Here is a 54,359-nt window from a genome sequence, read left to right on the forward strand (position 1 = left end):
GAGAAAAATCAGCGGGTAAGATTTATCGTCTCGCAAAAGAACATTATATCGCGGTTGGTACAATTTAATGTAGTTATGTTCCAACAGCAGCGCTTCTGTCTCGGTGTGAGTAACCGTTATGTCTATTTGCGCGATATTTTTAACCAGCGTCTCGGTTTTACGGCTGCTGACCTGCTGCCGAAAATAGCTGGCGAGACGCTTTTTCAGGTCTTTGGCTTTACCGACGTAGATCACCGTACCCGTGGCGTCATACATACGGTAGACGCCGGGCTGGCTGGTGACGGTACTCAGGAAGGCTTTGGCATCAAAACGGTCATTCACTGCTTAACAACGTCTCCGCATTGAACAATCCATGTCGGATGGCCAGGTGAGTCAATTCGACGTCGCCGCTGATATTCAGTTTGCTGAACATGCGGTAACGGTAGCTGTTCACCGTTTTCGGGCTGAGACTCAGTTGTTCCGAGATCTCATTCACTTTTTTGCCTTTGGTGATCATCAACATGATCTGCAACTCGCGTTCAGACAAGCAGCTGAACGGCGTTTCAGCCTGCGGTTCCAACTGACTCAGGGCCATCTGCTGTGCGATATCAGACGCGATATAGCGCTGCCCGGCATGCACGGAACGCAAGGCGTTAATCACTTCCTGCGGCGCGGCGCCCTTGCTCAGGTAACCGGCGGCACCCGCCTGCATCACCTTCGCGGGCAAAGGGTTTTCAGTATGGATGGTCAACATGATGACTTTGACGTCGGGTGCATAACGCACAATCTTGCGCGTGGCTTCCAGCCCGCCAATGCCCGGCATATTCATGTCCATCAGCACGATATCGACAGCGTTGCCACGGCACCATTTTACGGCGTCTTCACCGCACTGAGCCTCACCGACAACTTTTATACCTTTGATATCTTCAAGAATGCGTCGTATCCCTGCGCGCACCAGTTCGTGGTCATCAACAAGAAGAACGCTAATCAAGGAAAAATCTCCAAAAAAAGGGAGTAACGCAATCGGCCTCTGTTTTCGCCAGAGATATTACTTGTTTTTCAGACAAGAATGAACACAGATTAATACATACTTCCGAATAACTTTGCGGAGCAGAGCTGATTTTTCAATTTTAGCCGTCTATGCCGCCGATAAATCGTCACGTCGGAAAAGATCGGGCGACGAAAATAATTTCGTCGCGCTGTGTCTGACACAGGATAGCGCGACAATCATGCCGCGAGGGAGAAATCTGTGTAAGCAATCACGACATGAATAATATTAACACGGCCGTTGGCTGTTTGTAATCATTTGATATTTAAAGGCGTAACAAAATCTGCGGCCAACGTGGGTCCGGCAACCCTCGGTCGAAACTATTATTCCCGGCAAACGCCGGTAAAATCGGCGCCTCCGCCCCCAATAATTATAATAACCCCGATTGTTCAACAATAACGTACCGGAAAAATACTTGTTAACCACCTCGAAATAACTTGCCGAGAGTAGATGATTCAGACAGGCAATGAGCGAACGTTGCCCACCCGCGAGACCTGAGCAAGCCCGGTGCAGATGACAGACTCATGCTATGCTATACTCCGCGCCCAGTTAAATTCGCCGCCGCGCCCGGGGCTACTTTTTAGCCCGCGCGCGGTGCGCCAAAGCAGCTTGTATCAGGCTACGGCCTCAAAAAATCAGGAGAGAAAATGAGCAACGTTGATTTCACTACGTCTGCAAACCCGGAAATCTTGGCGACCGAGGTTGCCTGCCTCAAAGCTACGCTGACGCTGATCTTGAAATCGATCGGCCAGGCCGACGCCGGGAAAGTCATCATCAACATGGAACGTTTCATCGCGCAGATTGAAGATCCGACTCAGGCAGAAATCTTCAAGAACAGCATTCAGCAAATCAAGCACGCATACCGTCAGTAAGCGTTGCGCCCCAGACCCGCACTTCTTGTGGGTCTGCTTTTCACCACGCTACGCCACACCCCATTGATCTTGCACGTTCTTTCGGGCAGTGTGTTGACTTTCTCCCCCACACCCGAGACCGTTATGGGCATCCTTGTCAAAGCGCTGATCGGCGCGCTGGTCGTGGTTCTGATCGGCCTGTTGGCCAAAACGCGCAACTATTATATCGCCGGTTTAGTCCCGCTCTTTCCCACTTTCGCCCTGATTGCGCATTACATTGTCGGCAGCGAACGTTCAATTGCGGCACTGAAAACGACGCTGATTTTCGGCATGTGGGCGGTATTGCCCTACCTGGTATATTTGATTTCGCTGTATTTCCTGATTAACAGCCTGCGGCTGTCGTTAGCGCTGGGTGCGGCGGTACTGTGCTGGATTGCGGCGGCGTGGCTATTAATTACGCTGTGGGGATGGTGGCAAGGGCGTTAACGCCCTTGCCTGGGCTGTTACGGCCGCCCTGCCTGCAACACGAAGCCTCGCTGCCGATCGCCGGCGATGCGCAGATAGCGGCTTTCACCGGCGCGCAGCGTCATCGGCACGCTACCGCTGGTTTCACGCCAAATACATAGAGAGTTCTCGATCATATCTTGCCCGATACTGACCGAAATATTGCCTGGCGGCACGCGAAACTCTGCTTTTTCTTTTGCCTCGAGTGAAGCGGCAAACTCCCCATTCACATAGACGCCAGTGCGGCAGCTGCCCGCCAGCATTCCGCTGTCGCGCACCACGACCACCGTAGCGTAAGGCGTATCCGGGATATTCTGATAGAGCATCAGACGGCTTGGGGGGGGCAACTCAGCCTGTTGCGGCGGTACGGCTTGAGTCGCACACCCCGTCAGCAGTGCAGAGGCAAATAACAACGCGGCGTAATGCTTCATCCTTGGCTCCTGAAGAAAATAATGCTCATCGTAGCAAGAGAATAGCTGTCTCCAGTAGCCTTCATACCGCAGAGACGAAAAAATCGGATAACTTCCCACTCCGATCACGAACCTGCAGGGATAAGAAGATTCTGCATTAAAGCCATTGAAATAAAGGCGATTCTTGCAGATTTAAAACTTGATCATGCCACGTTGGATATCTGCCGCAAAAGCACCACTGACGTAACTGAAACCATCCTGCGTGACATAAACCCGGGTATGACCGGTCTCTGATAACACCGCCACCATATATCCCAGGCTGATCATTTCATGGGACGGAACGTTCATCGGGGTTAGAAATCCGCGCCCACGGCACCACTGATAAAAGCGGGTTCGCCCATATCCCAACACGGCGCCAACATCGGAGAGGTGCTTAAAAGTATCATAATCCTCTGATGGTGAAGGTAAACCGTCATGACTTTCGGGCGTTTTCTTTATCCCAGACAAAATAAACTCCTTTTTTGACTCTGTCGCGTACGGTTATCCTTCCTCTAAAATTAATTTAAAAAATCCAAATTTAAAATGCAAATGAATTCCCTGTAACTAAAAAGTCTTCCCCAGAAAAAACCTGAAAATAAAACCCCAATAAAAAAACAGAAATAAAAAAATAAGGTATTAATACTGAGCATTAAATCCTTGGCATGGGTAAATATCCTAAATAAAAATAATAGTCATACCAGCATAAGAAAATGCTTAGCTTGCATATTATTTCCCTCATTAAAACGATGCAATTGCGGTCGGATCATTGCGGCATAAAGAGAATGAATAAAATCAATGCCACATCGCCCAGCCCTCGCCGTGAGGTCGCGGATCCTTACAGGCTGCCCTCAATGCGCCACATCCTCTCTCAACGCGGCACTTCCTCAATCACACCTAAACAATAACCATTATCATTTCCAATTGTTCCGCCAGTTTATTACACTTTCCTACCTCGTCAGTTAGGAACATTCCTAGGCTGCGAGCCTCAGGATAGAGAAAGAGTTAGGGACACCATGAAGAATTGCCGTTGTTTGATTGTTTTGCCGTTATTGATGTTGACCGCCTGCACCCAATGGGAAAGGCCTGGCGCGGTTGAAAGTACCCGGAATGCCGAATATGCCGAATGCCGCAGCCGCGGATACGATCGCTTCCCCCCGGACGTGGTGCGGGACGTGGAGTTCAGCTACGAAAACAAATACATTCCTTGCGAGAAGAATAAGAAAGACTGTCCATCGGGATACCGCTACGACAAGGAGCCGTCGATTAAAACAGTGCAGACCGATCGCAATCAGTCCGCCCGAGACGCCACCATCGAAGCCTGTATGTACGGCAAAGGCTGGCGGGAGAAAACCTACTATTGGCCGCAATGGTAATGTGGCGGCATTTGCCTGGGGCGAGATGCCGCTAACCCATTCAACCATCGTCATCACATCGGTTCAGCCCCAGCGCAACCAGCGTTTCCGTCCTGACCGGCGTTAAAGGCACACGCGGCGACGGCAAAGGCCAGCCCAAAAGCTGCCTCGCCGCCGTTGCGCAGACTTTACCCTGGCATGCACCCATACCACAGCGGCTGCTCATCTTAGCCGTGTTCCAATCCGGCTGATGGCGTACCTGTTCCAACGTAACGTCTTCGCAGCGGCACAGTAACGTTTGCGGATTGGCCAGCGAATTCAAGCGCTCATCGAGTGCGAAGGCACTTGCCGCCGCCGTGGCGAAACGCCGCCACCGCCGCCGCTGCGCCGCCAGGCGCTCTGCCTTTTCCCGCTGCCCGGTGGCGGCATAGCCGGCGATGGCGCCTTCAGTGAGCGCCAATTCACTGCCGCCGATGCCGGTACACTCCCCGGCAGCAAAAATTTGCACCTGGCTGGTTTGCTGCCAATGATTCACCGCTACGGCGTCGTGTTCTATTCTGCACCCCAGCAGCATCGCCAGCTCAATATTCGCCACCAAACCGAAGCCGCAGGCCAGCCTGTCGCAGGCCACCGTACTTTCCCGCCCGCCGATCTCGACACGCACCGACGCCAAGCGCTCTTGCCCCAAGGCCGCCAGCACCCGGCTACCGGCACGATAATGGCTTGACATCAGAGAGAAAGCCTGACGCAGCTTGGCCGGCCAGCGCCACAGGCCGCCGGCAAACGCCGCCAACCGCCACAGCGGCGCCTGCTCCGCCAACATGACCACCTCTCCGCCGACCTGTTTCACGCTGTCGGCCACCGCCAACAGCAGCGGACCACTGCCGGCGATCACCACTCGCTCGCCGCGGATCGCCAACCCCTGCTTGATTTGCGCCTGTAGACCACCGGCGCCGGTCACCCCCGGCAGCGTCCAGCCGGGAAACGGCAACAACAGTTCACGCGCGCCATTGCATAAAATCAGCTTTTGATAGCGAATCACGCCGCAGCCCTCGGCGTCTTCATATGCCAATCGGTTAGCACCACACTGCGCCACCAGCTTGCAGCCAGACTGCAGCGCAATATTTTCCCGCGCCGCCAGCGCCTGCCGATAGCGGTTCGCCGTTTCAGGCAACGCCACCTGCATCCCGTCGCGCCAGATTTGCCCGCCGGGATGCGGATTATCATCAATCATTCGCACCTGGCCACCACTTTCCGCAGCGGCCAGCGCCGCCGCCATGCCGGCCGGCCCGGCACCGACGATCAGCACCTCACAACTGAAGTTACTCATCATCGTTCCTCTCTATGCGCATGCCGGCTTGGCACAGCGTTTGGCACGCCAGGCGACGCAGGCCGTTAATGGTCACCCGGCACTCCTGACAAACGCCCATGCCACAAAAGGGAGCCCGCGGTTGGTGTGAAACAGATAACCGACAACGATCGTCGCCGCACAGGCTGAGCGCCGCAGCAACGCTGAGACCAACCGGCACCCGCCGGTGTTCTCCATCGATGCTCAACGCGATCGTATTTTGTCTTTCATTCATACAGGCAACTCCTCGGCGGCAAACGCCCGCGCAGCCAAATATGGGGAATCGTCAATCTCCGGCGTTTGCCGGCCAATCTGCGCAGTAATCAGCGCAGCGCTGCCGAGCGCAGTCGTGACGCCCAATCCCTCATGCCCCAGCGCCAGCCACAGCCAGGAATGCCGCGGATGCACGCCCAATAGCGGCAGCCCGTCGGCAGAGGCGGCGCGCAACCCGGTCCAGCAGCGAATGATGTTCATCTGCGCCAGTGCGGGCAAGAAATGCTGCGCACGCGTAAGCATTGCCGCCAACAGCGGCATGTCCAACGCCGAATCGACGGCGTCGAACTGGCGGGAAGAGCCGATCAGCCATTGTCCGGTGGGCCGCGCCTGCACATTGAAAGCCACCGACGTCCCGTTACTGGCATGCGCGCTGGCGCCATACCCCAGCTCCACCAGTTGATGCCGCACCCGCGGCGGGTAGCGATCGGTGATCGCCAGCTGGCCCTTCTTGGCGTGCAGCAAAGTCGGTGGTAATAGGCTATTGGCCCTAAGGCCGCAGGCCAGGACCACCACCGGCGCGGCCAGACGCCTGCCGTCCGCCAGCCGCACGGCTTCCTCTTCCAACGCTGTCGCTTCACCATGCACCACGTCAATTGCCGCACCACCGTCGGCCAACAGCCAGCGAGCCGCGAGCGGCGCATACAGAATGCCGTCGCCCGGCACCCGCAGTCCGCCGGCCAGGCCGTGCCGCAGCATCGGCTCCATGACGGCGATCTGCTCTGCCGTCAGCAGTTCCGCGGCCACGCCCTGCTCCGCCAGCCGCTCCCGCTTTTGCTCGGCGATGGCCATTTCATCCGCTTGATCCGCCAACCACAGCGTACCGCAGTCACGCCAGGCGCAGGCTTCCGGCATGCGCCCCGTCACTTCGCGCCACAACCGCAGCGAATAAGCGCTCAACGCCAGCTCGGCAGGATTATCGTCCATGCAAACCAGATGCCCCATACCGGCGGCGGTGGCGCCGGCGCGGCGATCGTCCACTACCGAGACACGATACCCTTCCCGCGCCAGCCGCCAGGCGCAAGCGGCGCCGATGATACCGGCACCGACCACGATGACATCGGCTCCCCGCTCGGCGCCCATCAGCGTATCCCCCAGACGAAGGGATCGCGTTCGTCGAGCAGCAGTTGGCTATCGGCGCACACATAGGCCTGCCCGCGAATAAAGGGGGCAATGCGATCGCCGTTCCAACGATAATAGGCCTGGAATTCGCTGCCGATCACGCTGGCCTGCCGCCACTGCGTGTCCGGCGGCAGTTTGCCGTCCGCCGCCAGACACGCCAGTTTGGCGCTGGTGCCGGTACCGCACGGAGAACGGTCATAGGCTTTGCCGGGGCACAGCACGAAGCTGCGGCTGTCGGCCTGCGGATCGTCACCGAACAGTTCGATATGGTCTATCGCACCGCCGTCTTCACCGCGGATGCCCGCCTGTTCCAACGTTTGCCGCACCGCCCAGGTGAACGCGGTCAAGGCCTCCAGATTGTGTTTATCGATGGGCAACGGTGACTCGCCGATCAGGAAGAACCAGTTGCCCCCCCAGGCGATGTCACCCGTCACCGGCCCGTGACCGGCAACCTCAAGCCGCACCTGGCGGCGATAGCGATAAGCCGCCACGTTCTCCACCGTGACGCTGCCGTCATCATGCAGCGTGGCGCTTACCGGGCCGACCGGGGTCTCGATCAGGTGGCGCCCGGCGTGAATGCGCCCCAGATGAGCCAGCGAAGCGATCAGCCCGATAGTGCCGTGCCCGCACATGCCCAGATAGCCGCTGTTGTTAAAGAAGATCACCCCGGCGGTGGCCTGTGGCGAGCAGGGGCGGCACAGCAACGCCCCCACCAGCACGTCATTGCCACGCGGTTCGAGCATCACCGCGCAGCGCCAATCGTCATAATGTTGTGCGAAACGCGCCCGCCGTTCCGCCATGCTACCCTCGCCGAGATCGGGAAAACCTTCCACGATCAGGCGGGTCGGCTCTCCGCCGGTATGAGAATCGATCGCCCGCAAAGCGGTGATATGCGCAGAAAGTGCCATCGGCGTCTCCTGGGTTAATGAGATGTTACCAATGGCATTAGCCTGAACGAATGTGAGCATGACGGCTTGATGCGTTTCGGCGCAGCGAATGAAGAAATCAGCACAGTGACAAACGTCAGGCCTGACGCGTCGCGGGTATGAGTTTAACGGTTGTCATAATAATGACTTATTTATCATGTCGTTATTTTTATACTAAACCCTTGCGTAGCGAGAAACGCCGCAGTTTTCAAGCAATCACCAAACACCGTCCGGCAAAAGTATGCGGCAATCCGCATATTTGGCAGCCCGCCGGAAATAGCGCTTGCTTCGTTACAAAAAAGTTAATATTGATGCGAAAGCGCCAACCTGGCTCGCCTGTTTTTCCGGCTAACGACCGAAAAGGGACTGTTATGCGATCCACTTCAGACTACCCGCCTCCGGTTTCTCTCTCGCCGCCTTCGCTTGTGGGGCTGCCGGAGCAGGAGGACGTTTTTGCCGTCGAACATCTGTCGCGCCTGTGCGACGGGCTGGCGCAGCAGCGCCCGAACAACCTGCGCGATTTGCTGAATACGCTGGCGCTGATCGCGCCGTTGCTGAACGCGATCCCCAACGTGGTGTTCTTTATCAAAGACGCCCAGGCTCGCTACCTGCTGGCTAACCTGACGCTGGCCAGGCGCTGCGGTTTCAAAACCGTCACGCCGCTGCTGGGCAAAACCTCCGCCGACGTTTTTCCCGCTCAGCTCGGATCAGGCTATACCGAGCAGGATCTGCGGGTATTGCGCCACGGCGTGCTGATCCAGGATCAGCTGGAAATGCACCTGTACAACGGCCGAGAAACCGGCTGGTGCCTGACGCAAAAGCTGGCGCTGTATGACGCGCAGGGAAAAATCATCGGTATGGCGGGTATTTCTCACGATCTGCAGGAGGCCAGAGCCAATCACCCGGCCTACCAGCGGCTGGCGGCGATCGACGTGCATATCCGCCGCCACTACGCCAGACCGATCGCGCTTGAAGAGCTGACGGCGCTTACCGGGTTATCGGTGGCGCAGATCGAACGCTACTGCAAACGTATCTTCCACCTCACCCCGCGCCAGATGATCCACAAAGTGCGGCTGGAAAAGGCCACGGAACTCCTGGCCGGCGATCTGCCGATCACGGACATCGCGCTGCAGTGCGGCTATACCGATCACAGCGCCTTCAGCCGTCAGTTCAAAGCGATGACCGGCTCCACGCCGCGCGATTTTCGCCTGACGCTTTCCGCTTAACGCGCTGATTTACCCCGTTAACCATCTCTTCTCACGGCGTACCGACGCCCGATTTTTCACGCCCGCTTTCCGCCGCTATTGTGCCAATTTCGTCGCGGCAATCGGCGAAAAGCGTCAAGCCTCCCTGCGCAATACCGGTCAATCTGTCGGTGAGCCTTACCAAAGATTCACTTTTCATTAACACTTTCGGACGACAGGACAAACACGATGAGCCATAAAACCCTAAGCTGGAGCGGCGTATTCCCGGCGGTGACGACCCAATTTCGCAACGATTTCTCTCTGGATCTCGACGCCACCCATACGGTGATCAAAAACCTGGTGCGCGACGGCGTCTCCGGCCTGGTGGTGTGCGGCACCGTCGGTGAAAATACCTCGATGACAGTGCAGGAAAAGCTGGCGGTGATCGAAGTGGCGAAAGACGCCGCCGAGGGTAAAGTGCCGGTGATCGCCGGCATCGCCGAGTTCACCACCGCCTTCGCGCAGAATATGGCGCGTGAAGCGCAAAAGGCCGGCGTCGACGGGATTATGGTGATGCCGGCGCTGGTCTACTCCGCCAAACCGCACGAAACCGCCGCGCACTTCCGCAGCGTCGCTGGCGCGACCGATCTGCCGATAATGGTCTACAACAACCCTCCCATTTACAAAAATGACGTCACGCCCGACATTCTGACCTCGCTGGTCGACTGCGAGAACATCGTGTGCTTCAAAGACTCGTCGGGCGATACCCGCCGCTTTATCGACCTGCGCAATGAAGTCGGCGATCGCTTCGTGCTGTTCGCCGGATTGGACGATGTGGTGCTGGAAAGCATCGCCGTCGGCGCGCAAGGCTGGATCTCCGGCATGTCCAATGCCTTCCCGCGCGAAGGGGAAACCTTGTTCCGGCTGGCGAAGGAAAAACGCTATGAGGAAGCGTTGGCGCTATACAGCTGGTTTATGCCGCTGCTGCACCTCGATGCCCGCCCCGATCTGGTGCAGTGCATCAAACTCTGCGAACAGCGGGTCGGCCGCGGCAGCGCCGTCACTCGCCCTCCGCGCCTGGCGCTGCAGGGAGAAACGCTCACCGAGATCAACGCCGTGATCGATAAAGCGCTGGCCACCCGCCCTGCGCTGCCGAACGTCGGCCTGTGACGCCTTCATCGCCCGGCCATGCCGGGCGTCATGCTTTATCTACCGGGGGAACCGATGCCCAACGATCGCTACGCCGCCATCAGCGGCCAACAATTTATCGGCGGCCAACGCCGCGCCGAAGGGGAAGCGTCGCTGTGTAGCCTGCGCGCCGACGACAGTCAGCCAACCGGCTACCGCTTCCACCAGGCCACGGCGGCAGAAACCGCCGCCGCCGCAGAAGCCGCCGCCGCAGCCTTTGCGCCCTATTCACAGCTCAGTGCAGAACAACGCGCGAACTTTCTCGACGCCATCGCCGAAGAGTTAGACGCATTGGATGATGTTTTCTTCACCTTCGCCATACAGGAAACGGCCTTGCCGCCTGCGCGGTTGAGCGGCGAACGCGCCAGAACCAGCGGCCAGATGCGGCTGTTCGCCACGCTGCTGCGGCGCGGCGACGTCGAGGGCGTGCGCATCGATTGCGCGCTGCCGCAGCGTTCCCCCCTGCCGCGCCCCGATCTGCGTCAATACCGTACGGCGCTCGGCCCGGTGGCGGTCTTCGGCGCCAGCAACTTCCCGCTGGCGTTTTCCACCGCGGGCGGTGATACCGCCGCCGCGCTCGCCGCCGGCTGCCCGGTCGTGTTCAAGGCGCACAGCGGCCATATGATCACCGCCGAGCTGACCGCTCAGGCGATCGAGCGCGCTCGGGAACGCACAAGGATGCCCGCCGGCGTCTTCAACATGATCTTCGGCAACCGCGTGGGGGCCGATTTGGTACAACATCCGGCGATTCAGGCCGTGGGATTCACCGGCTCGCTGCAAGGCGGCCGGGCGCTCTTCGATCTGGCAATGCAACGCCCTCAACCTATCCCGGTCTTCGCAGAAATGTCGAGCATCAATCCGGTAGTGATCCTGCCCAAGGCGTTGGCGCGGCGCGGGCAGCGCATTGCGCAGGAACTGGTCTCTTCCTTCACACTCGGCTGCGGTCAGTTCTGCACCAAGCCCGGCGTGATCGTCGCGCTGCGCGGCGCCGCCTTCGATCGGTTAACCGAAACGATGAGCGCCCTGGTCAACGCCGCCGAACCGCAGCCGATGCTGAATGCCGGCACGCTGGAGCACTATCGCCACGGGCTGGCGGCCCTCGATGCCCATCCAGGTATGCGGCGTCTCGCAGGCCGAAGCGAAACGCCCACGCTTCGGGCGGCGGCGCAGCTTTATCAGGCGGAAGAGGCGCTGTTGCTGCAGGCTGACCCGCTGCTGCAACAAGAGGTCTTCGGCCCGGTCAGCATCCTGGTGGCGGTGGATAACGAAGCGCAGCTGCATGCGGCGCTAACGGCATTGCAAGGCCAGTTAACCGCCACGCTGCTGGCGGACGACGACGATCTCGATGTGGCCGCCGGGCTGACGACACTGTTGGCGCGCAAAGCCGGTCGGGTGCTGTTCAACGGGTATCCGACCGGGGTGGAAGTGTGCGACGCCATGGTGCACGGCGGCCCTTACCCGGCCACCAGCGACGCACGCGGCACCTCGGTAGGCACGCTGGCCATCGAGCGTTTCCTGCGGCCGGTCTGTTTGCAAAACACCCCTGCGGCGCTGTTGCCGCCGGCGCTGCAGGACGCCAACCCGCTCAACCTGCTGCGGCTGGTGAACGGCGTTTACACCCGAGATCCCCTGGTTTCACCTGCCCAACATTAGCCCGGCCGCATCTGCCTGCCACTCAATAACAAAAGGGTAATACCATGACAACCCAAGGCAAATTCAAGAAGCAGCTTACGCTCACCGACCTGACGTTCATCGGTCTGGGCGCCATCTTCGGCTCCGGTTGGCTGTTCGCCGCCAGCCATGTCTCCTCCATCGCCGGCCCGGCCGGCATCTATTCCTGGCTGATCGGCGGCCTGGCGGTGCTGCTGCTCGGCATCGTCTACTGCGAGCTGGGCGCCGCCCTGCCGCGCGCCGGCGGCATCATTCGCTATCCGGTATTCTCGCACGGCGAACTGATGGGTTATCTGCTGGGGTTTATCACGCTGATCGCCTTCTCCAGCCTGATCGCCATCGAAGTCGTCGCCGCCCGGCAGTACGCCGCCGCCTGGTTCCCGTTCCTCAGTCAGCCGGGTTCCGGCGATCCAACCGCGATCGGCTGGCTGGTGCAGCTGGCGCTGCTGTGCTTTTTCTTCGCGCTCAACTATTACAGCGTCAAAACCTTCGCCAAATCCAATAACCTGATCAGCGTGCTGAAGTTTCTGGTGCCGCTGTTGGTGATCGTGGTGTTGTTCAGCTTTTTCAAACCGGAAAACCTGCACAGCCAGGGCTTTGCTCCCTTCGGTTCCGCCGGCGTTGAGGCCGCCATTTCCGCCGGCGGCATCATCTTCGCCTACCTCGGCCTGACACCGATCATTTCGGTCGCCAGCGAGGTGCAACGGCCGCAGCGCACCATTCCCATCGCGCTGATCCTGTCGGTGGTGCTGTCCACCATCATCTATGTGCTACTGCAGATAGCCTTTCTCGGCAGCATCCCCAGCGAGATGCTGAGCGGCGGCTGGGCCGGCATCAGCCAACAGTTCTCCCTGCCGTTCCGCGACATCGCCATCACGCTGGGCATGGGATGGCTGGCGTTTCTGGTGGTCAGCGACGCGATCGTTTCGCCGAGCGGCACCGGCAATATCTATATGAACGCCACGCCTCGCGTGATCTACGGTTGGGCGCGCGCCGGCACCTTCTTCAAACTGTTCACCCGGGTGGATGGCGAGTCAGGTATTCCTCGCCCGGCGCTGTGGCTGACCTTCGCTCTCTCGGTATTCTGGACGCTGCCGTTCCCATCCTGGGAAAAACTGATCGGCGTGGTGTCCGCCGCACTGGTGCTGAGCTACGCCATCGCCCCGGTCACCGCCGCCGGACTGCGGCGCAATGCGCCCGATATGCCGCGTCCGTTCCGGGTCCGCGGTTTCTGCGTGCTCGGCCCGCTGTCGTTTATCATTTCGGCGCTGATCGTCTTCTGGTCCGGCTGGGACACCGTCTCCTGGCTGCTCGGCTTGCAGATCCTGATGTTCTTCATCTACATCCTGTTCAAGAATCAGGTGCCGACCCATGCCGTTAGCCTCAGGCAGCAAATTTGGTCCTCGCTGTGGCTGATCGTCTTCTATGCGCTGGTGATCGGGCTTTCCTACCTCAGCAGCTTCGGCGGCATCAGCGCTATTGCTCATCCATGGGACACCCTCACCATGGCGGTGATTGCGCTGGCGATTTACTACTGGGGCGCCTATACCTGTTTACCCCAGGCCAATTTTATCGGCGATGAAGAAGAATGAACCCAGGGAGGAGATCGAAATGACATCCATGCATGTGCTGTCGCTGGAACAGGCTTATCAACTGGCGTTGCGTACGCTGCGCAGCAACGGTTTCAATCAGGCGCATGCCGAGGCGGTGGCGCAAAATGTCACCCAGGGCGAACGCGACGGCTGCGCTTCTCACGGGCTGTACCGGCTGTTGGGCTGCGTGCGATCGCTGCGGGCAGGCAAGGTTTCTGCCGATGCGATGCCCAGGTTGCTCGACCAGGCGCCGGCCATCTTGCGCGCCGACGCCGGCGGTGCGTTTTCCCTGCTGGCCTACCGCACCGCTCTGCCGGCCTTTATCGAGAAAGTGCGCACCAACGGTGTCGCCGCGCTGGCGATCAACCGCTGCGTGCATTTCTCCGCGCTGTGGGCCGATATCGAACCGCTGACCGAGCAGGGGTTGGTGGCCTTGGCCTGCACGCCCAGCCACGCCTGGGTGACGCCGGCCGGCGGTTCGCGACCGCTCTTCGGCACCAACCCCATCGCCTTCGGCTGGCCGCGTCCGGATCGGCCGCCGTTTTTGTTCGACATGGCCACCAGCGCGGCAGCGCGCGGCGAAATCGAATTACACCGCCGCGCCGGCACCCCGCTGCCTGAAGGCTGGGGCATTGATAAGGCAGGCAATCCGTCCACCGATGCCGCCAGCGTGTTGGAGGGCGCGATGCTGACCTTCGGCGGGCATAAGGGCTCGGCGCTGGCGGCAATGGTTGAATTGCTGGCAGGGCCGCTGATCGGCGATATGACCAGCAAGGAATCGCTGGCCTATGACGATGGCACCGGTTCGTCGCCTTACGGTGGTGAGCTGGTCATCGCGTTGGATCCCGAGCGTTTTCTCGGTGCGGATAAGGCGAAATATTTCGCCGGAGCGGAGGCGATGTTTGCCGATATGCAGGCGCAAGGCGCCCGCATCCCCGGCGAACGCCGTTATCGGCAACGGCGCCAAAGCGAGCAATACGGCGTGGAAATCCCCAAGGCGTTGTACGACGAAATAGTGGCGCTGTGCGATTAACGCTGGATTTATGCCCCGCGCCGGCAACCCGGCGCGGGGAGAGGCTTATCCAGCCTGAGCCATGTCGCTGTGCAGGCGCTTGCGCCATACCGGTTTGGTGTCCCAGCGTGCAAAGTGTTTCGCCTCTTTACCCGGCTGCACCTGATGCCACATGTCTTCTTGCCACCGGATCGGTTCCTTTCCTCGCAACGTTGGGCGGGTCTGTTTAATCGTCCGTTGCAAGACGTCTGCTTCTTCCGCAGTAATGGGCGGCGCCTGTCTGGCGGCGTCCAGCGCACGGCTTCCCAGCGGCGCCATCACCTGATACAACACGTTGACCTGCTGCAGCGTCGCTTGCTGATTAGTGCTCATCCCCTTACCCGACCAACCGTCGAAGTTTTCACCGGGATCGTCCCCCTGCGCGCGATACTCATTACCTGGCCCCTCGACGATATTCCATCCTTGCCAGGTCACCAGAGTGTGTAATCCATCGCGATCCTGCAGGTTTTTATTCTGGATCTGTTTGAGCACCGCGGCGCGGTTTGGCACACCGATCAGATTCATAAACTCGTCCAGCGCGTTCCAATGCTGCCCCGCCACCAAACCATTCCAGACATTACGCAAACAGTTCCAGGGAATGGTGTGGTGCCAGGTTAGCGTGATAAGCGGTTTGGTTGACGCATGTTGCCAACGGCTCGGTTCACTGCCCCGATCGCCTCTGATAATCCCATCGACTTCTAATGGCATAGCTGCCCCTCTTCTGGCTGAAATGAAAAATATGCGCAAGGCCGGTGGCCCGGTTGGCATAAAAACGTCAGCTAAAATCGTAGCAGTTCAGACTGGGATGGCAATAAAACGCAAAGCACGCTCTGCAGCCGGCCGGTAACCGCAGAACGTGCCCGAAAACGGTGAGTTTAAGATGAATTATCTGACCACCATCACCGAAATATTGGCATGGCGAACGATAGCGGCGGCATTGGACCCCAGCAGATAGGTTTTCACGCTCGGGCGACGCGAACCGATGATGATCAGATCGGCGTCGATCTCTTCCGCCAGTTCCAACACCTGATCGCGTGCAGAACCGAAGCTGACGGTGTAATTGAGGCGATCCAACGGCAGATCGATTTCCGACATGATTTTCTTCAGTCTATCCACCGCCTTCACCTCCGCCTGATTCTCAAACTCCTTGAGGCCGAACGAATAGGCAGTAACAAAAGCCGAGGCATCCGGCAGCGCATGGAAGAAATGCACTTTAGCGCCGGACATCTTCGCCAAATATTCCACATGCTTCAGCGCATGCTCGGTCAACAGATCCTCTTCAATATCGATCGGCACTAAAATAGTCTTGTACATATCACGTCCTTTCTATGTAAACCGGGTGCCAACAGAATACTGCCGCGCACGGGCGCGGTGAATCGCTTTATCACGCTTTTGTGATCGAGGGGTAAATACTGACAAGGATAGTTTTTAATTTAACAAAATATAAACATTACACCGATAACGGATAGGCGATTAATTATTTATTACTCGAGATTAAATTAGCTGTAAATAAACCGCTTTGGCGGTAGCGGCGGTCTTATTAGCGACAGAAAGCTTTTTAATCGAGTTGCCGATGTGGAAATTGATCGTGCGCTCGCTCACCCCCATCAACAACGCGATCTCTTCCGCCGTTTTCCCTTCGCTGCTCCAGCGTAAAATGTCTTTTTCGCGCAGCGTCAACACATCTTTTATCGCGTCATCATTCACCGATATCAAGGCCTCCCGCAGCGTTTTATGGGCGGTTTGCGCCAGCCAAAGGAAAAAAGTTTCATTTGCCGCACGCGCTTGCGGCGTTTGCTCAGGTAGCGCTTTACCGGCAAACGTCAGGATCCCCAACCTGCCATAGCAATCCTTGACCGACTGCGACCAACCGGCGCACAAGCCGAATTGCGCCATACGCCGCCAAAGCGTCGGCCGCTCATGATAAAAGCTTTCGTCCCACTGAAACTGCAGCGTGGAATGGTGAGCACGCTCAATAACCGGATCCTGCAAATATACCCGCTGCCGCCGATAATCCTCGAGATAGTTCGTTGAAATATTCCCTTCGATCAGCATCTTGGGGCTGCTGGCCGGATAACAGGAAAACACGATGTAGGAGAAATAATCAAATCCCAACGCCTCGGCGCAGGGCCCCAGCTGCGTCAGAAAGCATTCGCGATCGGCCAGGCTGCCAATCACCTCCGCCATGAGCCGTTGAGTGCGGGTATCCATAACGCAGGTTCTCCAGATAGCGATGCCGATTTATCGATAGGTCAGATTCACTATAGAATATCGCCGCCCGGCGCCAGTAGCCGTTTCATATAATAAAAAATACCAACGCTATAACGAAAACAGCTATTCCCCTAAAAATAAGCCTTTTTATTGCGCCGAACAGGAAAACTACGCGAATAGCATACTCTCCTCGACACGTAAACCTGTCATTTCTACCGTTAGACAGCCAGGACACCACCAATTACTTTCCAGACAGGCACCCAGTGCCGCCGTAAATCCAAAGAGATAATAAGCATTTGCGAATTTCGCATGGCATACAGTGACGGGGATTTTCTATGGCAGAAAGTAATGCGGCAATTCAATCGGCTGCGATTATCGGCGCGGGAACGATGGGCAGAGGCATCGCTTATCTTTTCGCGCAAAAAGGCATTCCCACGATGCTTTATAATCGCAACGGCAATACCCTCAATCAAGCTCGCGAATATATCGCGCAAGACCTGAACAAGAAAGTCGAACAGGGCAAGATCGCGCTGCAGGATAAAGACGCGGTGCTGGCCAATCTGATGTTCACTTCCGTGTTTGAGGCCATCGCCGACAGCGAGCTGGTGATAGAAACCATCGCCGAGCAAGAACAAACCAAACTTGAGGTGCTGGCGGCCATCGCCGCAGTGGTCAAGCCCGACACGCTGATCGCCACCAATACCTCCTCACTGTCGCTTAACAAGCTGTCAACTGCGGTAACGCACAACGAACGCTTTATCGGTTTGCATTTTTTCAACCCCGCGCCGCTGATGAAGCTGATTGAAATCATTCCGGCCTACTTTACCGCGCACGCCACCACGGAACGCTGCCGCCAACTGGTGGCGGCGTTGGGGAAACGCGATGTCGTCTGCCAGGCCACGCCGGGGTTCATCGTCAATCGCATGGCCCGCCCCTACTACCTGGAAGGGTTCCGTCTGTTGGAAGAACATGTGGCGCGCGCGGCGCAGATCGACCGCGCCCTCAAGGCCGGCGGGCGCTTCCGCATGGGGCCGCTCGAGCTGACCGATTTTATCGGCCAAGACATCAACTATCAGGTCAGCCGGCAAATCTGGCAGGACATGCAATACGACCCGCGCTATACCCCTGGTCATCTGCAGCGTTCACTGGTCGATGCCGGTCTGTTGGGGAAAAAGAACGGCCGCTCCTATTTTGCCGCCGAAGAAACCGCCCCGCCGGTGACGGCCGCCAACAATGCAGACGTCGAGACGCTGCGCGTTTACGGCGAGCATCCTTTTTTTACCCTGTTGCAGCAGCGAGCCGCGCTTCAGTGGCCACAGCTGTGCGTGGAACAACGGCCGGCATTACCGGGGCTGGGAGCGGCCGTCCAGATCAATGACGCTTTCACCGTCAGCATCACCGATGGCCGCACGGCGAGCCAACTGGCCGAGCAGACGGCAGCGGATGCCTTTGTGGTCGATGTCGCCCTGAACTACGCCGACACCACGTATCTGGTGGCAGCGCACAGCCGCCACGCTTCTGCGGCCAATAAGGCGCTGTTTTTACGCCTGCTGCACACGGCAATCCCGCAGGTTGAATTTATCAAGGACTCTCCGGCGCTTATCGTCGCCCGCGTCCTCAGCAGCCTGATCAATGAGTCGGTGATCATGGTGGAAAGCGGCGTCTGCAGCCGGGAAGACATCGATGTCGCCGCCGTCGCGGGCGTTAACTACGCCGGCGGCATTTTCGACTGGCTCGGCAAGCTGGGGGAGAAAAACGTCAGGACGACGCTGAGCAATCTGGCGCAGCTGCTGCACGCGGCGCGCTATGCGCCGCATTACACCCTTCTGCACACCGCGCAACCGGCGCTGACGACCACGCCTTAAGGATCCATGATGAGCATTAAAGATGACGGCGTTTATCTGATCGACGGCACGCGCACGGCGATCGGCGCCTATGGCGGCAGCCTGGCGCATACCCGCCCCGATGATATGGCGGCGACGATTATTCGCAGCCTGCTGCAGCGCCATCCGGCGGCGGAAGCAGATCTGGACGAAGTGGTCCTGGGCTGCGCCAACCAGTCCGGCGAAGACAACCGCAACGTCGCCCGCATGGCGGCGCTGCTTTCCGGGTTGGATCCGTCGGTGCCTGCCATCACCCTCAACCGCCTTTGCGCCTCCGGGTTGGATGCGGTGATCTACGCCGCGGCGAAAATCCGCAGCGGCCTCAGCGAACTGATTCTGGCCGGCGGTGTGGAAAGCATGAGCCGCGCGCCCTATGTGCTGAGCAAAGGCGAAACGCCGTTCGACAAAGGCGTGAAGCTGTACGACACCACGCTGGGGTGGCGCTTTGTTAACCCGCGGCTGGCGGAGCGCTACGGCAGCGATCCGCTGGGCATCACGGCGGAAAACGTAGCCCAACGGCAACATATCTCACGCGAGGAACAGGACCTGTTCGCGCTGGCCTCGCAGCAGAAGGCCCGCCGGGCGATCGACAGCGGCCGGCTGGCGCGGGAAATCACGCCCGTGGACGTGCCGGCCGATCGTAAAACGACCCGCACATTCGCGCAGGATGAATTTCCCCGGCTCAGCACGCTGCAACAGCTACAGGCGCTGAAACCGGCGTTCTCCGCCGGCGGTTCGGTCACGGCAGGCAACGCTTCCGGCATCAACGACGGCGCCGCCGCGCTGCTATTGGCTTCCGGTCGCTACGTGAAGCGCCAGGGGTGGCAACCGCTGGCGGAGATCGGCGACAGCGCGGCCGCCGGCGTTGAACCGGCGCTGATGGGGCTGGGGCCGATCGCCTCCACCGAGCGCTTGCTGCAGCGCGGCGGCTTCACCTTGAACGACTTCGACATCATCGAGATTAACGAAGCGTTCGCCTCACAGGTTCTGGCGGCGCTGAAACACTGGCGTATCGGCGCCAACGACGCGCGGGTCAATCCGAACGGCGGCGCCATCGCACTCGGTCATCCGCTGGGGATGTCCGGCGCGCGCCTGGTGCTGTCGGCAGCGCTGGAATTACGCGACCAACAGGCGAACAACGCATTGGTGACGATGTGCGTCGGCGTCGGTCAGGGGCTGTCATTAAACCTTAAAGCCGTTTAACACAAGGAACATACGATGAGCGTACTGAACATTCTTGAAGAAAAGCTGGCGGAAACCAAAAAACAGGGGCGTTTTCGCGAGTTCCTCAACCTTGAACGCGGCGTGCAGGACAAACCCTGGGCCACCAGCCACGGCCATCACGGTGAGCGCCGTCTCAACGTCTGGTGCTCGAACGACTATCTGGCGATGAGCCACCACCCCAAAGTGCTGCTGGCCACCACCGATGCGGTTAACCGGGTCGGGCTGGGCACCTGCGGCGCCCGCAGCATTTCCGGCACCTCGGTCTACCACAGCGAGCTGGAAACGCTGCTGGCCAGCGCCTATGGCAAAGAGTCGGCGCTGCTGTTCACCACCGGTTTCGGCGCCAACGACGCCACCTTATCCACCCTGTGCGACGCCATTCCCGATCTGATCGTGTTCTCCGACGAGCTGAATCACGCTTCGATGATTTACGGTATCCGCTACAGCAAAGCGGAGAAAAAAATCTTCCGCCACAACGATGTGGCACACCTCGCCGAGCTGCTGCAGGCCGCCGATCCGGCGCGGCCAAAGCTAATCGCTTTCGAGTCGCTGTATTCCATGGACGGTGACTTCGCCCCCCTGGCGCAGATCGTGGCGTTGGCGGAGCAGTATCAGGCGCTGACCTATCTCGACGAGATCCACTCCGCCGGCGTCTATGGCGAACGGGGGCTGGGCTACGCCGAACAACTGGGCCTGCTGGATAAAATCACCATTATTCAGGGCGGGTTCGGCAAATCTTACGGTGCGGCGGGCGGCTATATCGCCGCGCCCCGCTCGGTGGTGGAGGCAGTGCGCAGTTGGGCCCCGGCATTCGTCTTCAGCACCTCGTCGCCGGCGCCGGTGGTGGCCGCCGCGCTGGCCAGTTTTAAATACAACCTCGAGCATGACACCCAACGCAAACACCTGCTGGCGATCGTCGATCACCTGAAAACCGGCCTGCGCGCCGCCGGCATCCCGCTGGTGTCGGCGGACAGCCATATCCTGCCGCTGCTGGTCGGCGATCCGCACCGCAACAAACACATCAGTAAAGTGCTGCTCGATGAACACGATATTTACGTGCAACCGGTCAATGCACCGACGGTGCCCGCAGGCAGCGAGCGGCTGCGGGTGACGCCGACCTCGGCGCACTCCCATGCCGACGTGGAGACCTTCCTGGCGGCGCTGGGACGAGTCTGGGCGGCGAACGATCTGCGGAGGGCGGGATGAAGTTAGCGGATTATAACGGCCATCTGATCACGCTCTGTCTGATGGCGACCGGCACGTTCGCCATCGGCACCGACGCCTTTATCGTCGCCGGCGTGCTCAGCGACATTTCCGATACCTTTGCCGTCAGCCCCGCGCAAGCGGGGCAGTTGATATCGGTATTCGCGCTGGCTTATATGCTGTTCGCCCCTCTCACCGCCTGGCTGCTGGGCAACGTCAACCGCAAGCATATCCTGCAGTTGGCGCTGGTGCTGTTCATCGCCGGCAACCTGGCCTGCGCCTGGGCCACCAGCTACCTGCAGATCTCGTTCGGCAGAGTGCTGGCGGCATTGGGGGCGGCCTGTTACACGCCGCAGGCCGCCGCCGCTGCGGTAGGGCTGGTGGCGGAAAAACGCCGCGGCCTGGCCATTTCCATCGTCTATGGGGGTATGACGTTGGCTATTGCGCTCGGTATTCCGTTCGGCACCTTTCTTGCCAAACTGATCGGCTGGCGTGAAATCTTCCTGTTCATCGCCCTGCTGGGGGCCATTGCGCTGCTGGGCCTGTCGCTGGCGCTGCGGGCCATTGCGCCACCGGGCAAGCATTCGCTGAAAGAGCGGCTCGCCCCGCTGCGGCAAAAGGCGGTGCTGACCACGCTACTGATCACCTTTTTTGCCGTTTGCTCGGAACACATCGTCTATAGCTACGTCAGCGTGTTGCTGCAAAACACCCAGTTCGGCCCGCAGGCGATCCTGCCCCTCGCGCTGCTGGTATTCGGCATTGGCGCGGTGATCGGCAATTTTGCCTCCGGCGCGTTAACCGATGCCCTCGGCAGCAAGTTCGTGCTGCTGTTTTCCGTGGCGATCCAGACGCTGTCCCTGTTTCTGCTGGCCTTCTATGTCACTTCCCCCAGGTGGGTGCTGGCCATCTTTCTGGTCTGGGGTATCACCGGCTGGATGTATCTGGTGCCGATCCAGCATCACCTGTTGTCGCTATCGAAACGCTTTGGCGCGCTGACCGTATCGCTCAACAGCTCGGTGCTGTACGCCGGCATTGCGGCGGGCGGCATGCTGGGCGGCCTGGCGCTCTACGCGCTGCCGGCCTATTACCTGCCGCTGTTTTCGCTGCCGCTCGGCGCCATCGCCCTGCTGCTGACGCTGATCTTTTTCCGCGGGGAGGCCAGCGATGAGTGAATCACCGCCGGTGCTTTACGAACGTTATGGCGCGCAGGTTGCGGTCATCACCCTCAATCGGCCGGAAAAAAAGAACGCCATCAACCTGCAGATGGCCGAGCTGATCCGCACCTACCTGCGGCAGGCAGATAACGATGACTCAGTGCGAGCGATCGTCCTGGCCGGTCAACCGGCGGTCTTTTCCGCCGGCATGGATATCAACGCCTTTCATCAGGGTGAACTGCCCATCGTCACGCCGGAGGGGTTTGGCGGGCTGATCCATGCACAGATCGCCAAGGTGATCATCGCCGCCGTTGACGGCATCGCGTACGGGGGCGGATTTGAGCTGGCCCTGGCGTGCGATCTGATCGTCGCCGGCCAGAACGCACGCTTCAGCTTCCCCGAAACCGGGCTCGGGTTAGTCGCCGCACAAGGCGGGTGCGCGCGCTTGCCGGCGCGTATTTCCCCCTATGTCGCGCTCGACTGGCTGCTGACCGGCAGAACCGTCGGCGCACAGGAAGCGTTGTCACACGGCGCCATTTCCCGCATCAGCGCAAGTTCGGCCCGGGAAGAAGCGTTGCGCATCGCCGAACAGATCGCCGGAAAAGATCTTGCCGCCAGCCAGGCGGTTAAGGCCATCGTGCGTCAGGGGCTGGCGCGGCAAGAAGCCCCCTCATTCGATTTTCAACAAGGCCCGGTCGAGCGCCTGCGTCAGGCTGCCGCCCGCCGATAATGCCCCTGCCGGTTCGCCTGAACCGGCATTTCCCGTTTGTCCTCCACCGCTCATTTTACACAGCCTGCCTGTCGGCGCTGGGCTACACTGCCGGTAGCCCTAATGCGCTGATAAGGAAAAACAATGCGCCATTTGCCTCTACAGACCCCCAGACTGATCCTGCGCCCGTTCACCGCCGACGATCTGCCCCACTTTACCGCCTACCGCAGCCATCCTGACGTGGCGCGCTATCAAAGCTGGAGCGACTACAGCGCCGCCGAGGCACAGGCCTTTTTCGCACAGCAACGGCAGCTCGAATTCAACCGTGACGACAGCTGGTTTCAACTGGCGGTCGAGCGCCGCGAAGACGGCGCGTTGCTGGGCGATGTCGCGGTGCATTTTTTCGATGAAGGGCGTCAGGCTGAACTGGGCGTGACCTTCGATCCGGTTCATCAGCGGCAAGGACAAGCGCGCGAGGCGCTAAGCGCCGTCATCGCCCTGCTGTTCGGGCCGCTGGCGAAGCACCGCATTACCGCCGTGGTGGACGCGCGTAATCTTCGCGCCGCCGCGTTGTTCAGTAAGCTGGGCTTTCGCCGTGAGGCCTGTTGGCGGCAAAACGTGTTTTTCAAAGGCGCATGGGGCGACGAATTCGGTTTCGCCCTGCTGCAAAGCGAATGGCGGGAGAATGCAAAGCATGACGCTACTGAATAAATACCTTGGGCAATACCAGTTCTCGGAGCGGCATGCGATCGCCATCGCCGCACCGCAGGCGCGGATCCTGGAGGCCGTGGCCGCTTATGATCCCAGGCACGATCGTTTTTTCCGCAGCATGATAGCGCTGCGCGAATTGCCCGCGCGACTGATGCCACGCGATAAACCCAGCCCGCCGCCGTTTGGCCTGCAAAACTTTTGCCTGCTTGAGCAGGATGAAACCGCGTTGGTCTATGGCCTGATCGGCCGGTTTTGGCAGGCGGAATACGGTTTGGTGACGGTCGCTGACGGGGCAGACTTTCAGGCCTTCGCTCAGCCCGGCGTCGCCAAACTGGCGCTGGGTTATGTCGTGAGCCCCTCCGAGGGTGGGCGCTGTCGTCTGGTGACGGAAACGCGCATCTTCTGCCCCGACGACGCCAGCCGGCGGCGGTTTACCCCCTATTGGTATGCGATTCGCCTGGTGAGCGGGTTGATACGGCGCCGTATGTTGCGCGCCATTAAAACCGCCAGCGAAAAACAGGCAGTGAATCATTCACCAAGCTGATTTATTTAAGAGCATTCTTAGAGAATGAAAATCATTACCAGCCTATTTTTTAAACACAACAAGATAGTAGTGAGAAGCCATTGACCCCGCCCCTGCGGGGATTTTTTCGCCTATTTATCACCTGTTTCAGGAAATGCCTGCATAAACAGGAAGGTACAAGGCTTGCGCTGATAGTGATTGATCTGCGGCACCAGCCGGGTGAAATGCTCGGTCTGACAATGCACATCCAGGGCGGCGCGATCCGGCCAGCTTTCGATAAAAATAAAATGCCCGGGATCCTGCTGGTCGATGCACAGTTCATAGCTGATGCACAGCGGCTCTTGACGGGTTTTCTCCACCAGCTCGCGATACCACGGCATAACGGTGTCAATGTGTTCCGGGTGGATAAAATCTTCAGCGATGACCTTCAGCATGTTGCGCTCCTGCATTCTGTTTTGCCGTGCCTCACCTTATCGTCCTCACTCCCGAGATGAAAGCGCCACACTCCAGCTCTAACACCGGGTTGCCAATTCGGTGATAGCGCACACAGATCTCGATCAAAACGCTTGAACGCGCCCTGGCCCTGTGTGAACTTTCAATTAACAAAAAAGCAACACACCATTCACCATGGTGATGTCTGCATCAATCTGCCGACCCGATACGCGGCATTTTTTTCACCCTCAAAGGCCTGACCATTAGACCTTTAGGGTTTGCGAAAAAAGTCCGCTGTTATCGTCGTGTTGAGGGCAACGGCGCCAGGACGGTCCTTATGACCGACGCTTGTCATTCTCAGAAGAGAGGTTACCGCCAGTGAATCACGCCACCTATGCCGCTCCTGCGCTCAACGCCGCCATTCGCAAAACCTGGCGCAGACTGGTGCCCTTGATGTTCGCCATGTACTTCATCGCCTTTATCGACAGGGTTAACGTCGGCTTTGCCAAGGACGCGATGGCCATCGATATCGCGCTGTCGCAATCCGCCTTTGCCCTGGGTGCCGGAATATTTTTTGCCGCCTATGCGCTGTTTGGCATCCCGGCCAACCTGCTGATGAACCGCTGGGGCGCCAAACGCTGGCTCAGCGCCACCACCGCGCTGTGGGGGGCGCTGTCGGCCTGCACCGGGCTGGTGACCAATGAACAGCAATTTATCGTCCTGCGGTTTCTGCTGGGGATCGCCGAAGCCGGCTTTTACCCCGGCATCCTGCTGCTGGCGTCGATCTATTTTCCCAATAAGGTGCGCGCCTCGGTGATTGGCATTTTCGTGCTCGGCGTGCCGGCGGCGCTGACGCTCGGTTCACCGCTATCGGGGGCATTGCTGGAGATGCACGGCGTGTTGGGCAAGCCCGGCTGGTTCTGGATGTTTGTGTTGGAAGGGTTGCCGGCCGTCGTCCTCGGCGTCTTCGCCTTTTTCTATCTCGACGATAGCCCACGGCAGGCCCGCTTTCTGACCGAGGAAGAACGCACGGCGCTGGTGGCACAATTGGCCGATGAACAGCAGCAGACCGAAACCAGCAGCGTCAAAGCGGCGATGAGCAGCGGTACCGTTTGGCATCTGGCGTTGATCTACGGCACCCTGCAGATTGGCGTCTACGGCCTGATGTTTTTCCTGCCGTCGCAGGTCGCCTCGCTGATGGGCACCCATCTTGGCTTCAAGGCCTCGCTGGTGGCCGCCATTCCCTGGGCATTCTCCGCGCTGGGCGTCTATTTCCTGCCGCGCTATGCCGACAGAAAAACCGCCAGACGATTACCGATCGCCGTCGGCTGCATGGTCGCGGCAGCGCTGGGTTTGGTGGTCTCTTCCTATGCCGGCCCTTTGCTCGCTATCGTCGCCCTGAGCTGTTGCGCAGTGAGTTTCCTGGCGGTACAGCCGATTTTCTGGACGTTTCCCGCCCAGGTGCTGACCGGCCCGGCGCTGGCGGCCGGCATCGGTTTTTGCACCACGCTTGGCGCCGCATTCAGCTTTTTAGCCCCGCTGATCCGCACCGAGGCGGAACAGCGTTTTCACAGCCCGCATGCCGGGCCGTTGGTGCTGGCCGCCTTTTCGCTGCTGTGCGCCACGCTGTTGTGGGCGTTCAGAAACCGGCGCACCGACGTGAGCAAGCAAGACGCGGAGATCGCCGGATAGCGGCGCGTTATTTAACCCTTATTGAACCTGCGGATGGGACACTGGCACTCAGCCCTCTCGCCCGCAGGTGTTAAATGGATGAATTGACGCACATTATCGCCAAATACAGTCCGGAACCGGAGATGTTGCTGCTGCTGATTTTCCTGTTCGCGCTGGGAAAATCGGTGATCGTGGTATCTTCCGCCCTGCCGCCCGCCTCGGTGACGCTGCTGATGGGCATCGTGGCGGGCAAGCACGCGCTGCCCTTCGGCGCAGTTTGGGCGGCCATCGCCCTCGGCGCGGCGTTGGGCTCAATCCTGTCTTTCCACTTCGGCGCGCTGCTATGCCGCCGAGATCTTGGCCGCCGGCTGCCGGTGCGCTTTCACGCTCCGCTGCGCAAAGCGCAAAGCGCCTTGCAAAAACGCGGGCTACCGCTGCTGTTCGCCTCGCGTTTTCTGGCGGTGATGCGTTACACCGTGCCGCTGATGGCCGGCATGCTGCAACTGCCGGTGCGGCGCGTCTATGCCACCGCCGCGCTCTCGGCTGCCGTCTGGGCGCTGCTTTTGATGTCGGCTGCGCATTTATTCCCCGTTTCCTGACCTGAAAGATTCTTGGGCAAATGGTCCGCCCCGACGCCGACGTTGCGCCAGCGCACAGCCTTCCTTGCCGTATAAAGTCCGGTGCAACATTGCAGTTTGCGCCAGATCACCTTTCTGAACATCAGTCGAAAAATGCGAATTTTTTTGCAAAAAGCGCGCTTAAAACGGCGCAATGAGGAAACAAGCAGAGAAAAGCCTGAGCGTAACACGCTGATTTGGTTGGTGGGTCGTACAGGGTTCGAACCTGTGACCCATTGATTAAGAGTCAACTGCTCTACCGACTGAGCTAACGACCCAACGCGGTAAATTGTCCTCCTCGTCGGCGGCGCTGTCAAACGCTTACACACATTACTTTTTCTCATGCGAATTTTGCAACCCTTTGTTTAATCAACGAGATAAGCCGCATAAGGTCTGTTAATCCCCTCTTTTGAAGAGTAATCTTCCGCTCCCTGAACGTCCGATTTGCCTCCTCCGTGTAAAGATTGATCGACTTTTATCCCGCGTATAAATGTTGTAAACATGTTGCACAAAGGTGGCGTTATTGCACTACCTTACTAAAGCCGGGCCAACCGGATAAATGTATAAAAAAGAGCCACTTCAGAGCTCGCGACTTCACTAATGACAGGTAAAACAGGACATCATCAGATGGTAGATCACTCTAAAATAGCGACTGACGCGACGCCCGCCTCAGAAGATCATCTACGGCGAAACCTCACTAACCGACATATTCAACTGATCGCCATCGGCGGCGCCATCGGCACCGGCCTGTTTATGGGTTCCGGTAAAACCATCAGCCTGGCCGGCCCCTCGATCATCTTCGTGTACATGATCATCGGCTTTATGCTGTTCTTCGTGATGCGCGCCATGGGCGAGCTGCTGCTGTCCAACCTGGAGTACAAATCGTTCAGCGATTTCGCCGCGGATCTGCTCGGCCCGTGGGCCGGTTTCTTCACCGGTTGGACCTACTGGTTCTGCTGGGTGGTCACCGGCATCGCCGACGTCGTGGCGATCACCGCCTACGCCCAGTTCTGGTTCCCCGAGCTGTCACAGTGGATCGCTTCACTGCTGTGCGTGCTGTTGCTGCTCGGCCTTAATCTGGCGACGGTGAAAATGTTCGGCGAAATGGAGTTTTGGTTTGCGATGATCAAAATCGTCGCCATCGTCGGGCTGATTGTCGCCGGGCTGGTGATGATCGCCATGCAGTTCCAGTCCCCGACCGGCACCGTGGCCTCATTCACCCATCTGTGGAATGACGGCGGCATGTTCCCGAAAGGCATCAGCGGCTTCTTCGCCGGCTTCCAGATCGCGGTATTCGCCTTCGTCGGCATTGAACTGGTGGGCACCACCGCCGCGGAAACCAAGGATCCGGAGAAGTCGTTGCCGCGCGCCATCAACTCGATTCCGATCCGCATCATCATGTTCTACGTGTTCGCCCTGATCGTCATCATGTCGGTAACGCCATGGAACTCCGTGGTGCCTGACAAGAGCCCGTTCGTTGAGCTGTTCGTGCTGATCGGCCTGCCGGCCGCGGCCAGCGTAATCAACTTCGTGGTGCTGACCTCCGCCGCCTCTTCCGCCAACAGCGGCGTGTTCTCCACCAGCCGCATGCTGTTCGGGCTGGCGCAGGAAGGCGACGCGCCGAAATCGTTCGCCAACCTGTCCAAGCGCGCGGTGCCGGCCAACGGCCTCACCTTCTCCTGCATCTGCCTGCTGGGCGGCGTGGTGCTGATTTACCTGATCCCGAACGTGATGACGGTCTTCACTCTGGTGACCACCGTATCGGCGATTCTGTTCATGTTCGTCTGGACCATCATTCTGTGCTCGTACCTGGTCTACCGTAAACAGCGCCCGGCGCTGCACCAGAAATCGATCTACAAAATGCCTGCCGGCAAACTGATGTGCTGGGTGTGCATGGCGTTCTTCGTGTTCGTGCTGGTGCTGCTGTCGCTGCGCGAAGACACCCGCCAGGCGCTGATCGTCACCCCGCTGTGGTTCATCGTGCTCGGCCTGTCTTACGTGTTCCTGCGCAAGAAGAAAACCGCGTGATGCAAAAAAGGGGCGGATCTCTCCGCCCCTTTCTTTTTACGCCTCTGCGCTAATCCGCTTCCGTCGCCACCGCCGCTTTATCCTTGCGCCGCACGCGCAGCTCGCTGACCACCACCCCAATCACGATCAACGCGCCCCCCAATAGCGCCACGCCCGGTAAACGCTCACCGGCGAGCCGCCCGACGATGCCCGCCCAGACCGGTTCACCGGCGTAGATCACCGTAGCGCGCGTGGGTGAAACGCTGCGCTGCGCCCAGTTCATGGTCAGCTGAATCAACGCGCTGGCCAGCCCCAGCCCTATGGCGCTGTACAGCAGGTAATCCGAATACGGCGGCGGCGACTCGCCGGTCGGCGCCATCATCAAAAACGAGGCCAGCGAGGCGGTCGCCAGCTGTACTATGGTCACCCGGCGGATATTCACCTTGCCGGCGAAAGCGCCGATCAGGATGATCTCTGCCGCCATGCCCAGCGTGCCGGCCAGCGTCAGCATTTCGCCGAGGCTCAGCGTCATGTCGGTGCTACTCGGCGCCGCCAGCAGCATCAGGCCGGTAAAGGCGAGCAGAATACCGATCCACGACATGATGCCGGGGAAGCGCCCCAGCACCAGCCATTGCAACAGCGGCACGATCGGCACGTACATGGCGGTGATGAACGCCGATTGGCTGCTGCTAATCGTCTGCAGGCCGACGGTTTGCATGCTGTAGCCGAACATGATCGCCAGCCCGATCAGGACGCCCGCCTTCAGTTCATACAGGGTCAGGCCGCGCAGCACGCGCAGCGAAAACAACGTCAACGCCAGCGTGGCGGTGGCGAAACGCAGGCCGACAAAAAAGAACGGCCCGCTGACTTGCATCGCGTGGTGCACCGCCAAAAAGGTGCCACCCCAGATCATGGTGATGAAAATCAACACCGCTTCCGGCAGCCTGATCTGCGGAACCACGGCGGAAATAAAGGATTTTTTTGCTGCTGACACCGGCTTGCCCTTCCTGCTGAGTGCAATATAATGCACAGATCCTGCCAGTATGAGATAAAGTCCGGCGATGAGCAATACGGCGCATAACGCGAAAACCGATCCCCCCAAAGTGCTGCAGTACCTGAGCAGCAATCTGCGCGGCTACCGCCAACAGGCGGGCCTGAGCCAGATGGCGCTGGCCGAGCTTTCCGGCGTCAGCCGCCGCATGCTGGCGGGCATCGAGGCCGGCGATCGCAACGTCAGCCTGGCGGTGCTCGACAAGATCGCCGCCGCCCTGGCGATTTCCTTTACCGATCTGATTCAGGCGCCGGAAGCGCGCGGCAGCCATCTGGTGGGAGAGTTGGCCTGGCAAGGCGCACAGCCGGGCAGCCAGGCGCTGTTCGCCGCCAGCGTGCCGGCCCGCCAACGGGCCGAGCTGTGGGAATGGACGCTGATGCCGGGTGAGCGCTATAACTCGGCGCCGGACGCCGAAGGCTGGAGTGAAATGATCTATGTGATTGCCGGCACCCTGACGTTGGAACTGGAACAAGGCACGCTGACGCTCAGCGCCGGCGCCGCGCAAACCTTCAACAGCGATCAACGTTACGCTTACGCCAACCACGGCGATCTCCCGCTGCGCTTTATCCGCAACGTCGCCTTCTGACTGCCCGCCAGCCCGCGCCGGCGGCGGATGTCGTGTCGCTGTCGTGCCGCTGTCGTGGCGTCGCCACCCCGCGCCTCCTACACTGGATGACAGTGACAGCGAACTCGGGAGTGCATCATGCAAAAGTACCGCATCAGGCCGTTACGTCTGGAAAAAGGCTGGTCGCAGGAGCAGCTGGCGACCATCGCCGGCCTCAGCACCCGCACCGTACAGCGGATTGAAAACGGCGAACAGGCCAGCCTGGAAACCTTGACCGCGATCGCCGCCGCGCTGGGGGTGCAGGTCCGCGATCTCAACGCACAGCCGCAACAGACAATGGAGGAGCCTGACGAACAGCGCATTCGTCGCCAGGTCGCGGCAGAAGGCAAACTGCTGAGCATGGCGGTGCGTTTCGCCGTGATTGGCGTAATGTTGTTCGCTATTAATTGGTTTACCCACCCGCACTATCTCTGGTCGCTGTGGGCGATCGGCGGCATGAGCCTCGCGCTGGTCATGCGGGCGGTGCGCACTCTGCTGCTGCGCAATGCCTTCAGCCGCTGGCAGGAACAGCGTCTGGCGCAAAAACTCAGGCGTCTGCCGTGAGCGTTAGCCACTCGGCCAGCCGGGCCAACGCACTGCCCGGCACGATCGCCTGTGGCGACAGCAGGTAATAGCCGCTGCCGTCAGGCGTAAAACCGAACGGCGCACTCAACAAACCGGCGGCCAGATCGTCTCGCACTTGCAACCACGGGCCGATCGCGAGGCCAAGACCGGCGACCGCCGCCTGCAGGCTGAAATAGAAATGATCAAAGCGCTGCTCCGAATGCCCTGCCAACGTCATCCCCTGCTGCTGCGCCCAGTGCTGCCAGGCATCCGGCCGGGTGGCAGAATGCAGCAGTTTAGTGCCGGGCCGCAAACTCCGCAGGCTGCCCTCGGCGATCGTCATCCTTGCCAACGCCTCGGGTTGGCACACCGGCCCAACCTTTTCACTGAACAGCGCCAGGCTATGCACCTGCTTTCCCCAATCGAAGTCATTGCGCCTGATCGCCGCCGTAATGCCGTCATGGAACGAAAACGGCCCGCCACCGGCCACCAGCTGTAAGTTGATATCCGGGTGCGCCTGCTGAAAAGCCGGCAGACGCGGGATCAGCCAACGCATCAACAAGGTCGGTTCACAGGACAAGACCAGCGGCGCGTCGAGCGCCTGCTGGCGCAGTTCCAGCGCGGTATGATCCAGAATGCCGAAGGCCTGCTGCGTCGCCTGAAACAGCTTGCGCCCCGCCGCCGTGAGCAGTACCCGCCGATGGCGGCGCTCAAACAACGCCACGCCCAGTTCCTCTTCCAGCGCCCGCACCGCCCGGCTGACGGCGCCGTGCGTCAAATTCAGCCCCTGCGCCGCCTGCGTAAAACTTTCCAGCCGCGCGGCGGCCTCGAAGCAACGCAGCCCGCCCAACGGCAACGGCCTGCCGGTTTTGCGTGAGTTTTTCTCACCGATACTGTCACTATTCATCGTTTGTCACCGAGAAAAATTACTCTTATAAATCAGTCACTCTATTGATAAACACCGCAAGGATAACTATGACTGAACTCATCGCTGTCGTCACCATTACTTTACTCGCCGTGATAAGCCCGGGGCCGGATTTCGCCATGGTCTCGCGCAATAGCCTGTTGCTTTCGCGCCGCGCCGGCGTCTTGACCGCCTGCGGCATCGGCGCCGGTGTGCTGATCCATGTCAGCTATACGCTGATTGGCGTCGGCGTGTTGATTCAACAGTCGCCCTGGCTGTTTAACCTGCTTAAAGGCATCGGCGCCGCCTATCTGATCTATCTCGGTTTTACGTTGCTGCGCAACGCGGCGCATCATGACGCCGCGCCCACCACGACACCGGCCGCCATCAGCGATTTCGCGGCGCTGAAAACCGGTTTTTTAACCAACGCGTTAAACCCGAAAACCACCATCTTCGTCGTCAGCCTGTTCATGCAGGTGGTTTCTCCGCACACCCCGCTCGGCGTGCAAATCGGCTATGGTCTTTTTATCGCCGCCGTCCATATCTTCTGGTTTGCCGCCGTCGCGCTGCTATTTTCTGCGCCGGGCGTCAATGCGCGCTTTTTGCGTTTGCGCCGCGGCATCGATCGTACCTTTGGCGGGCTGCTGATCGCCTTTGGCGCCCTGCTGGCGATCGCCGGCATCAGGTAACGCCGTAACGCCAAGTTCGTCATTCGCTTCTATGCTTATCAGGGGTTTTTGTTGATCATCTGAGAGGGAGTACGAAACATGACGAAACTGTTGGTGCTTTATTACTCAATGTACGGCCACATCGAACGCCTGGCGCAGGCGGTGGCCGAAGGGGCGAATCGGGTCGATAACGTGGACGTGACGATTAAGCGCGTGCCGGAAACCATGACGCCGGAGGCCTTCGCCAAGGCCGGAGGCAAGCAACACCAGCAGGCGCCGGTCGCCACCCCGCAAGAGCTGGCGAACTATGACGGCATCATCTTCGGTACGCCGACCCGCTTCGGCAATATGGCCGGGCAAATGCGCACCTTCCTCGATCAGACCGGCGGCCTGTGGGCTTCCGGCGCGCTGTACGGCAAGGTAGGCAGCGTCTTCTCCTCCACCGGCACCGGCGGTGGCCAGGAACAGACCATCAGTTCGACCTGGACCACGCTGGCACACCACGGTTTCATCATCGTGCCGATCGGCTATGCGACGCAGGAGCTGTTTGACGTTTCACAGGTGCGCGGCGGCACCCCGTATGGCGCCACCACCATCGCCGGCGCCGACGGTTCGCGGCAGCCGAGCAACGAAGAGCTGACCATTGCCCGTTATCAGGGCGAACACGTGGCCAAAATCACCGCTAAGCTGAAAAGTTAAGCGCCCTCCAGCCTCGTGATCCAAAGGGCCGCGCATTCGCACGGCCCCATCTTGTTGCCGACCCGCCGCAAGGTTAGAATGCCCCTCCCCCGGCCATTCAGCGTCTGAAGGCCAGGCCCGAATTCGTTCTGCCCGTCGCTCATCCGCTTTCAGCCCGAGGACGGGCGTTCTGTTTTTTGCGCACAGCGAAGGGAATAAGTCAGTGTCTAAAGATTTTGATGAACTAATAAGAGACATGGATCTTATTATTGAAAATGTAGACAGCTTCAAGGCTCTGGCTCCGCGCGCGCCCGAGCCGGCTCCGGCCCCGCCGCCGCCGGTTCATCACTACGACTCGTTCTGCGAAAACATCGCGCTGAAAGTCGTCTTGAAGGTGCTGCTGTCTTCGGTGGACAAGATAGTCAAAGTGCAGATCGCCAACAAGGTCGAACAGGAAATCGCCCAGATCGAACAGCAGGTGGTGCGCGCCGGCGGCGGCCCGGTGTCACCGGGCGATCTGGCGCAGATGACGCACTACGTTCGCCGCACGGTCAACGACCTGCTGGAATAACCCCCTTTGAAACGGCGTCTGTTGGACGCCGTTTTTATTTCCGCCGTATTTAACGTGTGGCCTGGCTGTACCATGACTGACACATTCACAACACACATATGTTGCATTGTTGTATTCGTTTCACTGCGATAAGTTTAATTCACTGTAAATATATACAGTATTTTTTAACTTATTGAGGATATGAATATGCGCTTTAACAACAAGATGTTGGCCTTGGCCGCCCTGCTGTTCGCCGCGCAGGCGTCGGCCGACACGCTCGAATCCATCGACAACTGCGCGGTCGGCTGCCCGACCGGCGGCAGCAGCAACGTGTCTATCGTGCGCCATGCTTATACGTTGAACAACAACAGCACCACCAAGTTCGCCAACTGGGTGGCCTATCACATCACCAAAGACACGCCGGCCAGCGGCAAGACGCGCAACTGGAAAACCGATCCGGCGCTCAATCCGGCGGACACCCTGGCGCCCGCCGATTACACCGGCGCCAACGCCGCACTGAAGGTCGATCGCGGTCATCAGGCGCCGCTGGCCTCGCTGGCGGGCGTTTCCGACTGGGAATCGTTGAACTACCTGTCCAACATCACGCCGCAAAAGTCCGATCTGAACCAGGGCGCCTGGGCTCGGCTGGAAGATCAGGAACGCAAGCTGATCGATCGCGCCGATATCTCCTCGGTCTATACCGTGACCGGGCCGCTGTATGAGCGCGATATGGGCAAACTGCCGGGCACCCAGAAAGCGCACACCATCCCCAGCGCCTACTGGAAGGTGATTTTCATCAACAACAGCCCGGCGGTGAACCACTATGCCGCCTTCCTGTTCGACCAGAACACGCCGAAGGGCGCCGATTTCTGCCAATTCCGCGTGACGGTGGACGAGATCGAGAAACGCACCGGCCTGATCATCTGGGCCGGTCTGCCGGACGACGTGCAGGCTTCGCTGAAGAGCAAACCGGGCGTTCTGCCGGAGTTGATGGGCTGCAAAAACTGACGAAAAAACCCGCCGAAGCGGGTTTATTCTTCACGCGGGCGCCGGCGGATTATTCCGTCAGCGCCTTTTGCGCGGCGGCCAACTCACGCTGACGAGGTGAGGCTACCGCGTGATCGCGCGCCAACAGCGTATACACCGTCGGCAACACAAACAGGGTAAACAGCGTGCCCACCAGCATGCCGGAGACGATCACCAGCCCCAGGCCGAAGCGACTGGCAGCCCCGGCGCCGCTGGCGAACAGCAGCGGGATCAAACCGAACACCATCGCCCCGGTGGTCATCAGCACCGGCCGCAGACGAATTTGCGCCGCCTGCAAAATTGCGGCGCGCCGCGTCAGCCCCTGATGCATTTGCAGCTCGTTGGCGAACTCCACCATCAGAATGCCGTGCTTGCTGATGAGCCCGATCAGGGTCACCAGACCGACCTGGGTATAGATATTCATCGTGGCGTAGCCCAGCGCCAGCGGCAGCAAGGCGCCGCAGATCGACAGTGGCACGGTGATGAGGATAATCAGCGGATCTTTCAGGCTCTCATACTGCGCCGCCAGCACCAGGTAAATGATCACCAACGCCGCCAGGAACGCGAACGCCAGCGCGCTGCCCTCCTGGGTGTATTGGCGCGAATCCCCCTGCCAGTCGTGGCTAAATTCGGCCGGCAGCGCATTGGCCTGCCGTTCGAGGAAAGCCACCGCTTCGCCCATCGAAACGCCGGGCGCGGGAATCGCCTGCAGGGTGGCGGCGTTCTGCTGGTTGAACTGGGTCAGCTTGTTCGGTTCGACCTTAACGGCCACCGATACCACGGTGGAGAGCGGCACCAGCGTATTGTCCTGGGCGCGAACATATTGCCGCGCCAGCGCCTGCGGCGTCAGCCGTTGTTCGCGCAGGCTCTGCGGGATAACGTCATAAGCGCGCCCGTCCATCCCGAAGCGGTTGAGGTAGTTCTCTCCCACCAACACCGCCAACGATTCACCGATGTCGCTCATGCGTATCCCCAGACTGTTGGCCTTGGCGCGATCGATGTGCACCTCCGCCAGCGGGTTGTTGTAGTCCAAATCGCTGTCCACCACCATAAACAGGCCGCTGTTTCTGGCGTTCTGTTTCACCTCCTCCAGGGTGCGGTACAACTGCGGGTAGTCCTGCGGCGTACGCAGCACCATCTGCACCGGCAGCCCCCCGGTGGAGCCTGGCAAGGCGGGCAGCTGGAAGGCGAAAATGCTGGTGCCTTCAACATCGTTCACCGCCCGTTGCAGATCGGCCTGCACCGCCGACGCCGAGCGCTGGCGCGCCTGCCACAGCGTCAGGTTGATGCCGCCGATGCCGGACGCCGTGCCGTCGCTGCCGTTGATGATCCAGCGGCTTTCGGTTTCCGGCATGCGGTTGTAAACCTCGTCCAGCTTGTAGGCAAAGCGTTCGACATAGTTCAGGTTGGCCTGCTGCGGCGCCTTGATGGCGGTCAGTACGATGGCCTGATCCTCGGTCGGCGCCAGCTCGCGCTGCGGCATCAGGTACAATAGCGGCAGGCTGATCATCACCAGCAACGCCAGCGTGCCGGTCAGCCAACGGTGATGCAGCGAGAAATCCAGCGCGCGCGCATAGCGCCGCGTCAGGCCGCCGAAGAACCACTCGGCGGCGTGCGCCACGCGCCCTTCGCTCTGTTTGGCCGGCAGCAGGAGCGAACTCATCACCGGCGACAGCGTCAGCGCCACCACGCCGGACACCACGACCGCCCCGGCCAGCGTCAGCGCGAATTCGCGAAACAGCGCGCCGGTCAGCCCGCCCATCAGGCCGATCGGCGCATAGACCGCAGCCAGCGTCAGGGTCATGGCGATCACCGGCCCGGCCACCTCGCGTGCGCCGATCATCGCCGCCGCCAGCGGCGTTTTCCCCTCTTCGATATGGCGATGCACGTTCTCCACCACCACGATAGCGTCGTCCACCACCAAACCGATCGCCAGGACCATCGCCAGCAGCGTCAGCAAATTGACGCTGAAGCCGAAGGCCAGCATCAGCCCGGCGGCGCCGAGAATCGACAAGGGAATGGTCACCACCGGGATCAGCACGGTGCGCAGCGATCCCAGACACAGGTAGATCACCGCCACAACGATCGCCAGCGCTTCGAGCAGGGTATGTACCACTTCATCGATCGAGGCCTGAATAAAGCGCGCGGTCTCGAACGCCAGCGCCATCTTCACGCCCGGCGGCTGCATATTGTCGATCGCCGGCATCAGGTGGCGAATGCCGTCGACGATCACCAGCGGGTTGCCGGTCGGCGTAGGGAAGACGCCAAGGAACACCGCCGGTTCACCATCCATCAAGGCGCTGGTTTCCGTGGCTGCGGCGCCCAGCTCCACGGTGCCGACGTCTTTCAAGCGCACCAGACCGTTGCCGTCGTTGCGCACCACCAGATTGCGAAACTCCTCTACGCTGGTGAGATCGGTATTCACCCGCACGTTGGCAACCACATACTGCCCTTTCACCTTGCCCGGTGCCGCCTGGTAGTTGTTGCGCCGCACCGCATCGGCCACGTCGGCAGCGGTCAGACCGCGGCCAGCCAGCCGATCGCTGTCCAGCCACAGGCGCATCGCCATTTTTTGCCCGCCGAACACTTCAACCTTGGCGACGCCGTCGATGGTGGTGAACATCGGTTCCACCACCCGCGTCAGGTATTCGCTCAGCGCCGGCGTGGACAGCGTTTTACTGGAAAAACCGACATAGGCCACGGCGGTGGCTTCACCGGCGGAACGCTCAATCACCGGATCGTAAGCCTGCTCCGGCAGCTTATAGCGCACCTGGTTGACCTTGGCCATCACTTCGGTCAGCGCCTGGGTAGAGTCGCGGTTCAGCGCCATGCGCACCGTCACCACGCTGCGCCCCTGCACCGAGGAGGAAGAAAGGTAGTCAACGCCCTCGACGGAGGACACCGCCTGGGCGATCGGCTGCGTAACAAAGCCCTGCATCAGCTCGGACGACGCGCCGGGATAGTCGGTGCTGATGGTGATGGTAGAGTTTTCCAGCAGCGGGTATTGGCGGATCGGCAGTTTGCTGAGCGCCAGCGCGCCGAACAGCAGAATCAAGGTGCTGACCACCAGCGCCAGCACCGGCCGGCGCACGAACAGATCGGTAAATGTCATCGGTCTCTCCTCAGGAACCGGCCTGGGCGGCGTTCAGAGCATCCTGCGCTACCGGCTCGGCCGCCATGCCGTCGCTCAGCTTGAGCTGGCCCGAAGTCACCACCCGGTCGCCTTCCTGCAGGCCGCTGACGATCTCGACGCGCCCGTCGTTGCGCTCACCCACGGTGACCGAGACGCGCTTGACCGTCATGCCCTTTTCACCCTGCTGCGCGACGAACACGGTGTCGCCGTACGCCGTATAGGTCAGCGCCGTTTCCGGCACCGTCAGCACCGCCACGCGCTGCTGCTGCGTGACGCGAATGCCGGCGTACATGCCGGCCTTCAGCAATCCCTGGCGGTTAGTCAACGTCGCCTGCACCTGTACGGTGCGAGATTTGCCGATCATCGGATCGATAGCGGTAATAGCGGCGGGGAAAGCGCGCTCGGGATAGGCGCCGACCTGCACCGACACCGCCTGCCCCAACGCCAGTCCGGCGCTGCTTTGTTCGTCCAGCGAGAAATTGACCCGCAGCGTATCGGCGTCCACCAGGTTGGCCACCGCCTCGGCGGCGTTGAGGTATTGCCCTTCATGCACGCGGCGAATGCCGATGACGCCGGAGAACGGCGCGCGGATCGCCTTTTGCGCGATTTTGGCCTGCGTTTCCTGCACCGCACCGAGCGCCATATCCCGTTCAGCCAGCGCATCGTCCAACTGCTGCCGCGCGGTGGCGTTGAGGTTCATCAGCTTGCGCATGCGCGTCAGCAGCAGATCGGCATTGCGCAGCTGCGCCTGCAGGCGCACCAGCTCAGCCTGCTCGACCGCATCGTTGAGCTGCACCAGCAGTTGCCCCTGCCGTACCGTTTGGCCGGATTCGAACAGGATGCGCGTGATGCGGCCGCTGGTCTCTGCCGCCACTTCCACCTGGCTGGCCGCCTCCAGCTCGCCTACGCCGGCGTAACTGCGCGCCGCCTGTTCACGCAGTGCGGGCGCCAGTGCCACTTTCACCGGCGGATAGGCCGGCGCGCCTTCGCTTTGCCGCGCGGTGGATCGCATCGCTACCGCAGCGACGGCGAGCGCCGCCAGCAGCGCGGCAATAATGAGGTATCGTTTCATCATGTAACGGTTTCTTCCTGATTTTACAGCCAAAGCCACCCTTCCCCCGACGCAGCGCAGGCAAGTGACGAAAGATGCCGGTTGCCAAGCCCGGCTGGCTGCACTATAAAACCTCAGGTTAACTTGAGGTCAAGCCGAGGAATGTGGAATGGCAAGAAATGAACCGATTAACACCTATCGGCTATTGACCGTTGGGGAAGTGGCGAAGCGCAGCGGCGTGGCGGTATCCGCGTTGCACTTTTACGAAAGCAAGGGGTTGATTCAGGCGACGCGCAACGCCGGTAACCAGCGCCGCTACACGCCGGTGGTGTTGCGCTACATCGCGGTGATCAAGATCGCGCAAAGCGCGGGCATTCCGCTGGAGGAGATCCGCGCCACGCTGGGCCGCTTTCCCGCCGGCAGCAAGCTGACCTCGGAGCAATGGGGCGTGTTGTCCTCCGCCTGGCGCAAAACGCTGGATGAGCGCATTCAAAGACTGACCATGCTGCGCGACCATCTCGACAGCTGCATCGGCTGCGGCTGCCTGTCGCTCGCCGACTGCCCGCTGCGCAACCCAAACGATATTTTGGGCCAACAGGGCGCCGGCGCGCATATTTTCGTGCGCCCGGACGAGCACGGATGAACAGGCACTCTCCCCGCGGCCAACGCCCCTGTGGGATTGCGATTACACTCGCTCATCCGCAGCCAAAATGAACTGATGAAAACGTTCAATCTCCAGCTTACGCATGACATTCATTTTATGTTGGCTGACGGTTTTCTCGGAAATGCCCAACGCCTTAGCGACGCCGGTATTCGGTTTTCCCGCCAGCAGCATGGCCAACACCGAAAGCTCGCGCGGCGACAGGCTCTGCCCTTTGCAGCTCGCGGTGAACATTTTTATTGCCTCAACGAACGTCGTAAGACCGATGTTTTTTTTCAGACAGTTAAAATTCGCCAGTCGCGGCGTTTCCACGCCGGTTAAGACGATCGTATTGTCAGGCCTGTCGATAATATGCGATAAGAAATTCATAACCCGACAGATAGACGAGAAAGAGACGATGACCACTTCTGCATGACAATACATGGCATGTAATCCACGGCGTGCAGATGAATGCAGCCCCATAACTTCAACGCCCTCCAACGACATTAAGATCTGCGATATGCCATAGAATAAATAGTAATCATCAGAAAATATAGCCACTCGCACAGGATCACCCCACTGCTATTTGTCATGGGCGCGTTTTTAACAACGCCCCCATGGTAGTCATGTCAATTAACTTTATTGGTTCGACTTACTTAAGTGAAGAACATAATGAGATCAGCAATGCGGACAGCGATGAAAGATATTTTTCATCCAAATTCATAATGCCATCTTCACTGTATTTCACGTTATTATCTAGAATTTCATGAATACTCTCGACGGCGCATACGGCATCCTTCCAAACTACGCGTCGACCGAAAGGCGAAGCGCCGAGATATTGCGCGCTTTGGCGAAAGCCAACGATAAAATCGCGCAATATATCGAGCACAATCAATACTTCCTCCCTGCTGATACACCGCTTCATTTGCACTTTATCCAGGAAAACGCTGAGCGTGCTTTGTAAGGAAAACAGGTTCTTGAACAACCCGCCGGCGATATCCTTCGGTGTTTTCACGCTGGTTGATATGACAAAAGGGAGCTCTCCATGCTGCGAGATATATTGATAAAGCCCATTTATCGCCGTCGTCGGCTTAATATCCAAACCGCGAAGAATGACGTCAACCTCATCTTTTAGCGATTTTTCCACTTTGACACCGATCTGGATTTGTTCCGTCATACAATTCATCCTCAACATAGAGATCCGGATTAAACACCAATATTATTCAAGCAAATAATATTCGCCACCAATTACCATGTTAAGATTTTTCTTATATGTGGCAACCTATTTTTTATTATTAAAAATAACAAAAGAATTATTTATATATAATGTTAAGCGTAGCCGATGTGTTAATTCCCCCGCTGCTCATTGCGGTGGGGCTGTAAGGATAATAATAGGCCGCCATGCCGATGGAAAATTGCGCATCCAAGGCATTGCCGGTTCCCACGTGAAATAATGAAGTCGCCGCGCCTGGCGCCACGCTGGAAAGCGACAGCGTGACGGGATTATTCGGCGAAGCCGTCTTGACCAGCCGGATGCCAATGCCTTTTGCCGCCTCAGCGCTTTTATCAATCAAAACCGTATTATCCGAAGACAACAGATTATTGCTGGATAAAAACATATTGATATCCCGATCGGCCGTGCCGCCGCTTTGCCGATTCTGGCAGCTGAAATTCAGCGTAAAGGGCGTCAGGCCATTTTGCGCCCCCTGAGTAATCTGCGATATCCCCAGCGTCGGCAACTTCACCGCCAGGCCGGCATTGTCGAAAGTGCAGGTCGTCATCTTGGGCGCATACTTGATGGTCATCGGCTGCCCGTACATGTCGCGCTGATCGTAAGGCCAATTGAAACCGTTGAGCAGCCAGGTCAAAATCTTCACCAACTGCTTGGCGGGCCACAAAATGATCTCCAGCAAGGACATCCCGCTCAGATCGGTCACGAACATCACGTCCTTAAGGCTAACCGTGTCGCCGGGTATCGATGTTCCCGTCTTGCTGACCAGACTGAAACGAATATTCATCGGCTGATTCAATTCCGAAGCGGAATGCGATCCCCAACCGCTAAGTTTTTTGTTGGCGATGTCGTTGGTTATTTCCGCGCGTATCCAATATTTACCGTTGTTGAATCCCAGAATGGTCGCCTTTGTGCTGTCGGTTGACAGGATGCGCGTATAGCCGAATTCGCTGCTCGAGGTTGAACAACTGAATGAACCGCTGTATTGCGTATAAAAACTGCCCTCCCAGACCGGTGTTTTATCGCTGAGCTTATCCGACAAATCGACGTAGATAGGCGGCGCATATTGGATGCCGTTGCCGTAGCATGAAGCGTAACTGTAACCGCTGAACAACAGGGACAGGGTCAGTGCGAGTATCCTGAGCATGGTGTAATTATCCTTTTATCGACATGTGTTGGCTGCGCTGTCCATCGAGATTTTCGGGCGTTCAATCTTGCAGACACCGTCATTCAGCCTGACCTCCAGCGACGTTGGCTGCTGCTCCACCCGCAGATACAGGACGCTGGCCTGCCCGACGAAGCCAATGGCATGCCCGCTTTGATCCGCCACCTCCGCACCAAATGGCAGGGGCTTATTGCCGCGCTTAAAAGCGCGCAGCGTATAAGGCCGACGCCGATCGGTTTCGAATCTCAAATAGTTGACGGCGCCGGCATAGGGCACGCTGTTGGCGATATTGCCGACAATCTCGGCGCCGGAACTGTTGCCGGTATCCGACAATGTCACGGAGTTTTGCCGGTAAGGCGTGGCGTAAGGCACCAAAGCCAGCCCTTCGTCGTTAGTGACGATGCTCTCGTCGCCGTTCACCATCAGCCCTTTGGCCTTGGGCGCGTCCACCACCATCATGGTGTTGCCCATTTCGTTGGACGCCAGCAAATGCCAAGGGATCGCCACCAGGCTGCCGCGGGCGCTCATGCCCAACTGTCGATAGTCTGATGATTCACTGTAGGAGCCGCCAACGGTCGTCGCGTTGGCGCGATAGGCGGCATTCACGCTCGCCATGCTGTTGCCGCCGCTTTGATTGCTGCCGGCAAGCGCATAACTCAGACGGTTTGATTCCAGCGCATTGCCGCTCAGGCTCAGCGAGCTTTGCTGATAGTGCGAATCGGTGGCGGATAAGCTGGTGCTGAGATAGGCATTGTTGTCGAACATCGACAACGGCACGCTCAGAGAGAGATAAAACCGCGTCTCTTCTTTGCGATCGGAATTTCTCACGCGACTCGCGGAAATGTTGTAACTGACGCGCGCGAAGGCGTTTGAATACCCGAGCTGGTATTCCCGGCTTTTATTCGTATCCGACCAATAGTCGCGCTGGGTGCCGGAGAAATAGAGCGTGCCCCACCCGTCTGCGAGCCTCTGATTCAGGTTCAAATTGAAGGTATTGCGCGGACGAGCGGCGCGAACGGCGTCCCAGGTATTCAAATCCAGCGGGGCAAGCTCATCGTCATCCCGATCGTTCCAATAATCGTGAAAGCGCTTGTCACGCTCGCGGTAGCCTTGATGGGTGTAGATGGCATCGTTGAAACTGTAATAACCTTTGGTCGAATAACGGTATGCCGCCAGCGTGAAGTTGGTTGCGGTAGCGTCCAAAAACTTGCTGTAGGCGATCCGAAAACTTTGCCCATTCTCATTGCGATCCTGCAAATGCGTCGAGGCCTGAGTCACATCGACGGATACCGCGCCGAACGGCAGATTCCAGCCACTGCCCAGCAGCCAGGCGCGATAGTCCTCGCTGAGGATCGTACCGGCGTAACCGGTGACCAGATTATTGAAGCCGTACTGCAGCGTGCCCTGCATGAAAGCGGGCGCATAGTCGGTATCCGCCTGATTGACCTTACCGGCCACCAGGCCATATTTGCTGACGCCCTGCTTCAACATGTTGGGAACGGCGGAAAACGGCACGGTAAAGGATTGTTCCCGCCCGTCGGCTTCCCTGACCACGACCAACAGATCACCCGCAGAACCGGTCGGCAATATATTGTCCAGCGTAAAGGCGCCCGGCGGCACGTTCTCCTGATAGATGAGGTTGCCGTTTTGCAATACTTTCACCAGGGCATTGCTCTGCGCCACGCCCCGTACTATCGGCGAAAAGCCCTGCTGCGAATTGGGCCGCATGTTGATATCCGAGGCTAAAGCGCCGCCCCGCACCCGAATCGAGTCGAACAAATCACCCGGCGAATAGAAATCGCCCATCGTCAGGTTCGATTTTATGGCGGCGAAGCCACGCTGCACATAGCGGGTATTATTTTGCCAATCGCTGCCTTGCCGCGAACTGCTGCGGAAATTGCTGCTGTCTCTGAATTGCCAACCCGCCAGATTGACCCCCGATTCCAAACCGGTATAGAAATCGTCGTTTGACGCCTTGTCGCCCTGCAACGACTGCACGTGGTAATAGGTGGCGTTATAGGCCAGCAGCAACGCAGGCACGCCGCGATCCCAAAATTTGGCGTCAACATAGCCGGCCTCTGCGCGAATCACTCGCGACTGGGGCACCGTCAGCTTAAGGCTCAACATCCCCACATCGAAGTCCGCCCTTCCTCCTTGCACCAACGTTTGGACGGGGATCGGCCCCTTGTCCACCCCGATGGACAAACTACTCATATCGATGCCCAACAGGGCGGCGTCACGATGGGCGATGCGAATATCGCCTTTATGTTCGCCGAACTGCAACGAGAACCGCCCTTTCCAACTCTGGTTGACATACACGTCGACCGTTTGCGTGCCTGCCGGCATGTCATTATTGAGGTAAAAACGCGACAGATCGGATTCGCTGGACGCACCGGCCAATAGAGAAGTGTCGAATTTCATCGCCGATGCTTTATTTAACGGTATGAATACAGATGCGGTCAGTATCGAAAGCAATTTTAGTTTAAGCTTCATGGCCGTTCTTCACGTTAGCGGGCTGTAATGGCTTTAGATTTATAAGCCCCCAGGTCGTCGATATAGAGCAGGGTGTAGGGGATATTCCGGCTCACGCCAACTTTGGTCGGGGCAAAGAGGCTGGAATACGGCCCGACCATCACTGAGTCGACCAACAGATTCTTTTTGCCTTTCTGATCAACATTGGCCAACGTAAAATAGTAAGGGCCTTTGTTGATAATCTTAAATCCCTTCCCCGCCGCCTGGAGTTCAATGAAGTCGGTGATGTTATTGACACTGCCGGTTAACCCTGCCGGACGATAAAATAGCTTGATGCGTGATTTGATGGCTAATTGCAGCGTATTGACGCCCTGCAAATTCTCCGGCGTAGGCGGAATATCCAGCACATTCAAATAAAATACCGACTCACGATCGCCAGGAAGCGCCGCGCTCATTTTTTGTATGCGTAATTGCTGGCCATTATTTCCGGCAACTTTCACAACCGGCGGGGATAACAAGAACGGCACGTTTGCCGTTTCAGGCGTCGAGTTTATATCACCGTCATCAATCCATGCCTGCACCAGTGCCGGATCGTCACCATTGTTGACTAACTGAACGATAACATCCTTGTTTTTTTCCGGATAAATAACGCGCGTTCCATTAATTACAATATTGGCATCGGCGCAAAAGCTGCTGAGAAACAATCCAGCAAAGATTAAGCACTGTTTCATAGTCACCCCAGAAGCCAGGCCTTTGCCTTGGGCGTAGGCCTGGCTTAATTGCAATTACAGGTAAGAAATGGTGTAAGTCACGTTGGAACTCAATTCCCCCACTTTTGCTTCCAACGCATTGGTCTTGTAGTAATAGGCGTCCAGCGTCAGCGTTTCGGCATCCGGCGCCGTTTTATCGCCTTTGATCTTGGTGACATAAGGCACGTTCAATGGAATCGGCGTAGATGAACCCGGCTCAGCCAGAGAAAAACCGACGTTTTTCGCTACGGCGGCGTCGCTTTCATTCACGGAGTTGTTCAGCAGATATTTCCCGTCGGTAGAGATATTATTCGCCGAAGAGAAGTAGATCTTCAGCGGCGTACCGGCCGTTCCCGCCGCCGGCGTGCAGCCGGAGAACGTCAGCGAGAAAGATTTCTTGTTTTTGGTGATGGGGCCGACCACGGTGCCCGCATCAGTCACGGAAATCGGGCTGAGCGCAACGGTAAAATCGGCGCTTTTCCCGCCATTGATGGTACAAGTGGTATCCGTAACGGCACCGCTAAACGAAATAACGCCACCGGCGGAATTATCTGCCGCCGTTGCGCCCACAGATGTTAACGCGGCAGCCAATACCGCCAAAGAGATGCCTTGCTTAATCATAATAAACCCCATTACTTTCTTCGCTGAGAGTGCATATATAAAATGACCTACACCATTAAACCGTTTAGAGGCTAACGAAGCTTAGGCAATAGCAGAGTATTGACAGCATCCTGCCATCTAAAAGTTTATATGCGACGGTATATATTTATATATATCCAAGTGTATTCTAAAAGATATCCGGCATGGGAAAAATCTCATTCACCGCCAGATGCAGAACATATTAATTCCAAAGACAAAAAAATTGCAACATCGAATCAAATAATTTTCATGACAATAAAAAAAATGAATCGAGCAATGGCCGGAAGGATGTGCGCCTTAAAAGAGTGAGTGCGACAGGCTGCTTACTGCGCGGGTTCAATGAGCGCCGCCATTTCCTCATAAAAGCGCTTGCGGCATAAAAAACAAAAAAACCATTGATATAAAAAGAAAAAACACACACAAAGAAAAATCTTAGATTCCTTAACCCCCTTCCTCCCCTCACGTAAGATTTACTTCCCCCCCTACCTTAAAAATTATCCGACCTACCGCTATAGGAGTAGCCCGAGAATGCGACACTATCTGCACATGAATATTCAGATACACAAGAAACAGCGTCCGAATTTCCTTCACTCAGTCGATAAGGATGAATTTTTCAGAGAAAAATATATCTTTCCCTATCAATATAAAACCCACCTTTAAAGTATATTAAAAAATATACTGAAGGATAATTCATTTAAATAAATCGCTACAGGGGTCAAACAAGATGGGGGAAAAGGGATGCATCGCGAGTAACGGCGGGAATAAAAAACCCGAGCGCCACAGGCTCGGGTTGATAGCAACACAGACATTCGACGATCAGAGCGGCTTTTCAGTCCGTACGATGCCGTGATTCTTCATCACCTCTTCCATCGTAAGGCTATCGTCATACGGCGTCTCGTCGACCACGACGTCTTTCGGACGCTCATAGGGTTTGGTCGCACGTTTGAACATCCACCACCATACGAACACCAGGAAAGCGCCGGACTTGAGAAAAATCATGGTCCATAAGGCGACTTGATACCAGTTCATCTCTGTCTCCATAAGAGCATTAAGCGAAATTGATAAGGCGGCGTTGCTTGTCGCAACGGTAACGCCTGGCAACTGCAGGCATCCGAGCGGCCGGCCTTGATAGGTGCATAATCTCACCGACGCATGGCCCTTATCAATAGCCGATCGCGTTTCCTGCAGAAGCGCCCCGGTTTATCCGCACGCAAAAGCAAAAAACCCCGTGCTCAGAGAGCACGGGGTCAGAATGTATGGCGGAGGAGCAGAGATTCGAACTCTGGAACGGTTTCCCGTCGACGGTTTTCAAGACCGTTGCCTTCAGCCACTCGGCCACCCCTCCGCAACGACGCGCACTATAAACAGACCTTATTCGCTTGTAAAGCCCGAACGCGTTCAACCGCGCGAAAAATCGCCGCAGGCAAAGCAAGCGGCGATCAAACGAACACCCACCCCGCTGTTGCCATAATGATAACTAAGGGTAAAGATTGGTAAACAAACTTTAATCAAGCCCTTGCGCTGCCTATCATCGGGATTATTTTGTGATGGCCTGATAAGAGAGAGCATTATGGACCGCATTGTCGTCTCATCTTCTTCGCGCGACTCGCTGCTCAGCACGCATAAAGTCCTGCGCAACACCTATTTCCTGTTATCCCTGACCCTGGCTTTCTCAGCCCTGACCGCGACCGCCAGTACAATGTTGGGTCTGCCTGCACCAGGCTTGCTGCTGATGCTGGTCGGTTTCTACGGCCTGATGTTCCTGACCCATAAACTGGCCAACAGCCCGGCGGGCATTCTGGCGGCTTTCGCGCTGACCGGTTTCATGGGATACGCCCTCGGCCCGATCCTCAGTTCGTTCCTGAACGCCGGCGCGGGCGATCTGATCATGCTGGCGCTGGGCGGCACCGCCGCAGTGTTCTTCTGCTGCTCGGCGTATGTGCTGACCACCCGTAAAGACATGTCGTTCCTGTCCGGCATGATGATGGCCGGTTTTGTGGTGCTGCTGGTGGCGGTGATCGCCAACCTGTTCCTGCAGATCCCTGCTCTGCACCTGGCTATCAGCGCGCTGTTCATCCTGTTCTCCGCCGGCGCGATCCTGTGGGAAACCAGCAACATCATTCACGGCGGCGAGACCAACTACATTCGCGCCACCGTTAGCCTGTACGTGTCGCTCTACAACATGTTCATCAGCCTGTTGAGCATTCTGGGCTTCGCCCGCAGCAACTGATCGCGCGTTACGCATGCCTTCCTGGCCCCGCTCCGGCGGGGCTTTGTTTTTGGCGGCCGAAAAAATTTGCTAAACTGGCGGCCGTTCCGAATTATCCGTTATCGAGGCAGTATGTTGGAGTTTGAAGGTCAGGTTATCGACACTGACGCGCAGGGCTATCTGAAAAACAGCGCCGACTGGCATGAGAGCCTGGCGCCGCTGCTGGCCGCGCAGGAAGAGATCGTGCTCACCGAAGCACACTGGGAAGTGGTGAGCTTCGTGCGCGACTTCTATCAGGAATTCAATACGTCGCCGGCTATTCGCATGCTGGTCAAAGCCATGGCGCAGAAATACGGCGAAGAAAAAGGCAACAGCCGCTATCTGTATCGCCTGTTTCCGAAAGGGCCGGCCAAACAAGCCACCAAAATCGCCGGCTTGCCGAAACCGGTGAAATGCATCTGACCGCGCCGCCCGCAGCGCCGCTGCAGGCGAGCATTCAATAGCGAATGCCAAACCCGGCGTAATCGGCCACCCCCTGCGGTTCCACCAGCACGCGTTCAACGCGCGCGCTGCGCGGGCCGCCCTGTTTCAGCCACTCCACCAGCTTATCCACCTGCGCCTGTGTGCCGCAGGCCACCACCTGAACGCTGCCGTCATCGAGATTGCGCGCATAGCCGGTCACCCCCAACGCCTCGGCCTGCCGCTGAGTGGAATAGCGGAACCCTACCCCCTGCACCACGCCATACACATACGCAGCAATGCAAACTTGTGTCATAATCGCCCCCTTAATTCAGTTTTCATTATGGCATTGCCGTGCCTTTGCACCGCCGTGTCACTCTTTCTATCCTAGCTGGCAGCATTATTAATTATGACCGTACGCCTGTTTCTCGCCAAAGGACGTGAAAAGTCCTTACTCCGTCGCCACCCTTGGGTGTTCTCCGGCGCCGTTCAACGTGTTGAGGGTAAAGCCCTCTCCGGTGAAACCATCGATATCCTCGACAGCCAGGGCAAGTGGCTGGCGCGCGGCGCCTATTCGCCCGAGTCGCAGATCCGCGCACGCGTCTGGACTTTCCAGCAGGATGAAGACATTAACATCGATTTCTTCATTCGCCGCCTGCAGCAAGCGCAAAGCTGGCGTGATTGGGTCGCGCAGCGTGATGGCCTGGACGGGTACCGCCTGATCGCCGGCGAGTCCGACGGCCTGCCGGGCATCACTATCGATCGCTTCCAGAATTTCCTGGTGCTGCAGCTGCTGTCCGCCGGTGCCGAATACCAGCGCCCGGCCCTGCTTTCCGCCCTGCAGCATTGCTACCCGGAATGTTCGATCTACGATCGTTCCGACGTTGCGGTACGCAAAAAAGAAGGCCTGCCGCTGGCGCAGGGCCCGGTGCAGGGCGATCTGCCGCCGGAACTGCTGCCTATTACCGAGCACGGCATGAAGCTGCTGGTGGACATTCAGCAAGGGCACAAGACCGGTTTCTACCTCGACCAACGCGACAGCCGCCTGGCGGCGCGGAACTACTCTGCCGGCCGCCGAGTGCTGAACTGCTTCTCCTACACCGGCGCCTTCGCCGTTTCCGCTCTGATGGGCGGCTGCGCGCAGGTGATCAGCGTGGATACCTCGCAGGCGGCGCTGGACATCGCCAAACAGAACGTCGAACTCAACAAGCTGGATCTGAACAAGGCGGAGTTCGTTCGCGATGACGTGTTCCAGTTGCTGCGCAACTACCGCGCTCAAGGCGAAAAATTCGATCTGATCATCATGGATCCGCCTAAGTTCGTCGAGAACAAGAATCAGCTGGCCAGCGCCTGCCGCGGCTACAAAGACATCAACATGCTGGCGCTGCAGTTGCTGAATCCAGGCGGCATTCTGCTCAGCTTCTCCTGCTCCGGCCTGATGCCGACCGACCTGTTCCAGAAAATTTTGGCCGATGCCGCTGTAGATGCCGGACGTGATGTACAATTTATAGAGCAGTTCCGCCAGGCTGCCGATCACCCGGTGATCGCCACGTATCCTGAAGGGCTGTATCTGAAAGGCTTCGCTTGTCGGGTGATGTAACTTGAAATGCGCTGCCTTGCCCCCATATATGAGCAAGGCATTGTTTCTCAGGAGGTCATCATGATTGCCAGCAAATTCGGTATCGGACAACAGGTTAGGCATAAACTGCTGGGGTATTTGGGGGTCGTTATCGATATCGACCCGGAATACTCTTTAGAACAACCCAAAGCTGACGAGATAGCGGCGAACGACGAATTGCGTTCCGCCCCTTGGTACCACGTGGTGATGGAAGACGAGGAAGGCCAACCGGTGCACACCTATCTGGCGGAAGCGCAGCTGGACGGTGAGCCCCAGGAAGCGCATCCCGAGCAACCATCGCTGGATGAACTGGCGGAATCCATCCGTCACCAGTTACAGGCGCCACGTTTGCGCAATTGACCGCGCCAAGACCTGAGAAACCCCGAGAGGGCCCGGCATCGCGCCAGGCCCTTTTTTTATTTAGCGCTCCAGCCCTAAACGCGGGATCTCTATTTTTGGGCAGCGATCCATCACCACGCGCAGCCCAGCCTGTTGCGCCAGCGCTGCCGCCTGATCGTTGATCACCCCTATCTGCAACCACAGCGCCCTGGCGCCGATCGCTATCGCCTCTTGCGCCACGCCGTAAGCCGCCTCCGAATTGCGAAACACGTCAACCATATCCACCGGCTGTGGGATAGCGGCCAGCGTAGGGTAAACCTGCTGCCCCAGCAGCGTCTGCCCCGCCAGTTTTGGGCTGACCGGGATCACCTGATACCCTTGTGCCAACAGATATGCCATCACACCATAGCTGGGCCGCGACGGGTTATCGCTGGCGCCGACCAGCGCGATGGTTTTCACCTGCTGCAACAGCTCAACAATCTCTTGATCTTGCATCTTCAACTCCCGTTTATCACTGCGTCACTTTCCATTTCGAGTGTAACCGATCGGCATTCGCTCGGTTAAACGCTAATGCGAAGGAAACTTCACCGCAATCTTATGGTCAGAGGCTGTCGCGGTTCAGCTGCGCACGGTCGTGTCTAATCGCGATAAAATATGTAAAAATGTAAACAAAATACCCGATTGAAAAATTTTGACACAACCTATGCCGTGTTCAACACTTAGAGCTACGTCACTTTATAAGGAGATAATGATGAAATTTGGTCTGGTGGTTGCGGCGTTGCTCAGCATCAGTATGCCTGCCGCGGCTACGACCCTGAAACTCTCCCCGGACATCGACCTGCTGGTGGTCGACGGCAAGAAAATGACAGGTTCGTTGTTAAAAGGTGCCGACAGCCTTGAACTGGATGGCGGGCAGCACCAGTTGCTGTTTAAAGTGACCAAAACCGTACGTTCCGGCCAGCATACACAGGCCTATACCTCCCTGCCGCTGGTTGCCAGCTTCAATACGCAAAAGATCAGCCAAGTGGCGATCGAACTGCCGCGCATCGAGAACGATCGTGATGCGCAACGCTTTGACAGAACGTTAAATTATCTGGTGGTCGATAAAGACGGCAACGCCTTGCCATTCCGGCATGATGCGCTGCATCCCGACAGCGTCACCTTCAATACCGATTTGGAAAAGGTGATGACCGATTACAACCGCCAGAACCGCCCAGCCTCCGTTCCGACCTTTGTGCAGGCGAACGCAGGCAATCCCTCAACCCCCGCGTTGGCCGGCGCACCGCTGAATGCCCCGACGGTGACGTTGAAAGGTGAAAACGTGTCGGAACAGATGTTGCAATACTGGTTCCAACAGGCCGACAAGGAAACACAAAAGCGCTTCCTGCGCTGGGCCAATAAACAACCGATTCGCTGATCCCTCCCGGCGTCTTTCCCCGCAAAGGCGCCTTTTCTTCGCATTTTCAGGCGCAAACGCTAGGCAGTGAAAAACAGTTTCAGTAATCTGTCGCACATCCCCCCGATTAGCGAAGGACACCGAGATGGAATTGACTACCCGCACTATCGCCGCGCGCAAACACATTGCGCTGGTGGCGCACGATCACCGCAAACAGGCCCTGTTGGAGTGGGTAGAAAGCCACAAGACTATTCTGTCGCAGCATCAGCTGTACGCCACCGGTACGACCGGCAACCTGATACAGCGCGCCAGCGGCATTCCCGTCACCAGCATGCTGAGTGGCCCGATGGGCGGCGATCAGCAGGTTGGCGCACTGATTGCGGAAGGCAAGATAGACATGCTGATCTTCTTCTGGGATCCGTTGAACGCGGTGCCGCACGATCCGGACGTGAAGGCGCTGCTACGGCTGGCGACCGTATGGAATATTCCGGTGGCCACCAACCGCTCGACCGCGGACTTTCTGATCGACTCTCCGCTGTTCAAAAGCGAGGTGGAGATCGCTATCCCCGACTATCAGCGCTACCTGCAAGACCGCCTAAAGTAGTCCTCACGGCCTGGCTGCCGCCAGGCCCGAGCTTACGGTTTTTTCTGCACCGGTACGCCAAGCTCCTGCAGGTGTTCAACGAATACCGAAGGGTGCTCACGATCCTGCAACAGCCATACCTGATGTTTAGCGCGAGTTAACGCGACATACAGCAGACGGCGTTCTTCGGCATCCGGGAAATCCTCCGGCCGCGGCAGTAGCACCTCTTCCAACACCGACTCGCGCGCCACGGCGGGGAAACCGTCACGCCCCTCATGCAAACCGGCGATGATGACGTATTCCGCCTGCTGCCCCTTGCTGGCGTGGATGGTCATAAACTCCAGATTCAGTTTAGGCCAGCGGGTGGCCGCTTTCGCCAACGCTTCCGGTTTCAGATGATGGTAACGCGCCAGCACCAGGATGCGTTCATCCGGCTTGGCGTAGCCGCTCAGCTTGTCCAGTAAGGGTTCCAACTGCTCGTGCGGCAGGATCGCCACCGACTTTTTATTGCCCTTGCTCAGGCTGTTGAGCGGTTTTTTCAGCTGGTGCGGATTCTGCTGCACGAACCGGTTGGCCACCTCGCCGATACGTTCGTTGAAGCGATAAGTCGTGTCCAGCGCGCACTGCGCCCCTTCGCCGAAGTGGGTGGCAAAAGCCGTGGTTAACGTCAACTCTGCGCCACTGAAGCGATAAATCGCCTGCCAGTCATCCCCCACCGCAAACAGGCTGGTCTGCTTGTTCTGTCGGCGCAATGCCGCCAGCAATAACGCACGCTGCGGTGAGATATCCTGAAATTCGTCGACCAGAATATGTTTCCACGGGCTGACGAAGCGCCCCTTGTCGAGAATGTTGACTGCCTGATGGATCAGGCCGGAGAAGTCCACCGCCCCTTCCTCTTTCAAGGTGCTTTTCCAGGCTTTCAGCAGCGGCGCCATCAGCCGGATGCGTTTCGAAAACAGATCGCGGATGTCTTCATCCGCCTGCTCAATCATTTCCGCCTGGCTGCCGCCGTGCATGCGCATCAACCCCAGCCATCGCTCGAGCCGGCCCGCCAGCCGATCCGCGAGGCGTTTATCCTGCCAGAAGTCGCCTTCCGGCACTTCCCATTCCAGCTCCTCAGTCAACCATTGACGCCACCCCTTGGCCTGGGCTTTCTTCTCCGCGCACTGTTGGCGCCAATGGGTAATCAGCAGCGCTTTGCGCGCTTTGGCATCGGTTTCCAACCGGCTGATGGCCGGCGCTTTGCGGCTGCCTTGTTGAATGATTTGCAGCGCCAAGGCATGGAAGGTCTTGGCCTGAATACCGACATCGCCCAAACGTTCTTTGATGCGGTCGTTCATCTCGCCGGCGGCCTGGCGGCCGAACGCCAACAGCAAGATTTGCCCCGGCTCCGCCTCCTGACGGCGCAGCAGCCAGCCGGCGCGCGCCACCAGCACCGACGTTTTGCCGCTGCCGGCGCCGGCCAACACCAGCACGGAATCCTCGCCATTGACCACCGCCCGGCTCTGGGCGTCGTTGAGCGGCGAGCTCTCGACGGTCTGGAAGAAGTCGTGATGTTGCTCCAGCATGCGATCGGTCCACTGCCGGTTGCGTTGTTCAACGCTGCGTTGCCCCTGCTGCAGCCATTGCAGACACAGATGGTAATCGGCCCGGCAGTTATCGAATTCATCCAGGCGCGCTACCGGCATCGGCAGCGCGGAGAAAGCGTCACGAATTTGCTGCTGCAGCTTGCCCAGCTCAGACTTTT

At 58.4% G+C, this 54,359-nt stretch carries 58 protein-coding genes and 2 tRNA genes (1 of these 60 running past the window's edge); 31 read left to right on the forward strand and 29 right to left on the reverse strand.

The window, feature by feature from the left end; translation table 11 throughout:
* Nucleotides 1–321: GIY-YIG nuclease family protein (locus tag ACJ8IJ_RS07200; RefSeq protein ID WP_442517045.1), on the reverse strand; the 321-nt coding region annotated here is incomplete at its 3' end.
* A complete protein-coding gene (gene uvrY / locus ACJ8IJ_RS07205; RefSeq protein ID WP_004927947.1) occupies nucleotides 314–970 on the reverse strand; it encodes a UvrY/SirA/GacA family response regulator transcription factor in 657 nt (218 codons plus the stop codon). The genes uvrY and ACJ8IJ_RS07200, both read right to left, overlap by 8 nt.
* 704 nt (nucleotides 971–1,674) lie before the next feature.
* On the opposite strand from uvrY, the gene ACJ8IJ_RS07210 reads away from it, so the two are divergent.
* Both ACJ8IJ_RS07210 and ACJ8IJ_RS07215 read left to right on the forward strand, forming a co-directional pair.
* Entirely contained in the window at nucleotides 1,675–1,899 is a 225-nt protein-coding gene (locus ACJ8IJ_RS07210; RefSeq protein ID WP_004927950.1) for a DUF2594 family protein, read from the forward strand.
* 123 nt (nucleotides 1,900–2,022) lie between these two features.
* Entirely contained in the window at nucleotides 2,023–2,364 is a 342-nt protein-coding gene (locus ACJ8IJ_RS07215; RefSeq protein ID WP_004927953.1) for a GlpM family protein, read from the forward strand.
* A gap of 17 nt (nucleotides 2,365–2,381) precedes the next feature.
* On the opposite strand, the gene ACJ8IJ_RS07220 is transcribed toward ACJ8IJ_RS07215, so the two are convergent.
* Together ACJ8IJ_RS07220 and ACJ8IJ_RS07225 are read right to left on the reverse strand one after the other, a co-directional pair.
* Nucleotides 2,382–2,813 carry a hypothetical protein gene (locus ACJ8IJ_RS07220; protein WP_028128013.1) on the reverse strand — a complete coding sequence of 144 codons (432 nt, stop codon included), beginning with the start codon at nucleotides 2,811–2,813 and terminating at the stop codon, nucleotides 2,382–2,384.
* A 171-nt stretch (nucleotides 2,814–2,984) separates the two neighbouring features.
* A complete protein-coding gene (locus tag ACJ8IJ_RS07225) occupies nucleotides 2,985–3,299 on the reverse strand; it encodes a hypothetical protein (protein WP_033633390.1) in 315 nt (104 codons plus the stop codon).
* A gap of 545 nt (nucleotides 3,300–3,844) precedes the next feature.
* Between ACJ8IJ_RS07225 and ACJ8IJ_RS07230 the strand changes: the two genes are divergently transcribed.
* On the forward strand, nucleotides 3,845–4,204 hold the full coding sequence (locus ACJ8IJ_RS07230) for a hypothetical protein (RefSeq protein ID WP_004927961.1): 360 nt from the start codon (nucleotides 3,845–3,847) through the stop codon (nucleotides 4,202–4,204).
* A gap of 40 nt (nucleotides 4,205–4,244) precedes the next feature.
* Here the strand turns inward: ACJ8IJ_RS07230 and ACJ8IJ_RS07235 are convergent, their stop codons facing one another.
* From ACJ8IJ_RS07235 to ACJ8IJ_RS07250, 4 genes are read right to left on the reverse strand one after another with little or no spacing between them, the layout of a single operon-like run.
* Entirely contained in the window at nucleotides 4,245–5,513 is a 1,269-nt protein-coding gene (locus ACJ8IJ_RS07235) for an FAD-dependent oxidoreductase (protein WP_265261679.1), read from the reverse strand.
* Nucleotides 5,506–5,766, reverse strand: a complete 261-nt coding sequence (locus ACJ8IJ_RS07240) for a (2Fe-2S)-binding protein (RefSeq protein WP_004927966.1) — start codon at nucleotides 5,764–5,766, stop codon at nucleotides 5,506–5,508. Before ACJ8IJ_RS07240 ends, ACJ8IJ_RS07235 begins: the two co-directional genes overlap by 8 nt.
* Nucleotides 5,763–6,887 carry an NAD(P)/FAD-dependent oxidoreductase gene (locus tag ACJ8IJ_RS07245; RefSeq protein ID WP_265261676.1) on the reverse strand — a complete coding sequence of 375 codons (1,125 nt, stop codon included), beginning with the start codon at nucleotides 6,885–6,887 and terminating at the stop codon, nucleotides 5,763–5,765. Before ACJ8IJ_RS07245 ends, ACJ8IJ_RS07240 begins: the two co-directional genes overlap by 4 nt.
* Nucleotides 6,887–7,834 (reverse strand): 4-hydroxyproline epimerase, encoded by a 948-nt coding sequence (locus tag ACJ8IJ_RS07250; protein WP_015377398.1) that lies wholly within the window; start codon nucleotides 7,832–7,834, stop codon nucleotides 6,887–6,889. Before ACJ8IJ_RS07250 ends, ACJ8IJ_RS07245 begins: the two co-directional genes overlap by 1 nt.
* Nucleotides 7,835–8,223: 389 nt before the next feature.
* Between ACJ8IJ_RS07250 and ACJ8IJ_RS07255 the strand changes: the two genes are divergently transcribed.
* Nucleotides 8,224–9,078, forward strand: a complete 855-nt coding sequence (locus ACJ8IJ_RS07255; protein ID WP_031300114.1) for an AraC family transcriptional regulator — start codon at nucleotides 8,224–8,226, stop codon at nucleotides 9,076–9,078.
* 31 nt (nucleotides 9,079–9,109) lie between these two features.
* On the opposite strand, the gene ACJ8IJ_RS07260 is transcribed toward ACJ8IJ_RS07255, so the two are convergent.
* A complete protein-coding gene (locus tag ACJ8IJ_RS07260; protein WP_154612852.1) occupies nucleotides 9,110–9,256 on the reverse strand; it encodes a hypothetical protein in 147 nt (48 codons plus the stop codon).
* A 29-nt stretch (nucleotides 9,257–9,285) separates the two neighbouring features.
* Here ACJ8IJ_RS07260 and ACJ8IJ_RS07265 point away from each other — a divergent pair, with 29 nt between their 5' ends.
* From ACJ8IJ_RS07265 to ACJ8IJ_RS07280, 4 genes are read left to right on the forward strand one after another with little or no spacing between them, the layout of a single operon-like run.
* Nucleotides 9,286–10,206 carry a dihydrodipicolinate synthase family protein gene (locus ACJ8IJ_RS07265; RefSeq protein ID WP_004927979.1) on the forward strand — a complete coding sequence of 307 codons (921 nt, stop codon included), beginning with the start codon at nucleotides 9,286–9,288 and terminating at the stop codon, nucleotides 10,204–10,206.
* Nucleotides 10,207–10,260: 54 nt separating this feature from the next.
* A complete protein-coding gene (locus tag ACJ8IJ_RS07270; protein WP_275095709.1) occupies nucleotides 10,261–11,877 on the forward strand; it encodes an aldehyde dehydrogenase (NADP(+)) in 1,617 nt (538 codons plus the stop codon).
* Nucleotides 11,878–11,921: 44 nt separating this feature from the next.
* Complete coding sequence (locus tag ACJ8IJ_RS07275; protein ID WP_049187558.1) at nucleotides 11,922–13,487, forward strand: APC family permease; 1,566 nt, start codon at nucleotides 11,922–11,924, stop codon at nucleotides 13,485–13,487.
* A 19-nt stretch (nucleotides 13,488–13,506) separates the two neighbouring features.
* The gene (locus ACJ8IJ_RS07280; protein ID WP_131164387.1) at nucleotides 13,507–14,520 is read left to right on the forward strand and encodes an Ldh family oxidoreductase; all 1,014 of its coding nucleotides are present in this window, start codon (nucleotides 13,507–13,509) and stop codon (nucleotides 14,518–14,520) included.
* 45 nt (nucleotides 14,521–14,565) lie between these two features.
* Here ACJ8IJ_RS07280 and ACJ8IJ_RS07285 read toward each other — a convergent pair whose 3' ends face one another.
* From ACJ8IJ_RS07285 to ACJ8IJ_RS07295, 3 genes are all read right to left on the reverse strand, one after another.
* Nucleotides 14,566–15,246 (reverse strand): hypothetical protein, encoded by a 681-nt coding sequence (locus tag ACJ8IJ_RS07285; protein ID WP_004927990.1) that lies wholly within the window; start codon nucleotides 15,244–15,246, stop codon nucleotides 14,566–14,568.
* Between the two features lie 177 nt (nucleotides 15,247–15,423).
* On the reverse strand, nucleotides 15,424–15,852 hold the full coding sequence (locus ACJ8IJ_RS07290; RefSeq protein WP_004927993.1) for a universal stress protein: 429 nt from the start codon (nucleotides 15,850–15,852) through the stop codon (nucleotides 15,424–15,426).
* Nucleotides 15,853–16,032: 180 nt separating this feature from the next.
* A complete protein-coding gene (locus ACJ8IJ_RS07295; protein WP_004927994.1) occupies nucleotides 16,033–16,749 on the reverse strand; it encodes a LuxR family transcriptional regulator in 717 nt (238 codons plus the stop codon).
* Between the two features lie 335 nt (nucleotides 16,750–17,084).
* Between ACJ8IJ_RS07295 and ACJ8IJ_RS07300 the strand changes: the two genes are divergently transcribed.
* From ACJ8IJ_RS07300 to ACJ8IJ_RS07330, 7 genes are all read left to right on the forward strand, one after another.
* On the forward strand, nucleotides 17,085–18,614 hold the full coding sequence (locus ACJ8IJ_RS07300) for a 3-hydroxyacyl-CoA dehydrogenase NAD-binding domain-containing protein (protein WP_442518487.1): 1,530 nt from the start codon (nucleotides 17,085–17,087) through the stop codon (nucleotides 18,612–18,614).
* Between the two features lie 9 nt (nucleotides 18,615–18,623).
* Nucleotides 18,624–19,835, forward strand: a complete 1,212-nt coding sequence (locus ACJ8IJ_RS07305; protein WP_442518488.1) for an acetyl-CoA C-acyltransferase — start codon at nucleotides 18,624–18,626, stop codon at nucleotides 19,833–19,835.
* 15 nt (nucleotides 19,836–19,850) lie between these two features.
* Entirely contained in the window at nucleotides 19,851–21,062 is a 1,212-nt protein-coding gene (hemA, locus tag ACJ8IJ_RS07310) for a 5-aminolevulinate synthase (protein WP_015377390.1), read from the forward strand.
* Entirely contained in the window at nucleotides 21,059–22,231 is a 1,173-nt protein-coding gene (locus tag ACJ8IJ_RS07315; protein ID WP_442518489.1) for an MFS transporter, read from the forward strand. The genes hemA and ACJ8IJ_RS07315 overlap by 4 nt, the downstream gene beginning before the upstream one ends.
* On the forward strand, nucleotides 22,224–22,943 hold the full coding sequence (locus ACJ8IJ_RS07320) for an enoyl-CoA hydratase-related protein (RefSeq protein ID WP_004928009.1): 720 nt from the start codon (nucleotides 22,224–22,226) through the stop codon (nucleotides 22,941–22,943). The genes ACJ8IJ_RS07315 and ACJ8IJ_RS07320 overlap by 8 nt, the downstream gene beginning before the upstream one ends.
* A 123-nt stretch (nucleotides 22,944–23,066) precedes the next feature.
* Nucleotides 23,067–23,633, forward strand: a complete 567-nt coding sequence (locus ACJ8IJ_RS07325) for a GNAT family N-acetyltransferase (protein ID WP_004928012.1) — start codon at nucleotides 23,067–23,069, stop codon at nucleotides 23,631–23,633.
* On the forward strand, nucleotides 23,617–24,177 hold the full coding sequence (locus tag ACJ8IJ_RS07330; protein WP_442518490.1) for a hypothetical protein: 561 nt from the start codon (nucleotides 23,617–23,619) through the stop codon (nucleotides 24,175–24,177). The genes ACJ8IJ_RS07325 and ACJ8IJ_RS07330 overlap by 17 nt, the downstream gene beginning before the upstream one ends.
* A gap of 110 nt (nucleotides 24,178–24,287) precedes the next feature.
* On the opposite strand, the gene ACJ8IJ_RS07335 is transcribed toward ACJ8IJ_RS07330, so the two are convergent.
* Nucleotides 24,288–24,590, reverse strand: a complete 303-nt coding sequence (locus tag ACJ8IJ_RS07335; RefSeq protein ID WP_015377386.1) for a putative quinol monooxygenase — start codon at nucleotides 24,588–24,590, stop codon at nucleotides 24,288–24,290.
* 376 nt (nucleotides 24,591–24,966) lie between these two features.
* Between ACJ8IJ_RS07335 and ACJ8IJ_RS07340 the strand changes: the two genes are divergently transcribed.
* Nucleotides 24,967–26,280 (forward strand): MFS transporter, encoded by a 1,314-nt coding sequence (locus ACJ8IJ_RS07340; RefSeq protein ID WP_442518491.1) that lies wholly within the window; start codon nucleotides 24,967–24,969, stop codon nucleotides 26,278–26,280.
* A gap of 74 nt (nucleotides 26,281–26,354) precedes the next feature.
* Nucleotides 26,355–26,858 carry a DedA family protein gene (locus tag ACJ8IJ_RS07345; protein WP_442518492.1) on the forward strand — a complete coding sequence of 168 codons (504 nt, stop codon included), beginning with the start codon at nucleotides 26,355–26,357 and terminating at the stop codon, nucleotides 26,856–26,858.
* Between the two features lie 220 nt (nucleotides 26,859–27,078).
* Here the strand turns inward: ACJ8IJ_RS07345 and ACJ8IJ_RS07350 are convergent.
* A tRNA-Lys gene (locus ACJ8IJ_RS07350) sits at nucleotides 27,079–27,154 on the reverse strand.
* A 349-nt stretch (nucleotides 27,155–27,503) separates the two neighbouring features.
* Between ACJ8IJ_RS07350 and cycA the strand changes: the two genes are divergently transcribed.
* Nucleotides 27,504–28,904 carry a D-serine/D-alanine/glycine transporter gene (gene cycA / locus ACJ8IJ_RS07355; RefSeq protein WP_004928028.1) on the forward strand — a complete coding sequence of 467 codons (1,401 nt, stop codon included), beginning with the start codon at nucleotides 27,504–27,506 and terminating at the stop codon, nucleotides 28,902–28,904.
* A 49-nt stretch (nucleotides 28,905–28,953) separates the two neighbouring features.
* Here the strand turns inward: cycA and ACJ8IJ_RS07360 are convergent, their stop codons facing one another.
* Nucleotides 28,954–29,877, reverse strand: coding sequence for a DMT family transporter (locus ACJ8IJ_RS07360; RefSeq protein ID WP_004928030.1), 924 nt, complete (start codon nucleotides 29,875–29,877; stop codon nucleotides 28,954–28,956).
* 67 nt (nucleotides 29,878–29,944) lie between these two features.
* Between ACJ8IJ_RS07360 and ACJ8IJ_RS07365 the strand changes: the two genes are divergently transcribed.
* Together ACJ8IJ_RS07365 and ACJ8IJ_RS07370 are read left to right on the forward strand one after the other, a co-directional pair.
* Entirely contained in the window at nucleotides 29,945–30,520 is a 576-nt protein-coding gene (locus ACJ8IJ_RS07365) for a helix-turn-helix domain-containing protein (protein ID WP_004928032.1), read from the forward strand.
* Between the two features lie 117 nt (nucleotides 30,521–30,637).
* Entirely contained in the window at nucleotides 30,638–31,102 is a 465-nt protein-coding gene (locus tag ACJ8IJ_RS07370; RefSeq protein WP_004928035.1) for a helix-turn-helix domain-containing protein, read from the forward strand.
* Here ACJ8IJ_RS07370 and ACJ8IJ_RS07375 read toward each other — a convergent pair.
* Nucleotides 31,086–32,009: a LysR family transcriptional regulator gene (locus ACJ8IJ_RS07375; RefSeq protein WP_049187538.1), complete on the reverse strand. Its 924-nt coding sequence runs from the start codon at nucleotides 32,007–32,009 to the stop codon at nucleotides 31,086–31,088. The genes ACJ8IJ_RS07370 and ACJ8IJ_RS07375 overlap by 17 nt on opposite strands.
* Before the next feature lie 68 nt (nucleotides 32,010–32,077).
* Here ACJ8IJ_RS07375 and ACJ8IJ_RS07380 point away from each other — a divergent pair, with 68 nt between their 5' ends.
* From ACJ8IJ_RS07380 to ACJ8IJ_RS07395, 4 genes are all read left to right on the forward strand, one after another.
* A complete protein-coding gene (locus tag ACJ8IJ_RS07380; RefSeq protein WP_154870729.1) occupies nucleotides 32,078–32,695 on the forward strand; it encodes a LysE family translocator in 618 nt (205 codons plus the stop codon).
* 78 nt (nucleotides 32,696–32,773) lie between these two features.
* Entirely contained in the window at nucleotides 32,774–33,373 is a 600-nt protein-coding gene (gene wrbA / locus ACJ8IJ_RS07385) for an NAD(P)H:quinone oxidoreductase (protein WP_049187536.1), read from the forward strand.
* Between the two features lie 235 nt (nucleotides 33,374–33,608).
* Nucleotides 33,609–33,923, forward strand: a complete 315-nt coding sequence (locus ACJ8IJ_RS07390; protein ID WP_004928047.1) for a hypothetical protein — start codon at nucleotides 33,609–33,611, stop codon at nucleotides 33,921–33,923.
* 186 nt (nucleotides 33,924–34,109) lie between these two features.
* Nucleotides 34,110–34,910 carry a DNA/RNA non-specific endonuclease gene (locus tag ACJ8IJ_RS07395; protein WP_015377376.1) on the forward strand — a complete coding sequence of 267 codons (801 nt, stop codon included), beginning with the start codon at nucleotides 34,110–34,112 and terminating at the stop codon, nucleotides 34,908–34,910.
* Nucleotides 34,911–34,959: 49 nt separating this feature from the next.
* Here the strand turns inward: ACJ8IJ_RS07395 and ACJ8IJ_RS07400 are convergent, their stop codons facing one another.
* Entirely contained in the window at nucleotides 34,960–38,040 is a 3,081-nt protein-coding gene (locus tag ACJ8IJ_RS07400; protein WP_442518493.1) for a MexW/MexI family multidrug efflux RND transporter permease subunit, read from the reverse strand.
* Between the two features lie 10 nt (nucleotides 38,041–38,050).
* The gene (locus ACJ8IJ_RS07405; RefSeq protein ID WP_442518494.1) at nucleotides 38,051–39,136 is read right to left on the reverse strand and encodes an efflux RND transporter periplasmic adaptor subunit; all 1,086 of its coding nucleotides are present in this window, start codon (nucleotides 39,134–39,136) and stop codon (nucleotides 38,051–38,053) included.
* Between the two features lie 145 nt (nucleotides 39,137–39,281).
* Between ACJ8IJ_RS07405 and soxR the strand changes: the two genes are divergently transcribed.
* On the forward strand, nucleotides 39,282–39,755 hold the full coding sequence (gene soxR / locus ACJ8IJ_RS07410) for a redox-sensitive transcriptional activator SoxR (protein WP_049187531.1): 474 nt from the start codon (nucleotides 39,282–39,284) through the stop codon (nucleotides 39,753–39,755).
* 42 nt (nucleotides 39,756–39,797) lie between these two features.
* On the opposite strand, the gene ACJ8IJ_RS07415 is transcribed toward soxR, so the two are convergent.
* The 8 genes from ACJ8IJ_RS07415 to ACJ8IJ_RS07450 all read right to left on the reverse strand — a co-directional run bounded on the left by ACJ8IJ_RS07415 (nucleotide 39,798) and on the right by ACJ8IJ_RS07450 (nucleotide 47,353).
* Nucleotides 39,798–40,313 (reverse strand): response regulator transcription factor, encoded by a 516-nt coding sequence (locus ACJ8IJ_RS07415; RefSeq protein ID WP_172574606.1) that lies wholly within the window; start codon nucleotides 40,311–40,313, stop codon nucleotides 39,798–39,800.
* A 91-nt stretch (nucleotides 40,314–40,404) separates the two neighbouring features.
* On the reverse strand, nucleotides 40,405–40,929 hold the full coding sequence (locus ACJ8IJ_RS07420; protein ID WP_004928070.1) for a hypothetical protein: 525 nt from the start codon (nucleotides 40,927–40,929) through the stop codon (nucleotides 40,405–40,407).
* Between the two features lie 136 nt (nucleotides 40,930–41,065).
* Nucleotides 41,066–42,130: a fimbrial protein gene (locus ACJ8IJ_RS07425; protein WP_442518495.1), complete on the reverse strand. Its 1,065-nt coding sequence runs from the start codon at nucleotides 42,128–42,130 to the stop codon at nucleotides 41,066–41,068.
* Between the two features lie 15 nt (nucleotides 42,131–42,145).
* The gene (locus tag ACJ8IJ_RS07430; protein ID WP_033645453.1) at nucleotides 42,146–44,641 is read right to left on the reverse strand and encodes a fimbria/pilus outer membrane usher protein; all 2,496 of its coding nucleotides are present in this window, start codon (nucleotides 44,639–44,641) and stop codon (nucleotides 42,146–42,148) included.
* A 14-nt stretch (nucleotides 44,642–44,655) separates the two neighbouring features.
* Nucleotides 44,656–45,351: a fimbrial biogenesis chaperone gene (locus tag ACJ8IJ_RS07435; RefSeq protein WP_004928081.1), complete on the reverse strand. Its 696-nt coding sequence runs from the start codon at nucleotides 45,349–45,351 to the stop codon at nucleotides 44,656–44,658.
* Between the two features lie 54 nt (nucleotides 45,352–45,405).
* A complete protein-coding gene (locus ACJ8IJ_RS07440; RefSeq protein WP_004928085.1) occupies nucleotides 45,406–46,002 on the reverse strand; it encodes a fimbrial protein in 597 nt (198 codons plus the stop codon).
* An 822-nt stretch (nucleotides 46,003–46,824) separates the two neighbouring features.
* Nucleotides 46,825–47,037, reverse strand: a complete 213-nt coding sequence (locus ACJ8IJ_RS07445; RefSeq protein ID WP_004928089.1) for a hypothetical protein — start codon at nucleotides 47,035–47,037, stop codon at nucleotides 46,825–46,827.
* Between the two features lie 228 nt (nucleotides 47,038–47,265).
* Nucleotides 47,266–47,353: transfer RNA gene (locus ACJ8IJ_RS07450), tRNA-Ser, on the reverse strand.
* A 225-nt stretch (nucleotides 47,354–47,578) separates the two neighbouring features.
* Here ACJ8IJ_RS07450 and yccA point away from each other — a divergent pair.
* Nucleotides 47,579–48,238: an FtsH protease modulator YccA gene (gene yccA, locus ACJ8IJ_RS07455; RefSeq protein ID WP_004928091.1), complete on the forward strand. Its 660-nt coding sequence runs from the start codon at nucleotides 47,579–47,581 to the stop codon at nucleotides 48,236–48,238.
* Nucleotides 48,239–48,349: 111 nt separating this feature from the next.
* Nucleotides 48,350–48,679, forward strand: a complete 330-nt coding sequence (gene tusE, locus ACJ8IJ_RS07460; RefSeq protein ID WP_442518496.1) for a sulfurtransferase TusE — start codon at nucleotides 48,350–48,352, stop codon at nucleotides 48,677–48,679.
* A 34-nt stretch (nucleotides 48,680–48,713) separates the two neighbouring features.
* Here tusE and yccX read toward each other — a convergent pair whose 3' ends face one another.
* Nucleotides 48,714–48,992, reverse strand: a complete 279-nt coding sequence (gene yccX / locus ACJ8IJ_RS07465; RefSeq protein ID WP_004928098.1) for an acylphosphatase — start codon at nucleotides 48,990–48,992, stop codon at nucleotides 48,714–48,716.
* Between the two features lie 93 nt (nucleotides 48,993–49,085).
* Here yccX and rlmI point away from each other — a divergent pair, with 93 nt between their 5' ends.
* A complete protein-coding gene (gene rlmI, locus ACJ8IJ_RS07470; protein WP_049187526.1) occupies nucleotides 49,086–50,276 on the forward strand; it encodes a 23S rRNA (cytosine(1962)-C(5))-methyltransferase RlmI in 1,191 nt (396 codons plus the stop codon).
* A 60-nt stretch (nucleotides 50,277–50,336) separates the two neighbouring features.
* Nucleotides 50,337–50,654 carry a heat shock protein HspQ gene (gene hspQ, locus ACJ8IJ_RS07475; RefSeq protein WP_004928104.1) on the forward strand — a complete coding sequence of 106 codons (318 nt, stop codon included), beginning with the start codon at nucleotides 50,337–50,339 and terminating at the stop codon, nucleotides 50,652–50,654.
* Nucleotides 50,655–50,714: 60 nt separating this feature from the next.
* Here hspQ and ACJ8IJ_RS07480 read toward each other — a convergent pair whose 3' ends face one another.
* Complete coding sequence (locus tag ACJ8IJ_RS07480; RefSeq protein ID WP_033633420.1) at nucleotides 50,715–51,128, reverse strand: CoA-binding protein; 414 nt, start codon at nucleotides 51,126–51,128, stop codon at nucleotides 50,715–50,717.
* A gap of 256 nt (nucleotides 51,129–51,384) precedes the next feature.
* Between ACJ8IJ_RS07480 and ACJ8IJ_RS07485 the strand changes: the two genes are divergently transcribed.
* Together ACJ8IJ_RS07485 and ACJ8IJ_RS07490 are read left to right on the forward strand one after the other, a co-directional pair.
* Complete coding sequence (locus ACJ8IJ_RS07485; RefSeq protein WP_004928109.1) at nucleotides 51,385–52,050, forward strand: DUF2057 family protein; 666 nt, start codon at nucleotides 51,385–51,387, stop codon at nucleotides 52,048–52,050.
* 124 nt (nucleotides 52,051–52,174) lie between these two features.
* On the forward strand, nucleotides 52,175–52,633 hold the full coding sequence (locus ACJ8IJ_RS07490) for a methylglyoxal synthase (protein ID WP_004928114.1): 459 nt from the start codon (nucleotides 52,175–52,177) through the stop codon (nucleotides 52,631–52,633).
* A gap of 32 nt (nucleotides 52,634–52,665) precedes the next feature.
* On the opposite strand, the gene helD is transcribed toward ACJ8IJ_RS07490, so the two are convergent.
* Nucleotides 52,666–54,359, reverse strand: the 3' portion of a protein-coding gene (gene helD / locus ACJ8IJ_RS07495) for a DNA helicase IV (protein ID WP_442518497.1). Its footprint extends 361 nt past the window's final position; only the last 1,694 of its 2,055 coding nucleotides appear in the window; the start codon falls outside the window, past its right edge; the stop codon is at nucleotides 52,666–52,668.

It is taken from the genome of Serratia sp. CY40230 (assembly GCF_052168835.1).
GTDB lineage: Bacteria > Pseudomonadota > Gammaproteobacteria > Enterobacterales > Enterobacteriaceae > Serratia > Serratia nematodiphila.

What these genes read in the sequence shown, in the direction of transcription:
- soxR (WP_049187531.1), top strand. Translation starts at nt 39,282, where the DNA reads ATGGCAAGAAATGAACCGATTAACACCTATCGGCTATTGACCGTTGGG.
- ACJ8IJ_RS07390 (WP_004928047.1), top strand. Translation starts at nt 33,609, where the DNA reads ATGGATCTTATTATTGAAAATGTAGACAGCTTCAAGGCTCTGGCTCCG.
- ACJ8IJ_RS07395 (WP_015377376.1), top strand. Translation starts at nt 34,110, where the DNA reads ATGCGCTTTAACAACAAGATGTTGGCCTTGGCCGCCCTGCTGTTCGCC.
- rlmI (WP_049187526.1), top strand. Translation starts at nt 49,086, where the DNA reads ATGACCGTACGCCTGTTTCTCGCCAAAGGACGTGAAAAGTCCTTACTC.
- yccA (WP_004928091.1), top strand. Translation starts at nt 47,579, where the DNA reads ATGGACCGCATTGTCGTCTCATCTTCTTCGCGCGACTCGCTGCTCAGC.
- wrbA (WP_049187536.1), top strand. Translation starts at nt 32,774, where the DNA reads ATGACGAAACTGTTGGTGCTTTATTACTCAATGTACGGCCACATCGAA.
- ACJ8IJ_RS07345 (WP_442518492.1), top strand. Translation starts at nt 26,355, where the DNA reads ATGGATGAATTGACGCACATTATCGCCAAATACAGTCCGGAACCGGAG.
- ACJ8IJ_RS07445 (WP_004928089.1), bottom strand. Translation starts at nt 47,037, where the DNA reads ATGAACTGGTATCAAGTCGCCTTATGGACCATGATTTTTCTCAAGTCC.
- tusE (WP_442518496.1), top strand. Translation starts at nt 48,350, where the DNA reads ATGTTGGAGTTTGAAGGTCAGGTTATCGACACTGACGCGCAGGGCTAT.
- ACJ8IJ_RS07285 (WP_004927990.1), bottom strand. Translation starts at nt 15,246, where the DNA reads ATGCCATTAGAAGTCGATGGGATTATCAGAGGCGATCGGGGCAGTGAA.
- ACJ8IJ_RS07210 (WP_004927950.1), top strand. Translation starts at nt 1,675, where the DNA reads ATGAGCAACGTTGATTTCACTACGTCTGCAAACCCGGAAATCTTGGCG.
- yccX (WP_004928098.1), bottom strand. Translation starts at nt 48,992, where the DNA reads ATGACACAAGTTTGCATTGCTGCGTATGTGTATGGCGTGGTGCAGGGG.
- ACJ8IJ_RS07325 (WP_004928012.1), top strand. Translation starts at nt 23,067, where the DNA reads ATGCGCCATTTGCCTCTACAGACCCCCAGACTGATCCTGCGCCCGTTC.
- ACJ8IJ_RS07240 (WP_004927966.1), bottom strand. Translation starts at nt 5,766, where the DNA reads ATGAATGAAAGACAAAATACGATCGCGTTGAGCATCGATGGAGAACAC.
- ACJ8IJ_RS07295 (WP_004927994.1), bottom strand. Translation starts at nt 16,749, where the DNA reads ATGGATACCCGCACTCAACGGCTCATGGCGGAGGTGATTGGCAGCCTG.
- ACJ8IJ_RS07440 (WP_004928085.1), bottom strand. Translation starts at nt 46,002, where the DNA reads ATGGGGTTTATTATGATTAAGCAAGGCATCTCTTTGGCGGTATTGGCT.
- ACJ8IJ_RS07290 (WP_004927993.1), bottom strand. Translation starts at nt 15,852, where the DNA reads ATGTACAAGACTATTTTAGTGCCGATCGATATTGAAGAGGATCTGTTG.
- ACJ8IJ_RS07400 (WP_442518493.1), bottom strand. Translation starts at nt 38,040, where the DNA reads ATGACATTTACCGATCTGTTCGTGCGCCGGCCGGTGCTGGCGCTGGTG.
- ACJ8IJ_RS07280 (WP_131164387.1), top strand. Translation starts at nt 13,507, where the DNA reads ATGACATCCATGCATGTGCTGTCGCTGGAACAGGCTTATCAACTGGCG.
- ACJ8IJ_RS07255 (WP_031300114.1), top strand. Translation starts at nt 8,224, where the DNA reads ATGCGATCCACTTCAGACTACCCGCCTCCGGTTTCTCTCTCGCCGCCT.
- ACJ8IJ_RS07300 (WP_442518487.1), top strand. Translation starts at nt 17,085, where the DNA reads ATGGCAGAAAGTAATGCGGCAATTCAATCGGCTGCGATTATCGGCGCG.
- ACJ8IJ_RS07380 (WP_154870729.1), top strand. Translation starts at nt 32,078, where the DNA reads ATGACTGAACTCATCGCTGTCGTCACCATTACTTTACTCGCCGTGATA.
- ACJ8IJ_RS07375 (WP_049187538.1), bottom strand. Translation starts at nt 32,009, where the DNA reads ATGAATAGTGACAGTATCGGTGAGAAAAACTCACGCAAAACCGGCAGG.
- cycA (WP_004928028.1), top strand. Translation starts at nt 27,504, where the DNA reads ATGGTAGATCACTCTAAAATAGCGACTGACGCGACGCCCGCCTCAGAA.
- ACJ8IJ_RS07245 (WP_265261676.1), bottom strand. Translation starts at nt 6,887, where the DNA reads ATGGGCGCCGAGCGGGGAGCCGATGTCATCGTGGTCGGTGCCGGTATC.
- ACJ8IJ_RS07270 (WP_275095709.1), top strand. Translation starts at nt 10,261, where the DNA reads ATGCCCAACGATCGCTACGCCGCCATCAGCGGCCAACAATTTATCGGC.
- ACJ8IJ_RS07370 (WP_004928035.1), top strand. Translation starts at nt 30,638, where the DNA reads ATGCAAAAGTACCGCATCAGGCCGTTACGTCTGGAAAAAGGCTGGTCG.
- ACJ8IJ_RS07405 (WP_442518494.1), bottom strand. Translation starts at nt 39,136, where the DNA reads ATGATGAAACGATACCTCATTATTGCCGCGCTGCTGGCGGCGCTCGCC.
- ACJ8IJ_RS07220 (WP_028128013.1), bottom strand. Translation starts at nt 2,813, where the DNA reads ATGAAGCATTACGCCGCGTTGTTATTTGCCTCTGCACTGCTGACGGGG.
- ACJ8IJ_RS07320 (WP_004928009.1), top strand. Translation starts at nt 22,224, where the DNA reads ATGAGTGAATCACCGCCGGTGCTTTACGAACGTTATGGCGCGCAGGTT.
- ACJ8IJ_RS07250 (WP_015377398.1), bottom strand. Translation starts at nt 7,834, where the DNA reads ATGGCACTTTCTGCGCATATCACCGCTTTGCGGGCGATCGATTCTCAT.
- ACJ8IJ_RS07215 (WP_004927953.1), top strand. Translation starts at nt 2,023, where the DNA reads ATGGGCATCCTTGTCAAAGCGCTGATCGGCGCGCTGGTCGTGGTTCTG.
- ACJ8IJ_RS07425 (WP_442518495.1), bottom strand. Translation starts at nt 42,130, where the DNA reads ATGCTCAGGATACTCGCACTGACCCTGTCCCTGTTGTTCAGCGGTTAC.
- ACJ8IJ_RS07265 (WP_004927979.1), top strand. Translation starts at nt 9,286, where the DNA reads ATGAGCCATAAAACCCTAAGCTGGAGCGGCGTATTCCCGGCGGTGACG.
- ACJ8IJ_RS07275 (WP_049187558.1), top strand. Translation starts at nt 11,922, where the DNA reads ATGACAACCCAAGGCAAATTCAAGAAGCAGCTTACGCTCACCGACCTG.
- ACJ8IJ_RS07420 (WP_004928070.1), bottom strand. Translation starts at nt 40,929, where the DNA reads ATGACGGAACAAATCCAGATCGGTGTCAAAGTGGAAAAATCGCTAAAA.
- ACJ8IJ_RS07485 (WP_004928109.1), top strand. Translation starts at nt 51,385, where the DNA reads ATGAAATTTGGTCTGGTGGTTGCGGCGTTGCTCAGCATCAGTATGCCT.
- ACJ8IJ_RS07490 (WP_004928114.1), top strand. Translation starts at nt 52,175, where the DNA reads ATGGAATTGACTACCCGCACTATCGCCGCGCGCAAACACATTGCGCTG.
- hemA (WP_015377390.1), top strand. Translation starts at nt 19,851, where the DNA reads ATGAGCGTACTGAACATTCTTGAAGAAAAGCTGGCGGAAACCAAAAAA.
- ACJ8IJ_RS07430 (WP_033645453.1), bottom strand. Translation starts at nt 44,641, where the DNA reads ATGAAGCTTAAACTAAAATTGCTTTCGATACTGACCGCATCTGTATTC.
- hspQ (WP_004928104.1), top strand. Translation starts at nt 50,337, where the DNA reads ATGATTGCCAGCAAATTCGGTATCGGACAACAGGTTAGGCATAAACTG.
- ACJ8IJ_RS07235 (WP_265261679.1), bottom strand. Translation starts at nt 5,513, where the DNA reads ATGAGTAACTTCAGTTGTGAGGTGCTGATCGTCGGTGCCGGGCCGGCC.
- ACJ8IJ_RS07335 (WP_015377386.1), bottom strand. Translation starts at nt 24,590, where the DNA reads ATGCTGAAGGTCATCGCTGAAGATTTTATCCACCCGGAACACATTGAC.
- ACJ8IJ_RS07315 (WP_442518489.1), top strand. Translation starts at nt 21,059, where the DNA reads ATGAAGTTAGCGGATTATAACGGCCATCTGATCACGCTCTGTCTGATG.
- ACJ8IJ_RS07480 (WP_033633420.1), bottom strand. Translation starts at nt 51,128, where the DNA reads ATGCAAGATCAAGAGATTGTTGAGCTGTTGCAGCAGGTGAAAACCATC.
- ACJ8IJ_RS07230 (WP_004927961.1), top strand. Translation starts at nt 3,845, where the DNA reads ATGAAGAATTGCCGTTGTTTGATTGTTTTGCCGTTATTGATGTTGACC.
- ACJ8IJ_RS07330 (WP_442518490.1), top strand. Translation starts at nt 23,617, where the DNA reads ATGACGCTACTGAATAAATACCTTGGGCAATACCAGTTCTCGGAGCGG.
- ACJ8IJ_RS07260 (WP_154612852.1), bottom strand. Translation starts at nt 9,256, where the DNA reads ATGAAAAGTGAATCTTTGGTAAGGCTCACCGACAGATTGACCGGTATT.
- ACJ8IJ_RS07435 (WP_004928081.1), bottom strand. Translation starts at nt 45,351, where the DNA reads ATGAAACAGTGCTTAATCTTTGCTGGATTGTTTCTCAGCAGCTTTTGC.
- ACJ8IJ_RS07305 (WP_442518488.1), top strand. Translation starts at nt 18,624, where the DNA reads ATGAGCATTAAAGATGACGGCGTTTATCTGATCGACGGCACGCGCACG.
- ACJ8IJ_RS07365 (WP_004928032.1), top strand. Translation starts at nt 29,945, where the DNA reads ATGAGCAATACGGCGCATAACGCGAAAACCGATCCCCCCAAAGTGCTG.